Origin of the sequence: Pontibacter populi, from assembly GCF_019336435.1 — a bacterium.
In the GTDB taxonomy this organism is placed as follows: domain Bacteria; phylum Bacteroidota; class Bacteroidia; order Cytophagales; family Hymenobacteraceae; genus Pontibacter; species Pontibacter humidus.
Genome location: NZ_JAHWXQ010000001.1, coordinates 461,372 through 519,042 on the forward strand (window position 1 = coordinate 461,372; position 57,671 = coordinate 519,042).

The window sequence follows — 57,671 nt, forward strand, 5'->3', positions numbered from 1 at the left end:
GATATATGTTAATCGCTAACATACATAATGGTATTGCACGAAAAAGGTCTTCCGGTTTATGCCGGAGGACCTTTTTCAGCTTTGACTATAGTTACTGTCCTACTACAAAAACAGCATTCCCAAACATCAGTTTGCCACTGTGCCAGAACCCACGGAACAACGGATTATCAGCCATATAAATTACCTGTCCGTCGCCCATTGGCTGTGCACCGAGTATCAGCGCATCCTGTAATTTCTCTTTTATAGCGGAGCCTACAAAACCGGTGGTATAGTTGTTCTTTTTAAGCACGCCCACATTCCAGCCTTCTTTCAGGTACTCAAACGTATTCGATGAGCGGATAAGGGCAAAGTAGGTATCGCCATAGCCAAATGCCAGCGGGTGCGACTTATCCAGGTTCACACGGAACACGCTGCCCTGCACTTCTTCAGCTAATGCTTCGCGTTCGCGGTCGCCGTAGGTTTTCAGGTATTGGTATGGGTTTTCCTCCTTCTTATCCTTTGCTTTCTCTTCTTCCGCTTTATCGGCTTCCTTTTTCTTCAGGTCGAAATCCTTTTTACCAACCAGAAATGCGGCCGCACTTTCCATGGCAATCAGCTTACCGCCGCTTTTTACCCAGCTTTTTACCTGCTCCAGTGTCTGCTCATCCAGCACCTTGCTGTAAGCTCCTGATGGCAGTATCAGTACATCGAACTCATGCAGGGGCACATTTTTAAAGTAGGTTGTATTGATGGCTGTAACCGGGTAATTGATCTGCTGCTCGAAATAATGCCAGACTTCCCCGAACGCATAAGGCGACACGCCTTCACCTGTCATTAAAGCTACTTTAGGCATTTTAAGATAACGAACCGAACCCGAGCCAAAATCGGCACCACTGCTTACAAAGCCGGTGGCTGTAGCTGCCAGGTCTATAGTTTGCTTTTTAGCCAGATCACGAACTATACTATCAAATTTGTCGCCCAGCTTTTCGTTTCCGGTGCGGGTTATGATAAGTGTACCAGCCGCGTACTGTTGCTTGTCTGTTTCAAACGCTTTTTCGGCCATGCGTACTTTTACGCCCTGCTTCATCAGTTCCGTCAGGAATTTAAGATCCTGCAGACTGTTCCAGCGCACCAGGTAGGCGTATGGTTTTTCTATAGTTGGGGTAGCTATAGTTGCTGCAGCTTGCTGTTTGTTCTGCGGCTCCAGTTTCTTTTTCATGGCATAGGCCTGCACACCAAAAGCATATGGCATCGCCCAGGAAGTAATATCATACGTCAGCGAATCTTCTAAAGCAGCGTTAGGCTCGAACAATACCTTTACCAGGGTAGACTTTGGCTGGTACATACTGATAACCAGATCCTTCTCTCCTACTTTTACACTCTCTTCTTTGCCAGTACTATAGTTAAATCCTCTGCCTGATGTATTTTTGCCGGCATAACCGTACTGTATCTGCTGACGATCCAGGTAATCGGTGAGTGCCTTTACATTGCCTGCTCCATTGCCGTTGGCTTTTACTACAAAGGCTTTATAGTTGCCACCTGGTTTATTCAAGTTGTTCTCGTAATACTTTCTGAATTCCTGTTTTATCTGGTCGGCTTTTTCGGAAGTAGCCTGCATAGTTGCCATGCTGGCCGCTACGTGGTGAGCAATTCTGTCTGTTAAAGTAAGTGTATCCCCGCTTTGTGTTTTGATGGCTAACCCTGCTCTACCCGATCCACCTTGTTCGTAGGTCATGCCGATGGCGCCATTAAAAGTAGGCCAGGTGTCGCCGTAGCTCGGGTAAAAAAGGTCGAAACTCTCGCGGGTGAAATACAGCCAGTTGTTCTTGTCGAAATAAGAGCGGTTATAGTCGCCGATGGTGTTTTGAAACTGGCGCTGCCACGGGGTAATACTCTCATGAAAAGGCTTTGCTGCCGGCGAAAAGTAATAGGGTGCCTCCACTCCCATCTCATGGAAATCGGCGTGCACCTGTGGCAGCCAGTTATTATAAACTGCCAGGCGCTGTTTCGATTCTATTTGCGTTTGCCAGGCCCAGTCGCGGTTCAGGTCGAAGTAATAGTGATTTGGTCTGCCGCCCGGCCACGGCTCATTATGCTCCCAGGCGTAAGGCATGGCGTTTCCGCCTTGCGCTGCTGCCTGCTTATACCACTGCACATAACGCTCACGTCCATCAGGGTTTACACAAGGATCAAGTATAACTACCGTATTTTTCAGCCAGTTCTGGGTTTGTGTATTGGCAGGGTTAGCCAGTTCGTAAAGCACCTGCATTACCGCCTCCGTACTCACCGATTCGTTCCCATGTATGTTATAGCTCAACCAAACTATAGCCGGTTGGTTGCCCTGTACCTGCCCCTGCTGTACGCCTGCCAGTTTTAAGTTATTTCCCCTTATCTCCTCCAGTCGTGGTAAATTCTCTTCCGATGCCACATACGCCAGCACCAGCGGCCTTCCTTCATAAGTCTTGCCATATTCCTGTAGCTTTATGCGTTTAGGCGCCTGTGAAGCCAGGTAGTTTACATAGTCGAGCACGCGGCTATGGAACGTAAACTGCTCTCCGAGTTTATAACCCAGGAACTGTTCAGGCGTCTGTATTCTTTGCTGCGCCTGTGCAACCTGCATACTCATCCAGATCAGCATAAAAACAGGCAGCCACTTAAGAGATTTTCTCATGTTATTAGGTATAGGATATGAAAAGGGAAGTAAACTACAGGGGTAAATTTACTGAATTTTCACAGCAATTATGTGTTATACTTTTTTAGCCAAAACTGGTTTGTATAGTTATAGTTAGCTTTCGTAAATTGTAGGTATGCTGTTAAGTAAACGTATTGTAAAGTTGCTTTTAAGATTAATTTATAGCTTAGGTATATTGGCACTTATAACTATAGTTACTGCCCTTGTACTTAGCGTTTTACCTGTAAATTCCGGCTTTGCGCAAACCCAGCAAAATGAGCATATCGAGATCAACATCACTTCCAATGGCATCCATACCGACTTAGTATTACCGGTTAAAACCCCTTACATAGACTGGCGCAACAAGATAGCTTTGCAGCATTTTGCCGGAGCAGACAGTAGTTTTACCCATATATCTTTTGGCTGGGGAGATCGCGAGTTTTATATGGAAACACCTGAGTGGAGTGACCTAACCTTAGAAGTTGCCCTTTCGGCAATGTTCTGGCCCAGCCCTTCCGCCATGCACGTCGAATATATCAGGAGACCGCTAACGCCAAACAAGCACCAACGCCCGATTCGGATCACTCCCGAGCAATACCAAAAGCTGGTAACCTACATCTATAGTTCGTTCCAAAGCAGAGATGGTAACTTCTTACTTATCCCCGGCAAAGGCTATAGTTCAACTGATAACTTTTATGAGGCCCGCGAAAAATTCTACTTCCCGAAGAACTGCAATAACTGGGTGAACGGCGGTTTAAAAGCTGCCGGACTTAAAGCTGCCTTCTTTGCTCCTTTCCCTTATGCTGTTATGCGCCACTATCGGTAAAAACCCAATTACGGAAGCTAATATGAGAGCATAATTTATAGACAACTCAACTATAGGTTTTCATCACCTGCCATAAAATGAAAAAGACGGGTAATGTACCCGTCCCTTTCTGCTTTAAACCCTAATAGTTTATTTCTTCATTAATTTAAAATTCGTTGTGATGCCGTTCAGCCGAGTGGTAACAATGTAGATACCTGCCGGTAACCCTTCGCCCAGATCCAACACTGCTGAACTTCTGCCTTTAGCAACGTTTATCGATTTTGTCATCAGTTTTTTGCCCATCAGATCAGTCAGTGTGACTTCCATAGTTGCATCTTTCTCCGAATCCACATCCAGCTTCACATCGCGCTCAAACGGGTTAGGATAAACAAACACACTGTTTACAACATCACCAAAGATCACCATCTGCGGACCATAGTAAGCATACTGGCCATCCGAATCGAGCTGTCTCAATCTATAGTAGCGTGTTCCGAACTTGCCATTTTCCTTATCTACAAATTCGTAGGTTTGTTTGATGGAAGTGTTGCCGTTCTTGGTAGGCACAAACTGTAGTTGTCTATAGTTCACGCCATCCTGCGACACCTGCACCTCAAAGCCTTCGTTGTTTTTCTCCATGGCCGTTGCCCACGTCAGCACCGCATTATTCTCTCGGCGGGTAGCTTTAAAGTACATCAGTTCTACTGGCAGTGGGGTGATAGTACCTTGATAAAGAGCGACAATGGTGTTAGCGAAATAACATTCTTTTGCAGTTGTGCCAAGTATATTGATGACAACTTTTACTTCGTATGGATCATCATTCTGAGCTACTCGTTCATACACATTACTTGTGCTACGTTGCGCCAGTGCCCATGCTGATTCATCTGCGCCTGCAGGTCTTACATACCATAAGTACTCTACATTCTCTCCATTATCTGCAAAATCATTATCTACAGTAAAGACAGCTGTTTCACCAATCTTAACTGGATCAGTTGGTGTGATAGGCCTTGGCGGATCAGTTTTATGAGTTGCAAAAATTTCACCAACAGCAACTGCTCTAGGTTCAAGGGTAAGCGTACCCATATCCACTTTTACACCTGTAGTATTGCAGGTACCTTTTACAATCACATGGTATACCCCATTGTGATTTGCAGCTAACGCATTATTTATCGTCAGGCTGTTACTGTTATTTCCTATTGACTGGTTGTTTTTAAACCACTCGTAACTCAGACCTGTACCAGTTGCAATTACACTCATTTGCACAGTTGAGCCTTCGCATTGTGTGGTTTCCACCAGATTTGGAGATGCAACAACAGGTTCATTAACTATAAGCGTAGCAACACTTGATGTTAACACACCACAGGTTCCTGTAACTCTTACCGTATAGTTACCAGCATCTGTTGCAACAACTGAAGGAATAGTATAGGTAGCAGCACTAGCTCCAGGTATAGCAGTAGCTCCTTTAAACCATTGGTAAGTCAGGTTAGTGCCGGTTGCGGTTACGCTGAAAGATGCCGGGCTTCCCGGACAAACCGTTAAACCTTGCGGCTGTGAAGCAAGTCTTGTCAGCGGATTAACTATAAGCTCTGTGGTATTGGATGTGACCGTTGAACTACAAACTGATGTAGAGCTGTTGCTTACCGTTACATAATACTTACCGGCATCTGATAAAGCCAGGTTGCTGATAGTTATGGCATTTGTAGTAGCATTAGTTATTCTACCAGTATTTGTAAGCGGGGTTGCAGAACCTTCTTTATACCAGGCATACTGCAGGTTAGAGCCTGTAGCTGTTACGCTTAAAGTTACGCTTCCGGCTTCGCACTGGGCTGGTGTAGCAGCAAGGTTTGCAGTTATAGCAACATTCTGATCAATCCTTATAGTTATTGCCTGAGAAGTTTCAGGATCTGAACCACATTTCGGGTTAGTAACAGTGTCAATATCCGATGTGAACTCCACATAAACCTGATCTCCATTCTGGAATGTACTTCTAGGCTTTGTAATACTTATAGTAGTTCCGCTTACGCCGTTTGTAGTTGCCAGTAAAATATCAGCTACTCCACTGCGTTTGAGGTACCATCTAACTGTAACATTAGCAGTTTCCCAGCCTCCAACAAAGTTTCCTAAAGTTGCAGTAAGTGTTACATTGCTCTGATCATTAGGATTAAAGCACCAGGCAGGTACACTGCTCAATGTCATCGAATATCCCTGTGGCTCGCTAAAGTATATTCTGCTGGATAAAGCGCCTATGCCTGAGCCACATATGGTGTTGGCATTTTTAGGAGTAACCCAAACACCAACCCAGTCTGTAGCAGAAAGGCCGGCAAAGCCCTTGGTACGCGCGTCGTTACCTATAGTACCACCTCTTGAATCACTTCGGGTCCATCCATATGTAAAAGAGTTAGCACCTTTATCCATTCCGTCAGCCCCATTTACTAGAGCTCCAGATCCCATAATTACCTTTGCTTCGAAGTATCTATAAGCATATTGTTTTATGATTGCAGGTGTGTTAGCTGGAACATAGTTTGCTATATACTCAGGGTTTGGTGCAGGTTCTTCATTATCTGCTACTACTTGTCCTTGCGCGTTTAGAGGCTGACCAGCAGCATTTGTCATGTATGGGTAGACTACTCTATCAATATCCCGGTATACATAAGCTGTATAGTCTGTGTTCTGACCTCTACAAACCGGGAACGGATCAGCAACAACAACGACAGTGTATTTAGATTCTTTGACAGTTACAGTTTTGCTCACTGTACTAGTACATGATCCTTGTACCCTAGTATAAGTTATTGTATGCGTACCAACTCCTGCTGTACATGGATTGAAAGTAGTACCGCTCACGCCTAGTCCTGAGAAAGTTCCACCAGCAGGCGATGCAGCAAGAGTAATAGCTCCCTGCCCTGTATAAAATTCGCTAGTACTGGCAAGTGTTCCTGTAAAGCTTACTACCGGATTAGGGTTAACAGATACCGTTACATTCTGGGTATTGGTACAGCCATTAGCTGTCATTTGTACCGCATAAACTACATTTACTGCACTAGTTGTAGTGTTGATGAGTGTTTCGTTAATTACGTTACCCGCTACATTCGATACAGCAGGATTACTGATTCCTGATACTGCGGCACGTGACCAGCTGAAAGTAGTATTGGCTGTAGCACTCGTTGCACTATAGTTAAATGCTGATCTGCTACAAACAGCCGCCGGCGTTAAAGTGCTTGAAAGTTTAGGAGTAGGATTAACGGTTATTGTAAATGACTGTTGAGTGGCTGAACAACCGTTTGCAGTTGCATTAACAGTTACAGTTGTAGTCACAGGATTACTACCAGTATTGGTTGCTGTATAGGTAGGAATATTACCCGTTCCGTTTGTCCCAAAACCAACGTTTGCAGATGACGTCCAGCTTATAGTTGAACCAGCAACGCTGCTTGCAAAAGTAATTGCTTCCCCAGTGGCTCCGTTACAATAAGTCTTGCTAGCAATTGGAGTAATAACAGGAGTAGGTTTAACTGTATAAACAACATCATCAGATGTAGAGCATCCATTTGTAGTAACAGTCATGGTAAGTGTTACATTACCAAAACCAGTTATATCGACACGCTCTGCATATAGCCAGTCATAACCTATTCCAACTGTACCTATAGTACTATCTTTACTTTTAAGAGTCCATTTTACATCAAGACTTGTACCATTACCAACACCACTACCACTTCCTTGTCTGTTAATGAAAGTCACTCCTGAAGCTGCTTGACACACACTCTGGTCCGGACCTGCATTTGCAATTGGCATTGGATGTACTGTTAAGGTAACATCTCTGGAAGCAGTAGCACAACTCGCTACCGAGCTACTTGAAGATAACCGCATTGTAACGGTACCAACACCAGCTACTGTTACTTGTGTACCCGTTGTGTTAGGGCTACTAACATTACTTACAGTTGCACCTCCGGTAGTTCCAACCACTGTCCATTGCGGCGTACCATTTGCTACTGAACCAGTTAAATCGAAAACTGTAACGTTTCCGGTGCCGACACATTTAGCAGCCGGACTAGCCGATGCAGCCGAAACTACTGGCTGTGGGTTTACAGTTACTGTAGTGGCAGTTGCTGTAGTAGCTACGCAGGTTGTTGTATTGTTTGTAACACGTACAGTATAGTTTCCTGCTGCAGATGCAGTATAATCTTTCGCTGTCCCATCTGTTGTTATAGCAGTTCCATTTCGGAACCACTGATAAGAATAATCGCCTTGCGGAGCACTAAGTACCACGAATCCTCCCTGGCAGAAGGTAGTTGGGCCACCTGCCGTTATAGTTGTACTCGGTAATGGATCTACAGTAAGTGTAGTTGTACTCTCTGCAGTGTTACAAGCTGAAACAGAATTTGTTGTTCGCAATGTAATAGTTGCTGCGCCTGTACCGGTTGCCACAATAGTTGCAGTCGCTTGCCCTGTTGTAGTGTTGTAAACCGGGTTCTGAATCTGGAAGCTGGTATTTGATGAAATCCATTGTGCTGTACCACCAGAGAAAGTACCACTGACAGTGAAAGACGTTGAGTTCCCAGCTCCTATACATTTAGCCTGATCAGTACCTGTGATAGCTGCGGTTGGCTGAGGATTTACTGTCACATTTGTAGCCGTAGGAGTGGTGACGACACAACCAGTAGCGCTATTTGTTACTTCTACAGTATAACCACCTGATTGAACTGCAGTGTATTGCTGACCGGTACCGGCAGTTGTAATTGCTGCTCCGTCTCTGAACCACTGATACGTATAACCAGCTCCCTGAGGGGCACTCAGTACTACAGAACCATCCTGGCAGAATGTGGTCGGGCCACCTGCGGTTATTGTTGCACTTGGTAAAGGATTAACGGTTAATGTTACAGCGCTATTGGCTGTAGAGCAACTTGCCGCATTGTTTGTAGTGCGTAATGTAATTGTGCTTGTACCAGTACCAGAAGCTGTAATAGTAGCAGTTGCTTTGCCAGTAGATGCATCATAAACAGGATTACTGATCACAAAGACTGGATTAGAGGTTAGCCATTGCGCTGTACCGCCTGAAAAATCACCTGTAACTGTAAAAACTGTTGTGTTTCCAGCACCAAGGCATTTTTGCTCGCTGCTGCTGGTTACAGTTGCAACTGGCTGTGGTAATACTGTTACCTTAACCTTAGCAGAAAGCTTAGAGCAGTCTTCAACTAAGTTAGTTACTTCAACCTGGTAATCACCACTTTCATTTGCAATGTATGTTTCACTTGTTTCATTAGGTATTTCAACGTCGTTTTTAAACCACTTATAAGTATAAGGGTTATCAGTATCTGGGGATTTATTGGCACTTAATTTTAAGCTACCTCCCTGGCAAAAAGTGCTTGCTCCTTCTAAAGTAATATTTGCCTCAGTAGGTAATTCCGCTACTATGACAGTTAATGTCTGAGAAGTTTGCTTACAACCGTTTTGGTTTGTAACTACTAAGTAATAATCACCTGAAGTAGTAGCAACATAATCTTTCGTTGTTTCTACCTCAGAATTATCGGCCGCATTAAACCAGGCATAAGTAAATGTATCGCCGGTTGGCAAAGCTGTGGGTACCAACACAACCGAATTCCCTTCGCAGAATTGCAGCGGGCCTGTTGGGGTAATACTCACTGTCGGCAGTGGATTTACAGTTACTGTAACCGGCTCTGAAGATGCGCTGATACAGCTGTTACCATCCGTTACCTGCACGGTAAAAGTACCGCTGGCGTCTACCGTTATAGATTGGGAAGTAGCACCATTGCTCCATAACCAGGAACTACCAGCGCTCGCTGTTAGCGTTACTGATCCTCCCTGGCAGAAAGTAGTAGGCCCTCCTGCTGTTATAGTTGCAACCGGCAATGGGTTAACTACAACATTTACTGGTGCTGACGCAGCACTTGTACATCCATTGGCATCTGTTACAATCACTGTAAAGCTGCCACCTGCACTAACAGTTATAGATTGTGTAGTAGCGCCGTTGCTCCATAACCAAGAGTCTCCTGCGCTGGCTTTAAGAGTTACAGACCCACCCTGGCAGAAAGTAGTAGGGCCACTTGGTGTTATAGTTGCTACTGGCAGTGGGTTTTCTGTTACAGTAACTGGCGCAGAAGGTTCACTTGTACAGCTATTGCCATCTGTCACCTGTACTGTATAAGTACCACTGGCATCTACAGTAATAGATTTGTTAGTTGAACCGTTGCTCCATAAAAATGTATCTCCACCTTCAGCAGTTAATGTCACCTGACCACCTTCGCAAAAAGTAGTAGGGCCACTCGTTGTAATAGTAGCTACAGGTAACGGGTCAACTGTAATTTCAACTGGGTCTGAGGTACGTGGACATTTGTTTAATCCTGTCACTGTAACAGTGTATACACCTGCTTCAGTAACTGATAACGATGGACTGTTTGTACCTATTGGTGAAGTAGCCCCTCCCACAGTTGTGCCTTTGAACCACTGATAGGTATAGGTATCTCCTGCCGGCGCTGATGCTACACTCAGAATCTGGCTGGTCCCGGCGCAAATTGCTGGAGAATCATAAGCTATCACTGCTATTGGTGTAGGCAGCACTGTTACATCAAAAGACGCAGTACTTGTTGAATTACAGGCATTAGTTGCAGTCACCGATATTGTAACTTTGCCAGAAACCGGTACAGTTGGTTCAAATCTAACTATAGCCGGGTTATTGGTCGGCTCCAAAACTCCTGCTCCCTGCGTAACACTCCAGGTATAGTTTGTAAACCCGGACGGAGCTTCATAAAGCACATCTTTACCTGCGCATACTTCTCTTTCGCCAATTATTGTAGCCGCTCTCATGGCTGGGTTAACAACGAGCGTTTGCGGATTAGATATATTATTTGCTGGAGGTGCAGGGTTAAGAACTGTGATGATGCGGTTGCCGGAAAGCGCCAGATCCGCAGCTAGTATAAGTACCTGGAGTTGTGTAGAACTTATATAGGTAGTCGTTCTGCTAAATCCGTCTACACGAACTATCGAATTCCTTTCAAAGTTTGTACCCGATACTGTCAACGTTAAATCACCCGCTCCTTGTGTAATACAAGTAGCCGGCAAAGTAGCTAAAGTGGGTACTTTACTATTTACATTAAAAGCACTACTTGTAACACTTGTTAAGCCTGAACCGGATGCAGTTAAGGTATAACCTGTACCTGCTCTGTCAATGCTATATCCTGAAAAAGTAACTACTCCATTTGCAGTTGCGGAAGTACCTGTTGCAAGAGTACCTGAACTTGGGTTATTGCCAATCGCAAGCGTAACCGCGTTAGAAGCACCTGCTACGGTATTACCAAATTGATCTTGTATAGCAACTCGCGGCGCAGGAGTTATAGTTGCTCCTGTTTCTACATTGGAAGGTTGGGTTATAAAAGCTAATCTGCGGGCTAATCCGTGTGTCATGTTCAGATTAGCTACTGTTGCATCTGAGCCTAAACCAGCAATATTAGCATTCCCTTGAATATAAACTGTTCCCGAGGATGGAAGAGGAACAGCACCGTCTATTGGCTGAGTTTCTATTCCACTTATTGTTATGGACTCAATATTATTGCCTCCATTATCATATGTAATTGCAAATGTTAATGTTTTGAAGTCAGCGGATAATGTAGGCCTTATCGTTCTTGTATTAATAATGTTCCCCCCAGAGCTTCTTAAAGCTACAACCGTCTCACTATTAGGATTAAAGCGCCAATTACCAGTAGTCTTAATTACTAAACTACTAGTATTAAAGTCGTTTCTAGCATTCTCCCTTATAACTATATCCCCTATAGAAATAAAAGCTGGTGTCGCACCATTAGACGCTTGGTCTACAGTAGTACTCGCAGTTATAGAAGTTATAGGAGATATGTTAGCCATTAAATAGGCAGCCGAAATAATAAAGAGCAGAAGCGTAGCTATGGCAAACGTGAATTGCCGGGCTTTACTGACTTCTGAAATGAATTGAGTAAAATTTTTCTTCATGAGGTTAATGACTTTAGGGATTAAGCTGGGTTTGGGTTAGGTTGTGTTTGGGAGCACCTTTGGTTTATGGCGTGCAGTGGAGTGTAAAAGCTTCTGAAAAGGCAATAAACAGCCTGACCACCCTGTTTTTGAAGGTGGTTTTTCAGTTGCTATGAGTTAAACCTTATAGCATTACTTTAAGAAATTGCAGTTTAATCAGGTGGCTGAAAAGAGGAATTAATGTATTTTCCCTCTGTAGACCTATAAAATTGCACTAAAACAACAAAGTATAGATTCTGCATAATATTTTTTGGTTATAAGTACCAAATATTATTAACATAGTACATATATTTTACATTTAAGTTACGTCAATATTTAACTTTTTTTATTAACAATAGCATTACAGGTTTTAAACGCATATACAATTTGAACTATATCTATAGATATAAATATTTGAATAATATCCATAAATGCTATTTAAATCACTATTTGTATTAAAACCAGACGCAAATCAAGCATCGCCTATAGTTCAAGTTGTACCTCAACCAAAAACTCAAAATCTTATAAGTTTTAGTTAACAATTCTATAGGTAAGATAGCATAGCTTAGACCTAAGGATTGCGATGGAGGTAAGAGGCGTTTCGATGAGGAGGTAAGAGGATAGCTATGGGTACGTGTTGTATGACAGCGTTTAGCATTTGTAAAAGACTATATAAAAAGACAAATTGCAGTAACAAACTACTTTACCTTAAACCTTAACTATTCCTAATGAGAAAACTGTACGCACTGGCTGTTACAGCACTTTTATTGTGTAGCCACTTAGCACAGGCACAGGCTACCCTTTCGTATTACCTGCCCAAAAATGTTACCTATGATAAAAACATACCTACTCCGCAGCAGGTGCTTGGCTACGAGGTTGGCGAATGGCATATAAGCCACGATCAGCTGATAACTTACATGCGCTATATGGATCAGGTATCGGACAGGATAACGATAGCTGAGTATGGCCGCAGCCACGAGAACCGACCGCTGTACCTGCTCACCATCACCTCTCCTGATAATCATAAAAATATAGAGCAACTAAAGGCAGATCATAAGCAACTGACTGACCCTGATAACTCCGGTAAACTGGATATAAAAAACATGCCGGCTGTAGTCTGGATGGGCTATAGCGTGCATGGCAATGAACCAAGCGGCAGCAATGCCGCCTTACTGGCCGTTTACCATCTGGCAGCTGCCCAGGGGCCAGAGATCGAGAAACTGTTAAAAGAAACTATAGTTCTGATTGACCCTGCTATTAACCCTGACGGCCTGAACCGTTTTGCCAGCTGGGTAAATACAAATCGTGGCAAAAACCTGGTAACAGACCCGAACAGCTCTGAGTTTAACGAAATATGGCCACGCAGCAGAACAAATCACTACTGGTTCGACCTTAACCGCGACTGGTTACCATTGCAGCATCCCGAATCGCAGGGCAGACTGGCGAAGTTCCACGAATGGAAGCCGAACCTGCTGACCGACCACCACGAAATGGGCACCAATGCCACCTTCTTTTTTCAGCCGGGTATACCAAGCCGCAACCACCCGCTTTCTCCGGAGAACACATTTAAACTGACACAGAAAATCGGTAATTACCACGCAAAAGCTTTGGATAAGATCGGTTCGCTGTACTATACCGAAGAAAGTTATGATGACTTTTACTATGGCAAAGGATCAACCTACCCGGATGTGAATGGCGCCGTTGGTATTTTATTTGAACAGGCAAGTTCCCGTGGGCACGCGCAGGAAAGCATAAATGGGGTACTTACCTTCCCTTTCACCATTCGTAACCAGTTTGTAACAACACTTTCATCGTTAGAGGCAGCCAACGCCATGCGCGAAGAACTGCTAACGCATCAGCGTGATTTCTACAAGCAGTCGCTGAATGAATCTAAAAAGGTAGCTACCAAAGCGTATATTTTTGGCTCTGAGAAAGATCCTGCCCGCGCATATCACCTGGCTGAGATCATTCGCCAGCACCAGATCGCCATCTATAAGCCAAAAGAAACTATAAAAGTAGGCAGCACAAACTATAGCCCGGAAAGCGCTTACATTGTGCCCCTGGAACAACCACAGTATAAACTGATTGAGGCCATGTTCGAGAAGCGTACTACGTTTAAAGACAGCCTTTTCTACGACATCTCTGCCTGGACCTTCCCGCTTGCTTTTGACCTGGAATACAATGTACTGAATGGCAAGAATTATAAACCAGCACAGCTTGGCGAAAAAGTAACTAACCCACAGATGCCGGCTGGTAAAATAACCGGGGGCCAGAGCACCTATGCCTATGCTTTTGAGTGGACAGCATACTATGCCCCTCGTATACTTAACACCTTGTTTGACCACGGCATACAGGCCAAAGTAGCTACTGATACTTTTAAGGGCGGTGATGGAAAAACGTTTGATTACGGAACTATACTGATTCCTGTAGCAGGCCAGCCTGTATCTGGCGCCGAACTATACAAGTTACTGGAAGAGGCTGCGCTTAAAAATGGCGTAGAAGTATTTGCCATGCAAACTGGCCTTACCTCAGCAGGTATAAAACTAGGTAGCCCGATGATGCTGAACCTGCGCAAACCCAGCATTATGTTACTTACCGGTGATGGCGTGAATAGCAACGATGCCGGCGAGGCCTGGCACCTGCTCGATAACCGTTTCGATATTAAAACCACGCTTATAACTACAGATAATTTTAACCGCGCCAACCTAAGCCGCTACAATGTGTTGGTAATGGCCGACGGTTCTTATAACAGCATCTCTAAAGACAAACTCCGCGCCTGGGTACAGCAGGGAAATACAGTAATAGGCATGGGTGATGCAATTAAATGGCTGGCAGATAACGGCTTGAGCAACATCACCTTTAAAAACGTAAAAGACACACCTGCGGGCATGCGAAAATCGTATGCTGACCTGGGCAATGAATCCGGAGCACAGGTAATTGGCGGCGCCATTTTCGAAACTACGCTTGACCTTACTCACCCGCTGGCTTATGGTTATACCGACAATAAACTACCGATCTTCCGTAGCAACACTTTATTTGTAGAGCCATCTCAGAACCCTTATGCCAACCCAGTCATGTATACTGCTAACCCGTTAATGGCTGGCTACATTTCAAAACAGAACCTGCAACAGATAAAAAACTCAGCTGCTGTTTCGGTTACAGCAGTTGGCGCAGGCAAAGTAGTGGCGATGCCGGATAACCCGAACTTCAGGGCATTCTGGTATGGCACTAACAAACTTTTCTTGAATAGCATCTTTTTCGGCCAAATCATTAACAACCGTTCTGCCCGCACTGAATAACAGCAACTATAAACTATAGCCTGTATTGAAAAAGCCCTGACATAAGTCAGGGCTTTTTGTTTTAAGTATCACTGCGGATTACAATTTTATCTTCTGAGCACTTTCAAAACTAGACTCACAAAGTACAAATACGGGAAATATAAATAGTTATACTATAATATAAGCAAAGTCATAATTACAATTGGCTGTATTCTTTCCTTTCAATTAAAGTATTAATATATTATAGTTAGCTTATTTATTAGTTTTCAGCATTATAACGCAAGAAAAAAATAACTACGAGAGAAACTATATTTTGTTATTATTGCTTTACAGATCAGCTCAAACTTTCTGAATATTATACTAATTAAGTTATTGATACATCAAACATAACGCATGTTGAATACATCAATAATTTATATACTATTTGTGCAATTTTTCTTGATAGAAGACCAATTATAGTACACAGTTATACAAATTGCTTATGAGAATACTTTTACCGCTGGTGTTCACTTTATTGTTTTTAGGGTTTTTACCATCAGCTGCATTTTCGCAATGCCAGCCACCCTCTGTTACCTTACCTGCAGGCAAAGGCTATTGCGGGCCAAAAGCAATCGCATTCAGCACCACTAATTCTGCACATACGCCAGTGTATTCTAACGATGAACTGACGTATTCCTGGAAACTGAACGGCGTTGTAGTAGCAACTACCGCTTACCCAACTATAAACTTCCCTACACCGGGTACGCACACCGTTACTGTTACGGTTACCAAGCGTTGTGGCAGGGATGAAATTGCAAGAGCCGAGGATACACAGCTTATAACTATAGAAGCAGTTCCGGCTGCACCTGATGTGGATAACCTGGCTGTATGTACAGGAAGCAATGCTACGCTATGGGTAAACAATGCAGATCCCAACCTCATCTATAAATGGTATAACAAAAGTACAGGCGCATTACTGGTTTGGGGCACTTCTTATACCATGAACAACGCCAGCTATATGCAGGTAGAAGTAGAGGCTATAACAGCCAGCGGATGTACTTCTCCCCGTACTACAGCAACTATAACTTCTTCTTTAACTAACGGAAACGCAACCGTACTGAACGGAAACCAGGAAATATGTGCCGGCACCAGGCCGGGTACTATAGATGGCAATGCACCGCAGAACATGACCTTTCAGTGGCTGCAAAGCACAACAGGCGCCGGCTCCGGATATAGCCCAATTGCATCAGCTACCGATAAAAGTTACTCTCCTCCTCCGCTTTACCAAACTACATGGTACAAAAGGGTTGCCTACAATGGCGGTTGCGGCGAAGAAACCAACCCGGTAAAAGTAACTGTAACAGCTATACCTCCTACACCAATCGTTTCGGATAAACTGGTATGCTACGGCGAGCGCGCTATGTTTGTGGTGGCCAACAGCGACGGAAAAACGATCTATAACTGGTATGCCACGGCCACCAGCACCACAATGCTGGGTACCGGCCCAAGTTTTATCACCCCACAACCCGTAACAGGTCCGGTAACCTATTATGTAGAGGCATCTACCACAGCACAAACCCAGTGCTACAACCTTACCCGAATAGCGGTGAATGCCAATGCAACACCGGCAATTGCCAACAACAGCATTTCGGCAAACCAGGCCATGTGTACTGGCGGCAAACCACAGCCTTTAACAGGTACAACCCCAACAGGCGGTGGCGGCGGTTACATTTACCAGTGGCAGCAAAGCACAGATGGCAATACGTTTACAGATGTGCAGGGAGCCAATGCAAAAGACTTCGCCCCCGCTTCACTTAAAGTTACTACCTGGTTCCGTAGAACTATAAAAGCAGCCAGCAGCTGCCCGATGAGCATCAGTAACATCGTTGTAGTAACGGTTACCCCAATGCCCGCAACTATAGATATTGATGATCCGATGATCTGTTATGGTTCGCCGGCATCTATAGTTGTAACCAACCCCGAACCTGATTTTACCTACCGTTGGTACGATGTAGCAGAGGGAGGCACCCTGCTTGCCACGGGCACAACCTATACCACCACACCACTTACATCAAACAAAACATTTTATGTAGAAGCTACTTCGGATGCCGGGTGTTATAGTGTGCGCCGCTCGGTGGAAGTAACGGTTACTACTTTACCTGATGCACCAACTGCAGCCAATGTTACTATCTGCGAAGGCACCAATGCTATACTGGCCGTAAAACCAACCGATGCCGCTATCTTTTACAGATGGTATGACAGCAACAACACACTGGTAGCTACGGGTATAAACTATAGCACTCCTCCGCTAACTGAAAACACCACCTATTATGTAGAGGCCGTAACAAAAGCTTCGCCGGGCTGTGCCAGTCCTAAAGTAGCCGTAGAAGTTACTGTAACTCCAAAAATAGACGGAAATATTATCACCTCTGACCAGGTGCTCTGCAGTGGCGCCAAGCCTGCTTCCCTGCAAGGGTCCGTACCAACCGGCGGTGGCGGTGGCTACACTTACCAGTGGGAATACAGCATAGATGGAAGTTTATTCACTACAATAACAGGAGCTACAGGAATACACTTTGCACCCGGCGCCCTGACAGCCACCACCTGGTATCGCCGTAAGGTGAACGCAACAGGCAGCTGCAAGACTTCTGTAAGTAACCTGGTTAAAATCACTGTAAACCAATTACCGGGCGCTCCTACAGCCACAAACACTTCTATCTGTACTGGTTCCGGAACTACACTGGCTGTAAACAGCCCGGATGCGAATCTGACCTACAAATGGTACAGCACGGCTACAGGTGGTTCAGCCATTGCTACAGGCAGCACCTATAATACAGGTATCCTGACATCAGGAAAAGATTATTATATAGAGGCTACTTCTGCAACTGGTTGTGTTAGCCCGGCCCGTGGCAAAGTATCTGTTACGGTCATCCCGCTACCTGCCACCCCGGAAGCCGACAATGCCTCGGTTTGCGCAGGTGCTACGGTAACGTTAAAAGTACTGGCCCCTGATGTCAACCTGGTTTACCGCTGGTATAACGATGATACGGACGGAACACTGCTTGCAACCGGAACCAACTACACCACCGAAGCCCTGACTGAAAGCTCTATTTTTTATGTAGAAGCATCAACCGTTGAGGGTTGCACCAGTTCTGACAGAAAGCCGGTTTACGTGAACGTAACACCATTGCCAGCTATCCCGGATGTATCCAACACAACGATTTGCTCTGGCGATGCGGCGGTGTTATTTGTTAACAACCCGGATCCTACGGCAACTTACCACTGGTACCTGGGCGGCTCATTGCTTGCTTCGGGTGTTACCTTTACTACTGATATTCTTGCCTATAGTACCACCTACCATGTAGAGGCTGTTTCGAATACATCCACTGCCTGCCCGAGCCCTGCACGTCGTGCAGTGGTAGTTACTGTTACGCCGAACATTGCCAACAATAACATTAGCAGTGCGCAAACTATCTGCAGCGGCGGCACACCATCTACGCTAACAGGCACGCAGCCAACCGGCGGAAGCGGAACTTATACCTACCAGTGGGAAAGAAGCGAAGACGGCACAAACTTCTCGAGTATCGCCGGAGCCGTTAATTCTACTTACAGCCCGGGTTCGCTAACTATAACTACCTGGTTCAGAAGAAAAGTAAAAGCAGCTACAGGCTCGTGCCCGGAACATGTAAGCACCCCGGTAAAAGTGACCGTATCTCCTCAGCCAACTACCCCAACTGCTCTTAACACAACGGTTTGTAATGGTGAAAGAGCACAGTTAAGCATTTCAACACCAGATCCATCGTTAACTTATAAGTGGTACAGTACCGCAACAGGCGGAAGCCCGGTAGGTGTTGGCCCAACGTTACAAACAGAAACGCTTACAGCTACTACTACTTATTATGTGGATGCTACCAGCACAACTGGCTGCACCAGCAACAGAAGAGCCGTAACTGCTACTGTAAGACCACTTCCTGAAATGCCGCAGGCGCTGGATAAAACCATCTGCGCAGGAAGCAGCACAACATTATCTGTAACCAACCCGAATGCAACCCTGGCTTATCGCTGGTTCAACGCAAGCGGCGACCAAGTTGCTACCGGTACTACTTTCACAACTGCCGCCCTTCAAACAACCACTACTTATTATGTAGAAGCATCAACAGTAACCAATCCTGTTTGTGCCAGCCCACGCAAAGCGGTAGTTGTATCTGTAACTCCAATCCCGGGGATGCCGACTGCTGAAAGTGTCGCCATCTGTACGGGAGGTTCGGCTGTGCTTACAGTTAGTTCTCCTGATGTGTCGTTTACTTATAACTGGTATACTTCTGCTACAGGTGGTTCTGCCATCGGCACGGGCACTTCGTTCAACACCGGCACGCTTACTTCAGCCAGATCATTCTACCTGGAAGCTGTAACAGCTGCAGGTTGTGTGAGCGCACGTTCTAAGGTTGATGTTACCGTAACACCACTTCCGGCCACACCGACAGCAGACAATGTATCGATCTGTGCCGGAGCGCCTGCAACCCTTACTGTAAAAGACCCTGCTGCCAATGTTTCGTACAGATGGTACACCGCGGCAACCGGTGGTACTTTACTGGCAACCGGAAACAGTTATGCTATCGGTTCTGTAGCAACTACTACTACCTATTATATAGAGGCGGTAACAACAGGCGGTTGCGCGAGCACGTCACGTGGAACAGTTACGGTACAGGTTACGCCCTTGCCGGCTACGCCAAATGCTGATAATGCTACTGTTTGTGCGGGCAACAGCACTACGCTTTGGGTGAAGACACCTGAGCCTGGCCTGATCTACCGCTGGTACCAGGATGGTGTGCAGGTTGCAACAGGCATTTCTTACACTACCGAAGTGCTGAACTATAGCGCCACTTACCAGCTGGAGGCAGTTACAAATAACAGCAATGCCTGTGTCAGCGCCTCGCGCCGCACCGTTAGCGTTACCGTTACGCCGGCCATTACCAACAACATCATCTCTGCAGACCAGAACATTTGCAGCGGTACGGCACCGGCAACCTTTACCGGAACATTACCAGCCGGTGATGGAAGTGATTTCTCTTACCAATGGGAGCGCAGCGAGGACGGGGTTAACTTCTCGATCATCGCAAACGCAACTGGCCAGTCCTATACATCGGGAGCTTTAAATGCGACAAGCTGGTTCAGAAGAAGAGTAAAGTCGAACAATAACTGCCCTGAACATGTCAGCAACGTTGTTAAAGTAACTATAAACCAACTACCTGCTACCCCACTTGCTGATAATGCCACTACCTGCGAAGGAAGCACCGCTACGTTAAGTGTTAAAGATCCGAACGCTGCATACACCTACCGTTGGTACACAGTAGCTACCGGAGGCAGCATTCTTGGAGTTGGCACTACCCTGACTACACCTGCTGTAAATGCTAACACTACCTATTATGTTGAGGCTTCTAACGCGACAGGCTGTTTAAGCCCACGCAGAGCAGTTACTGTATCGGTAACACCATTGCCGGCAGCACCAGTAGTAAGAGACCGCAGCATTTGCGTGAACGAGCAGGCCATTCTGTCGGTAAGTTCACCGAACGCTACCCTGATCTACCGTTGGTATAACAACGCCGGCAACCTGCTCGCAACCGGCCCTACGTATACTACCGATGCCCTATCTGCCAACACTGTTTATTATGTAGATGCCGCAACTATAGCAACGCCATCTTGTGTGAGTAACCGCAGCACGGTTATAGTTAGCGTAACGCCTTTACCGGCAACGCCACAAGCAACTGATGTAACCGTATGCTCTGGCAGCACTGCAGATCTTGCCGTGAAAGATGTTGATCCGAACCTGACCTATAAGTGGTACAGTACGGCGACCGGAGGCACGGCACTGCATACAGGATCTACTTACAGAACTACAACCTTAACCTCAGGCAGAACATATTACATTGAAGCCGTAAACGCGGCAGGCTGCATAAGCCCGTCACGCAAAGCGGTATCTGTAAATGTTATTCCAATTCCGTCTGCTCCGATAGTAAATAACACTACCATTTGTGCAGGAAGCAGCGCTACCCTAACTATAGCAGCACCGGATGCCTCGCTTACCTACCACTGGTATGATAATGCCGGTAACTTACTGGGTTCCGGTACTTCGTTCAGCACAGGCGCACTTGGCAGCACTACCAACTATAGCGTAGAAGCTGTTGCCCTTGCTACCACCGGTTGTAACAGCACACGCCGTACAGTAACGGTAACCGTAACGCCATTGCCAGCTACACCGGAAGTAAATCAGCCTACCATTTGCGCCGGTGGTACAGCAACCCTGGTTGTTCAAAACCCGGTGCCGTCTGTAAACTATAACTGGTATGATGGAAACGAGAACCTGATTACGACCGGAACATCGTTCACGACAGGCGCACTTGCCGAGAGCACACTTTATTACGTGGAAGCGGTAACCAGTAACGGTTGCGCCAGCCCGGCCAAAGAAGTAGTAACAGTAAAAGTACTGCAGCCGGTAAGCAACAACGCTATTGCAGCTGATCAGACGATTTGTTATGCGAGCACTCCAACTACCCTTAACGGATCCGAGCCTCTGGCCGGAGGCGCAAACTATAGTTACCTATGGGAGAAAAGCGAAGATGGCCTGAATTTTACAACTATAACCGGAGCCACCACGCAACACTATAGCCCGGAAGCACTTACGACCGATACCTGGTTCAGAAGAAAAGTAGTAACCGACGGCCCTTGTAAAGTAAACAGCAGCAACGTAGTGAAGATAACAGTAACACCACTTCCTGCTGTACCAACTGCTGCCAACGCTACGATCTGTGCCGGTTCATCTGCCAGCTTAAGCATAAACGGTACAGTAGCAACCTATACATACCGCTGGTTTGATGCCGCAAGTGGTGGAACGGTGCTGATATCCGGCTCTACGTTTACTACCCCGGAATTACAGGCAACTACTACCTACTATGTAGAGGCAATTAACGAAGCCGGATGTGTCAGCCCAAGAAGAGCTGTAACCGTAACCGTAACGCCAATGCCTGGTGCGCCAGTAGTTGCCAACAAAACCATTTGTTCAGGCAGCCCGGCTGTTCTAAGCGTTAGCGCCCCGGATCAGTCACTGGTTTACAAATGGTATAACAGCATCGGTGAGCAGGTAGCTTCTGGCGCTACTTACAATACCGGCAGTTTAACCACAACTACAACTTATTATGTAGAAGCAGCCACTACAAGCGCTCCGTTCTGTGTAAGCAGCCGCACCACCGTTATAGTTACCGTAACCGACCTGCCAACAATACCAGTAGTTGAGAATACCAGCGTTTGCGCGGGTGAGGCAGCTATGCTTTCTGTGCTTGTGGTGGATCCGGCTTATACTTATAAGTGGTATACTTCAGCAACAGGCGGAACAGTAGTTGGCTCAGGTGCTACTTATAATACCGGTGCTTTAACATCAGACAGAGCCTATTATGTAGAGGCTGTTTCAGCGGCCGGTTGTGCCAGCCAGCGAGCGAAAATTGCTGTAACTGTAACACCACTCCCTGCTACACCTTCCGCAGATAATGTTAGCATTTGCGCAGGTCAGCCGGCAACACTGGTTGTAAACACTCCGGATGCAAACCTGTCTTACAGATGGTATAATGCGGCTACCGATGGTACCCTGCTTGCAACCGGCGATACGTACACAACCGGAAGCTTATCAGTTAGTGAGACCTACTATGTGGAAGCGGTAACAGCAACAGGCTGCGCCAGCACAACCCGCAAAGCAGTAACTGTAAATGTAACGCCACTACCAGCCACCCCAGTAACCGAAAATGCTTCCATCTGCGCGGGCAGCAGCACTACGCTGTGGGTGAAAAACCCGGATCCTACGGTATACTATAACTGGTATAGCGGCGGCGCGTTAGTTGGCACAGGCATTTCATATGCTACCGGCGTGCTGAACTATAGCGCTACGTATTATGTGGAGGCAGTTAGCAACACAGGCACCGCCTGCAGCAGCGCTTCACGCAGTACGGTAACAGTAACGGTAACACCTGCTATCTCTAACAACTTTATCTCTGCAGACCAGACCATCTGTAGCGGCAGTTCGCCAACTGCCCTTACTGGCTCGTTGCCAAATGGCGGCGGCGGAAACTATAGTTACCAGTGGGAGCGCAGCGAAGACGGCGTAAACTTTACCGCCATCAGCAATGCCACTACCCAGAACTATAGCCCGAACGCACTTAACATTACGACCTGGTACAGAAGAAAAGTAAAAGCAGTTGGCCCATGCGGCGAGCAGGTTAGTAACACGATCCAGGTAACTGTTCAGCCGATACCAGCTACTCCGGTTGCCGACAATGCAACGATATGTGAAGGTGCTACGGCTACCTTGAGCGTTAAAGATGTAACTCCTGGCTATACCTATCGCTGGTACACGACACCAACCGGCGGAAGTGCGATCGTAACAGGAACATCTTTCACAACTACACCGCTTGAGAGCACTACTACTTACTATGTGGAGGCAGTAAATGCAACAGGTTGTATCAGCACTAGAAGAACTGTTTCGGTAACGGTAATGCCTTTACCGGAAGCCCCGATGGTAGCAGACCAGAACATCTGCGCCGGCGAACAGGCGATTCTAACAGTAGAGAACCAGACAGCCAGCCTGACCTACCGCTGGTACGATAACAATGGTACTTTACTTGCAACCGGAACAAACTATACCACAGCCATCCTTACCAGCAACGCTACTTATTATGTAGAGGCTGTTACATCTGGTGCGTTAAGCTGTGCCAGTGGCCGAACTATAGTTGCTGTAAATGTAGCTGCAAGACCTGCCACTCCGCTTGCTGACAATGCCAGTGTTTGTGCAGGATCATCAGCACAGCTTTCTGTAAAGAGTATCATTCCGGGCATCACATACAAGTGGTACACAGTAGCTACAGGTGGCACACCTGTGTTTATTGGTTCTGCTTATACTACGGCTGCTCTTACTTCAAACAGAACATATTATGTAGAAGCTTCAACAGCGTCGGGTTGCACCAGCGAAAGCCGCAAGGCAGTAACGGTAACAGTTATTCAGCAGCCAGCTATGCCGGTTGTTGCCGACCAGACCATCTGCCAAGGCAGCGAAGTGGTACTGACTGTTTCTAACCCGGATGCCAGCCTGATGTACCGCTGGTATAACCAGGGCGGAACAGCCTTAGCAACCGGCACATCTTACACCGCACGTGCCCTGACAGCAAATACTATTTTCTATGTAGAGGCGGTAACTACTACTTCTCCTGGTTGTACAAGTGCCCGCGAAACGGTGTATGTAACCGTAACGCCATCGCCGGCAACACCACTTGCTGATGATGCCAAGATCTGTGCAGGCTCAACGGCTACCCTTTATGTGAAGAATGCGACTCCGGCGGTAGTATACAAATGGTACGATGATACGGAAACGTTACTCCACACCGGTACCACCTTCACCACTCCTGTACTTGCTGCTGACGCTATTTACTATGTGGAGGCAAGCTCAGGTGCAGGCTGCGTAAATCCGAATCGTATGGTGGTGACGGTTAATGTTGCCCAGCCGATCGTTAACAACACGATCAGCGGAAACCAGACCATTTGCAGCGGCACCAACCCAAGCACACTTATCGGCTATGAGGTGATGAGCACCGATGGAACTGTTACTTACCAGTGGGAAAGCAGCGAGGATGGTATCAACTATAACATCATCCCGACGGCAACTGGCAAGAACTATAAACCAGCTACCACTTTTGTAACCACCTGGTACAGAAGAACGGCAAGTGTGGAGAATGGAACCTGCCCGGCCCAGAAAAGCAACATCGTAAAAATCACTGTTATCTCTGCCCCGGCAACGCCATTGGCCAGCAACATTACAATCTGTGCCGGCTCAAGAGCTACCCTATCGGTAACATCTCCTGAGTTAGGTTATACCTACCGTTGGTTCAGTGTAGCAAGCGGTGGCAATAGCCTTGGCACGGGAATAACATTTACAGCAGATGGTATGCAGGCGGAAACGACCTACTATGTAGAGGCCGTGAATGCTGGTGGCTGCGTGAGTGCCCGTAAAGCAGTAACCGTATATGTTACCCCATTGCCAGCCATACCACAGGCAGCAGATCAGGTGATCTGTTACAATGAGAAAACGACGCTAAGTGTTACCAACCCGGATGTGAAACTGAACTATAGATGGTTCGACGGAAACGGAATACTTGTAGCAGATGGCTCCTCATTTACAACAGCTAACCTGAAACAGAACACCATGTTCTACGTGGAGGCTTACACCACAACCACACAGGCCTGCGCCAGCCAGCGCAAAGCAGTTATGGTAAGTGTAATGCAACTGCCAACAGCCCCGGAAGTAGATAACCGTGCAATTTGCGAAGGCAGCAGCACAACGTTAACTGTGAAGCAGGCAAGTGCAGGCTTAACCTACAAATGGTACAGTGCTGCAACCGGCGGCTTAGCCCTGGCAACAGGAACAACCTACGAAACCGGCTCACTTACTTCAGACAGAACGTACTACGTAGAAGCAACCAACACTTCCGGTTGTGTAAGCGAAAGAACTGCTGTTACTGTAAGCATTTCCGCACTGCCGGCTACCCCGATCGCATCTAACCAGCAGATTTGTGCAGGCGAAACGGTAACGCTACGTGTGTCTCAGCCGGATGCAACGTTGAACTATAGATGGTTCAGCGAATCGGGCAAGTTACTGGCAACCGGAAATACACACTCTATCTCTGGATTAACGGCCAGCACTACGTACTATGTAGAGGCTGTAAATGCAGCAGGCTGTATCAGTCCGAAGCGCAAGTCAGTGGTAGTAAGTGTTACACAATTGCCGGCTACACCTTCCGTATCGAACGCTTCGATCTGCTCCGGCGAAAGAGTAACCTTACATGTGAAGAATCCTGACCCGGCAGTAGAGTATAGATGGTACAACGATGCCGCTGGTACAAACCTGATCGGTTCCGGTATCTCTTACACTTCTGAAGATGCCCTGTTCACAACCAGATCATACTATGTAGAGGCAGTGAATACCTCAGGTTGCAGCAGCCCGACAAGAGCGCAGGCTATAGTTTCGGTAACGACTAAACCTGGTGCACCTGTAGTGGAGGATGCTACGATCTGCAGCGGCGGAACAGCGAAACTGGAGATTATACAGCCGGACCCTGCCCTTGTTTATAAGTGGTACGATGCGAACGGAACGATGCTCGGTAATGGTACAAGTTATACTACATTCCCGCTATCTTCTCAGGCCACGTTCTATGTAAGAGCTAACACAACTTCACCAACTGCCTGTGAAGGGCCGAGTGTGGCGGTAACAGTTCGCATTATGTCGTCGCTGGCTAACAATACAGTTACAGGTAACCAGACCATTTGCAGTGCCGCCACGCCGGCTCCATTGTCGGGTTCGGTGCCTACAGGTGGTGGAAATGCTGCCCTGTATTACCAGTGGGAACGCAGCGAGGACGGTGTAAACTTTGCAAGTATAGTTGGCGCTTACGCCCAGGAATATGCGCCGGGTGCCCTTACGCAGAACACCTGGTTCAGAAGAGTAGTGCGTGCAGCAGGCCCTTGCGGTGAAAGCGTGAGCAATGCGGTTATGGTAACGGTTACTCCACTACCTGCTACGCCACTTGCTGATGATGTGACGATTTGCGCTGGCAGCACTGCTACCCTGCGCATCAAAAATCCATCAACAGGAGCTTCCAACATAACCTACCGTTGGTATTACACTGCTTCCGGCGGAACATCTATTGCATCGGGCATCAACTTCACAACGCAGCCGCTTTATACCAACTCTACTTATTATGTAGAGGCCATAAACGCGACAGGTTGTGCAAGTAGCGCCCGCCGTGCGGTAACTATAATTGTGAACCAACTGGTGACAGACAACACCATCAGCTCGGCGCAGCAACTTTGTACTGGTGGTGTACCGGCAGCCTTAACAGGTTCGGTAGCCTTCCAGCAGTCAGAGAATTACACGTACCAGTGGCAGCAAAGCCCTGACGGCATGAACTACATGAACATTTCAGGCGCTACGGGCCAGCATTACGCACCAACCCAGGCACTGACCAAAAATGTATGGTACCGTCGTGTTGTGCAGATCTCAGGCCCTTGCGAAGACCACATCAGTAATGCCGTGAAGATAGAAGTTGTTCCGCTGCCAACATTGCCAACTATAGCCTCTGCTTCGGTTTGCCCGGGTGGCAGTGTTACCCTGCAGGCGACAGGCGTATTGCCTGGCACAAGACTGGAGTGGTTCGATGCTCCGAAGGGTGGAACTTACCTGGCAGAAGGCACAACCCTAACAGTTACACCATATTCTACTACCACTTACTGGGTGCAGGCTGTGAACAGCAACAATTGCGAAAGCAGTGCCCGCAGAGAAGTAAAAGTGACAGTAGTGGAACCTGTGGCAAATGTAAGTGGCGATGTGACCATTATGCAGGGCAAAGCTACCAAGCTGGTTGCTACTGGCGGTGCTACCTATAGTTGGTCTCCGGCTACTGGCCTGAGCGATGCAACAAGTGCCACGCCAATTGCCAAACCGGAAGTAACAACAACTTACACGGTAACTATAACAACCGCTGAAGGCTGTACAGCTTCTGCTTCGGTGACGGTAAATGTGGTGCCGGCTATCGTTCCGATGAACGCCATGACACCAAATGGCGATGGTATAAATGATGTGTTCCATGTAGAGAACCTGGAGCTTTACCCGGATTGCCGCGTGGAGATCTTCACCCGTTGGGGCGAAAAGATATTCGAAAGCAAAGGCTACTCAGAACCATGGAACGGTATGCGCAACGGCAAGCAAATGCCACTTGGCGCTTACTATTACATCATTTACCTGTCCAGAGACGAAGCACCTATTTCAGGAAGTATAACAATTATTAAGTAATGCCAGCTATGAGACGTATTTTAACTATAGTAGTGGCACTGGTTGCCGCAGCAGGCACTGCACTGGCGCAACAGCGCCCTCAGTACACACAGTACGCTTTAAACAATTACCTTACAAACCCAGCAGTAGGCGGCATAGAAAGCTATGCCGACCTGCGCACCAGTTATCGCGGGCAGTGGGCAGGCGTCGAAGGCGCACCGGAAACCATGTATGTCACTTTCCATGGCTCTATTGGCAACCCGGACAATGCTAAAACATCACCAAAATCCAGGAAGGCGAATAAGTATGGTTTCTCCAGCCGCAACAGCTATAAAAAAGCCGTGCCACACCACGGTGTAGGGGCCGTTGTGCAGGTTGATAAAGCAGGTCTTTTGCGTACCTCAACCTTTAACGCGACTTATGCTTATCACCAGCCTATTACCCGCTACTTAACTTTATCAAGCGGACTGGCAGGTGGCTTAACGCAGTATAATGTGGATGTGAACCGCGCCAAAGTACTCGACCCAAGCGACCCTTATCTGGTTGGCGGTAACATGTCGGCTAGTAAAGTAGATGTAGGTGTTGGGTTATGGTTATACAGTCCTGATTTCTATGTTGGATTATCCGGTATGCAGTTACTGAAAAGCAAGCAGGAAATTGTAACCACTGACGACCCGGCCATGAGCCTGCAACCGCACTTTTACGGAACAGCCGGCATCCGCTTCCAGACATCCAGCAACCTGGCTGTTGTGCCATCTGTCATGGTAAAAGCAACCGGCTCAGCCACTCCTGCGGTAGATCTAAACCTGCGTGCCTTGTATGCACAGTATGTCTGGGGAGGCATGTCGTATCGTCACAATGATGCCTGGGCAGTTATGGCCGGAGTTAACCTGAATCATTTATTCGATGTGGGCTACTCTTACGAAATAGCCACCTCCAGCATGAGCCGTGTATCCGCAGGAAGCCATGAGGTTGTAGTTGGTTTTAAACTGAACAATACCAGTAGAGTGCTCTGCCCGCAGTGGGTTTGGTAATGATTATATTGTTGAGATTTTGAAAGCCCGGCAGCTGTATGGTTGTCGGGCTTTTTGTTTTACCTCACCCCTCTCCTAAAAACAAGAGAGGGGGTTTAGCTATAGTTTAAGTTATAAAATTGTGCTTTTTTGTTGGCGCGGGTTTGCAACCCGTGTCGAACTATGGTGTTGAGTTTGTAACTCAACTGGCCCTGCAGGGACAGGGAAGAGTAGTGGCGGTGGCTATAGTTTTATAGTTGCCATTTTAACCCACCCCTACCCCTCCCAAGAGGGGAATTTCGGCCATTGTTATAGTTTGAGTTGAAGTATTATAGATTCTGTTTTTAACACCCCTGTAGTCCCCTCAAGGGGACAATTCTGCTACTGCTTTTCAAGCTGTCATTTCGACTTGCAGGAGAAACCTAAGTTTGCTATAGTTACCCATCATAATAAGGACAGGTTTACCTGTCTCTACGGAACTATGACCGCGATCAATCTCGGAGCATACCGATTCAAACTATAAACGCTGGTAACTATGCGAAAACTATCAGTCTTTGGGTTGAGCGCCTTTGCTTTGTTGCGGTGCCTTTAGGCAGCCCGAGCAGAGCGAGGGAAGCAAGAGAGCAGCAGCGCGATGCCCAAAGACGAGGCCACCCGGCCATGAGGGCACCAAAGCTAAAGATGAAACGATAGGTACCTAGAGCTCCCAGGATTGGAGTAGCTATAGTAGAAAAGGCTTGGTTCTGGATAGTAATGTATTAAACTATAAGCTGAGATAGATTTCTCACTTTGTTCGAAATGACAAAAGTGAAAGGTCTAAAAACTGTATAATATCCTTCGGCTACGCTCGGATTACAAAAGCCCTGTAACCAAAAACGACTTTCATCGGAAATAAAAGAAGCAACTTGTGAGAAGAGCCATTTCAGGTGAAACCATTACCTTTGCAAACTATAACGCAATAAACACATGAGCGCCAAAAACCTACAGCTACTACTTGAGACAGCCTATGATACTGAGAACCCACAGGTTTTTGAGGAAGGTGCTGCCAATGTCTACAAAAAGTTTGAAGAAGCTTACAAAGTCTTCGTTCAGACTGGCAAACCGACAGACGAACTGAATTTCAGGTTTGAGCGGGTGCGTTTGGCCGTAGGTATTGCGTTACTGAAAGCGTATACCCGCCTGGCTGATAACGAAACAAGTATTGAAGCACTGCAGGTATTACAGGAAGCCATAACAGCAAAAAATTCGAAGGAGATTGACAAGATCGTACAGAAAAAGATCAAAGTGTTTGATAACCTGTACCATGAAATTTTTGTGAACGAAGAACGCGAGCACATACTTGGCCTGTTTGAAGCTACGCTGGATGCCAGCTCTAAAGAAGAACTGGATGAATTGATGATCGAAGGCCTGGAACTGCTGACTGCAATTGATTTTGAACACCACGCCCAGCAGGACGATGACGACGAACCGCTGGATGAGGACTTCCTTAAAAGCATACAGTAGCTCAACTATAGTTTGCCCATGGAAATCACCCTGACCACTCCTGCCCTGTTGTTTCCGGCTATTTCGTTATTGCTGCTGGCGTATACCAATCGTTTTCTGGCGTTGGCTGGCTTGATCAGGAGTTTAAAACAGCGGTACGCCACAACACAAAGCCATATCGTTTACGGGCAGATCGAGAACCTCAGAACACGGCTATTACTGATCCGCAACATGCAGGCATTTGGCATAGCCAGTATATTCGGCTGCGTGTTCTGTATGTTTGTCTTATTTGCCGGCTACGAAACGATAGGAAAGTATGTATTCGGGCTGAGCCTTTTGCTGCTACTCATTTCATTGGCGTTAGCGCTTCGCGAGATACAGATATCAGTACACGCCCTGACCCTGGAACTGAACGACCTGGAAGAAGAAACCGAAAACAGTTAGTAACTAGTGAAGAGTTAAAAGCTAACTAAACATCACTCTACACAACTCTTAACTAATAACTCTAAACTCTTAACTAAATACATGTCCGATCCTAAAAAGCTGGCGATAAAAGATTTTGTGTACGAGCTGCCAGATGAGCGAATCGCCAAATTCCCTTTACCCGAACGCGACCAGTCTAAGTTACTGTACTATAAAAGCGGAACTATAGCTGACCATACGTTTACTGAGTTACCTGAGCTTTTGCCTGCCGATACCTTACTGGTTTTTAATGATACCAAAGTGGTGCAGGCGCGGCTATTGTTTCAGAAAGAGACCGGTGGTATTGTTGAGATCTTTTGCCTGGAGCCCGTAAAGCCGCATGCCGAGGTGCAACTGGCCATGCAGCAAACCGAAAGCTGTACCTGGAAATGCCTGGTAGGCAACAACAAACGCTGGAAGAGCGGCAAACTTTACCTGCATTTTGAAGGCGGAACTATAACAGCTGAACGCGAGGCCCAACAGGACGGACATTTCCTGATCAGCTTTGCCTGGGAGCCAGCTAACCTGACCTTCGCCGAAGTACTGGAACGTTGTGGAAAGCTGCCCCTCCCGCCCTACCTTAACCGCGACCTTACACCCGACGACCGTACCCGTTACCAAACCATTTATGCGAACCAGGAAGGCGCCGTAGCTGCCCCAACCGCCGGCCTGCATTTTACGGACAAGGTAATGGCAACTATAAAAGCTAAAGGTATATCCACGGCTTACCTAACACTGCACGTGGGCGCGGGCACCTTTAAGCCAGTTAAGGCTGATGTAATGGAAGCGCACAAGATGCACGCCGAGCAACTATATTTAACCAAAGATTTTATAGTTCAGCTACTGCATCAGGTTCAACAAAATAAACCTGTTATCCCGGTTGGTACTACTAGTATGCGTTCTCTGGAGAGTTTATATTGGTTGGGCGTAAAAGTTCATCAACAACCTGACCTGCCACAAAATCAACTACACATTACCCAGTGGTTTGCTTATGAAACTATAGATTTGCCCACTCCTGCCGAAGCTTTAAATGCGCTGCTAAACTACATGGCCAACTATAAAACAGATCATTTGCACGCCAGCACCCAGATCATTATTGCACCGGGCTATAGTTTCAGGATTTGTATTGGTTTGGTTACCAACTTCCATCAGCCGGAAAGTACATTGTTATTATTAGTTTCAGCGTTGATCGGGGATAACTGGCGTAAGGTTTACCAACATGCCATGAACAACAACTATAGATTTCTGAGCTACGGCGATAGTTCGCTGCTGCTGCCGTAGTCTGGCCTACTTGTAAATCCGGTATTGATTCAAAAACAGACTACTGCTGGCGCGAGCTTGTAGCTCGTGCTTTTACTATACAAACATAAAACAGTACGAGCTACAAGCTCGCACTAGCGAAGTAAACTATAGCTCAGCGAGTCTGGAGACTCGCACACACTGTGCGGCAACAGTTGGACACTAGCGCCAGGAAATAGTAAAAACTCATCCTGTAAATCCTTTAATCCTGTAAATCCTGATTCAGACAAAAAACGCCTACCCCGGATAACCAGAGCAGGCGTTTTACTTTATAGTTCGGAGATCTAACGTCAAATTACAATCCGTACTGCGAGATCAGGTAAACCAGCGATGCCATGGAAGCGGCACCTAACTGCATTTCGCGGCGGTTCACGGTTTCAAACGTGTCGATGTCGGTGTGGTGATAATCGAAATAACGCTGTGAATCGGGTTTGAAGCCGATAAGGGCTACGGTGCCCTGGCCTTTCAGCGGGCCGATGTCAGCGCCACCATGTCCGGCGCCGATTTCGTGCAGGCCGTAAGGTGTCAGCAATGGTTTCCATGTCAGTGCTTTTTGTATCTGCGCTGGAGTAGCTTCCATTCCGAAACCACGTGGCGTAAATCCACCGGCATCCGACTCAATAGCTGCAATATGGTTCTCGCCTTTTGCTTTGGCTTCTTCGGCATACTTACGGCCACCGCGCAATCCGTTCTCCTCGTTCATATACAACACGGCTCTAATGGTACGCTTCGGCTTTATACCTAAATCTTTGAACAAACGCAGCACTTCCATTGACTGCACAACACCAGTGCCATCGTCGTGAGCGCCTTCGCCCAGATCCCACGAATCCAGGTGACCACCTACAACTATAATTTCGTTCGGTTTCTCAGTGCCTTTCAGTTCACCGATCACGTTGTAAGACAGCACTTCCGGCAGGTTCTCGCAGGTCATGCGCATGTAAAACTTCAGGTTCGGATCGTTCTTGAGTTGTTTGCTCAGCAGTTCAGCGCCTTTAGTACTGATGGCTGCGGCCGGAATCTTGTCCACGCCATCCTGGTAACGGGTGTTACCGGTATGCGGCACATCCTGTATCTCATTGGCCATAGAACGAACTATAACCGCCACAGCACCCAGTTTAGCAGCAGCCACCGGTCCACCGCCACGTTGATCAACCGCGCCACTATAGGCCGCCATTGTTTGCACATGGGTATTATCGAAAGCACGGTTAAAGAACACGATCTTACCTTTTACCTTCTTCTTACCCAGTTTCTCCAGTTCTTCAAAGTTGTGCACTTCCACTACTTCGGCGGTCAGGCCGCTTTCGCCGGTGCCTACAGAGGAGCCCAGCGCTGCAATATTTACATCCGTAGAACCAACCTGCCCGCTCAAAACACGGCCTATCTCTTTATCGCCGCGGACCCAATGGGGCACCATTACCTCTTGCACATACACACGGTCAAGGCCCATTTTATTCATTACCTGTCTGCCCCACTCTACTGCAGCGGCAGCCTGTGGCGACCCACTCAGGCGTGCGCCAATATTCTTGGTAAGGTAACGCAGGTCTTCGTAGCTTTTAGTGCTGGTCAGGGCGTTGTCGTAGATCTGCTTTATAGTTGCCGAATCGGATGGAGCAACGGGGTTGTTGGCCATGGCAGGCGCGGCAGCTAGAGTTGCTGCAGCCAACAGCCAGTGGCGGAGTCTGTTCTTTAATAACATTATGTAGGTGAGTTGTTTTGTTTGTGCCTATAAGATATAAAATAGTTTTCGGAGTTATAACATATAGTTAAAGCTATACTTATACTTTCCTGTTGATTTTATAGTTTGTCCGGGTTTGATATAGTTTTAGACACCCCGTAGTTTCTGACATCTTTGTCTGAAACTCATCTGCTGCGAATGTCCACGTTATTTGTAAAGTGGAGACAAGGATGTCCCCGGTAGTCTTACTTCCGGACTTGGATGTCCGGAAGAGCAGCGGCATCAACAATCAACAATTATCCCTACTTCACATCCAGAATCTTCTTCAGGTCCTGTGGCTTTAGTGTGAGCAACCCAACCTCCGGTAAGCGGGTGGTCAGTTCTTTCCAGTTATCGTCTTTCTTATATACTTCGCGAAGCAGTTTGGCGGCGCCGTTTACATCTCCGTTGTTGGCTAGGGTAATGGCATGCCAGTACTTCATCTCGAGGTTATTCGGGAACATAGTTTCGGCTTTACCATACTCTTCCATGGCTTTCTCCATCTGCCCTTTTTCTACTGCCAGATCACCGTTGTTCATGTGTTCGTAGGCTCGGTATACTTTCAGGAGTCTCGCTAATTCATCCAGTGGTTTTTCATGATCGTCTACGCGCAGGTCTATGGTCACATCATCCCATGGCTGGTCTGTTTTTTTGCCTTTTACCACCATTAAAACTGCCGATTGTTTCCCCCGGATATCGCCACCTTCGCGTTCGGCTGCCTGCATGGCCAGCAACACACGCTCTGCCAGTGGCTTGCCTGTGCTTTGCTCAAAGGCTTTGGCCATAGCCGGCCACACTTTATCGGTCAGCATCATGTTGGCCTGCACCGAAAAGTTTTTGCCCGTAATGTGCCCGGCATACCGGATGCAGTTTTTACCGGTATGGGTCGCCACACGTCCCTGCGCATCCAGGATGGAAACCTGGCGCACTTCACGCCCTTCATCATCTTTTAAAAGGATAGCTAATGCTTCGTCCGGGGTCTTGCCTTGTTTCAATAGTTCCAGCCCACGCAACCCAAACGACTTGTTTGTGAAAGACTGGGTAGCAACCACTCCAACCCCAGCCTCTACCCAGGGCACAGCCGTACCCACTGAAAACCAATGACTCTGTACACCTACCGCCATTTCGCCGGTTTCAGGGTCGCGGGCAACTATAGAATACGTGTGGGCCAGTGGCTCTTCGGCTTTAAACACCTGCGCACGCGCAGCAGGCATTGCCAGGCAGCAAACCGATGCCACCGTATAAAGCGTTTTTTTCATGAAGTTCAGGTTCATAAGAGAAGAATTAATGCATTTACTATACCGTAACTAAGGCAAGGATGTTGAGCAAACGAACTATAACTTCCTGAGCAGTAGCACCCGGAATTTTACAGCCACAACTTCGCTCCAACGTATAAGTATACTATAAAAATCAAACAGCTACAATACAGGCCGCATTCTGCCGCCAACTAATAACCTATACATGAAAAACCCTTATCCTGAAAAAAAGAAACACCGCCTGGCTATACTGATAGATGGCGATAATGCACAGCCCAGCCTTATAGTTAAGTTAATGGCCGAAGCTGGAAAATATGGCCAGATAACCATCCGCCGGATTTACGGCGACTGGACCACCCCACAAATGAACGGCTGGAAAGAATGCCTGAACCACCATGCCATACAACCCATTCAACAGTTCCGCTACACCATCGGGAAAAACGCCACAGACAGCGCTTTGATTATTGATGCGATGGATCTGCTGCACAGCGGACTTGTAGATGGTTTCTGTATCGTTTCGTCAGATTCAGACTATACCCGGCTGGCCACACGGATACGGGAAGCCGGTATTTTTGTGATGGGCATAGGGCAGCGTAAAACACCGAAGCCGTTCGTAAATGCCTGTAACATCTTCATCTTCACCGAAAACCTGGTTGATAATATAGAAGAAAAGCAGATCGCAGAAGCAGAAAAATCGCCTGAAAATGGAAGCCATTCGCGCCCTAACCCTATTCCGTTACTGAAAGAAGCCTTTAGTATGGCAGCCGACGAAGACGGCTGGGCACACCTGGGAGCCATTGGTGTAAACCTGCGTCAACTCGACCCTAGCTTCGACCCACGCACGTTTGGCTACGGACAATTACTCCAGCTTATAAAAGCACAGAAAGAACTGTTCACGATCCGGAAAGAAGACGACAAAGGCCCCTCGGCCGTGTATGTTAAGCGAGCCAGCAGGAAACGTAACAATCGCAAGCAGGTGGCCGAGTGATGATTAATGAGCAATCACTAAACTATAAACCTATGGAAAAGCTAATCTTCGTTTTTATTATTTTGCTGTTGAGCATGCCTGTGGCTTTTGCCCAGCAAAAAATGAGCTGCTGCACCAAACCAGCCTCAGAAGCTACTACCCAGTTTGCCATGCTGGGCAGCGATAAAAGTTTCCAGGCAAAGCATGACAACCCGCTGCCATTTTCCCTGCAAAACCAGAAAGGTAAAATGGTAACCTTTAAAACGCCTGATGGCAAAACCGCCAGCGCCTACGAAATAAAAGCGCCTAAAAAGACCGACAATTACCTGCTGGTTTTTCATGAGTGGTGGGGATTGAATGATTATATAAAACAGGAAGCGGAACGACTGGCAAAAGAGCTGGGTAACGTAAACGTGCTGGCACTCGACCTGTACGATGGCCGTGTAGCTGCCGAACGTGAGAAAGCCGTGGAATATATGCAGTCGGTTACGCCGGAGCGCGGTAAAGCTATTATAAACGGAGCCATTGCCTACGCTGGTAAAGACCCGGATATTGCTACTATAGGCTGGTGCTTTGGCGGTGGTTGGTCGTTACAGGCTGCTATAGAAGCCGGTGATAAAGCTGAGGCAGCTGTTATTTACTACGGCATGCCCGAGCGCGACGTGGAACGGCTGAAAAAACTGGACGCACCTGTGCTGGGTATCTTCGCGAAACAGGATGGCTCTATCACTCCTGAAATTGTGGCTGACTTTGAGCAGAAGATGAAGCAGGCAGATAAAAAAGTAACTATAAAAATGTATGATGCCGTGCACGCTTTCGCCAACCCCAGCAACCCAAAATATGATAAGCAGGCGGCGGAAGACGCACACAAATTAGCGATAGAATTCCTGAAGAAACACCTGGATTAGCTAAACCTGTATAAACTATAGTTACCTAAACAAAAAGCGGCAGCCAGAAATTGGCTGCCGCTTTTTGTTTTAAAATTCTTTTAACTGCCCCCACTACTCAACTAACTATAGCCTTTGATTACTGTCAATTATTGCATTTCAATTTTACAAAAACCATCAACATAAATTTAAAAATAACAATTAATTATATGACTATTTTTGTTTAATCTAGATCTATGATTTGCCTTAGATGCTAAATCAGTCTAAATATTAGCAACTATCCCATCTCCAAATACTTACATTGCTTTAACACACTTAAAAAGCTAATTAACAGTATATTAAACACCATTCTGCATTTTTTTCAATTCATTTCCCAACGATGTTTAAACAAGTATAGTACAAGGCTACTCTAAGCGCTGCCTTAAACAATACAATACCTTTAAACCCTTTGTTTATAATTATTCCAATAATATGTAACACTTTTAACTCACCTTACCTATGACTAAAATTCTAAGTCTTATTATGTTATGCTTCTTTTTGACGGGTAACATAAGCGCACAAAATAAACTCGACAGCGAGCTTAAAAACTTGCTGCAAACCACTACCGGTTCCGTCGGGGTTATAGTTACCTTCCACGGCAATACTGCTCCCACTCCTGCCCACCTGCAACTACTGAACACACTGGGCATTACCAAAGGCGTAACGTTTAAATCGCTGCCTATTGCAGGCGTACTGGCTACAGCGACTCAAATTGCAGCCTTGGAGCAAAACTCTGCGGTACGCTCCATCTACCTCAACAAGAAGCTTTCTTACTTCAACTATAACGGCACCCACTTAACCGGCGTGCGTAAGCTGCGCACTGATAAAGAAATGATTGCCCGTAACAATGGCATGCCCGTTTCTGGCAAAGGCGTAGGTGTAATGATAAATGACAGCGGTGTGGATGGCACTCACGACGACCTTAAATTCGGGACTCACCTGGTGCAGAACGTTTTAGGGGCTACCAACCTTAATTCATTGGATGCCATGCTACCGGTAACGTGGTTGGAAAACGTACCTAACACCGACAATAACTCTGGCCACGGCACACATTGCGCCGGCTCGGTTGGCGGAACAGGTGCAAAATCAGGTGGTTTATATGAGGGAGCAGCTCCCGGTGCACACCTGATCGGTTATGGTTCTGGCGCTGCCTTGTTTGTACTAGATGCAATCGGCGGTTTCGATTATGCCCTTACACACCAGTACCAGTACGGCATTCGCGTTATCTCCAACTCCTGGGGCACCAGCGGCGATTTCGACCCGAACAACCCGGTAAACGTGGCTTCTAAAATGGCTTACGACCGTGGCATTGTTTCTTTGTTTGCGGCCGGTAACGAAGGCCCAAGCTCTGATACACACAACCCGTATGCTATTGCCCCATGGGTAATTTCGGTAGGTGCCGGCGATAAAGACGGTCGCCTTGCTGATTTCTCATCAAGAGGTGTGAAAGGTGAAGGCGGTACATTTACAATGGATGGCGAAACCTGGACCTATGAGAACCGTCCAACTATAGTTGCGCCCGGCGTAGACATCGTTTCTACAAGAGTTATCGGACCGGTGGCGTCGCTGGAAGTGCAGCAGGATGTTGAGAAATTAGATCCGGCGCACGTACCGTTTTATACGCACATGAGCGGTACTTCTATGGCAACGCCTCATGCGGCCGGTATAGTGGCGCTCTTGCTGGAGGCTAATCCTTCATTATCGCCAGCGCAGGTGAAAGAAATACTGCAGAAAACAGCTACTAACATGCCAGGCCATGAGTCATGGGAAGTTGGTGCAGGCTACGTAAACGCCTATGCTGCTGTAGATCATATTTTCAGAAACAGCACATATGGCACTTATGCCAACTATACCAGAAGATTTAACAGCAATGTTACATCGCAATCAGAAACAACTCCATTTACAATAGATTACAACCCGCTGCTTGCTGCCAACAACCAGATGACTTTTACAGTTGTGGAAGGGACTAACAGCATCGAAGCAAAAATAAGTGCAGGCGGTTTGTTAGGCGAAACAGGTAACCCTGTTAACCTTATCCTTTTAGGCCCTGATGGAAGCGAGCACAGAGCCGGTATACCAGTAACGTTTACACTTACCTACGACAGAGGTGTTGCGGTAGCATCTCCGGCTCCAGGCCAATGGATTCTTAAAGTAGATGGACTGAATGGCATAGCCTTACCTGAAACTATAAACGGAACCCTGAATGTGCAGCGCGTGACCGGCACTACTGGTTTATCAGATATTGCCGGCCATCCTGCCGAAGCATCTATCAAAATGGCAGTTGGCGCACGCCTGGTAGATGGTCTGAACGGCAGCTTTAAGCCAGATGAGTATCTGAAACGCATACAATTAGCCGATTACCTGATGATGGGACAGGCTATCCGACAGTTTATGCCAACCAACGGCTCTGTTACGTTCTCTGACCTGAAAGGCAGCGAAGTATTACTCGGCGAATCAGTAGCTGCCAAAGGCGCAGCACTCAGAGACAGACTATATGCCTACAACGGCGTAATGTTGCCAACAAGTACCGGTAAATTCTCGCCAACAGGCAATGTAAACCGAGCAAGCCTGGCTTACTCGTTGGTGCAGGCGCTTGGCCTGCAGGAACATGCCCTGGCCCGGAATGGCAAAACGGTTACAGTTACAGTAGATGGCAAAAAAATTCCGGTTGAAGACGCGAAGTATATTCCAGCCGGTTTGGAGGGTTATGTAAGTGTTGCCCTAGAGTTAGGACTGATAAATGCTTACTATAGTGTTACACAAGGCCCGCTGGATCTTTTCCCTACCATGCATGCTACCTTTAAGCCGACTCAGAATGTAACCCGTGCCGAGTTCGCCGTTATAGTTACCAGAACATACTCTAGCTGGAATGCTGTAACACAGCCGGTTGCTACTTCAACTACAGGCGCTATGCAGGTGGCTCAGTGGGAAGAAAGCTATGCTTACCCTAACCCAAGCACTGGCCTGAGCACTATCAGCTACTCAGTTTCTGCAGCAGGTCCGGTATCGGTGGAAGTATTTGATGTGATGGGCCGCAAAATACAGACGCTACTTACCGAAAAGCAGGCTGCAGGCCGTCATGCGCTTCAGTTTGATGGAAGCAAGCTACCAAGTGGCACTTACCTGTACCGCGTTACTACAAACGGTAAAACATCAACCAACAGAATGGTGATAACAAAGTAAGACTATTGCTATTTAATGGTTTTATGGTTTAGGAAAAGCTCCCTCTATTGGGGAGCTTTTTTTATGGGATAACTTATCTCCTTGATTCTGTGCTTTTTGTTGTGTGGGGCCTGTACCTTTTACTTTCAACTATAGCCTGGAAAAACACCCTGCATAAGAAATCTGTTATCGAGTAAAAAATAATTTAACAGCGCATGCAACCCTTTTGTACAAACATGTACTCTTGCTATTAGATACCCTTGTTGTAGAAGCCTGTCATTACAGTTTACTTCCGGTGTAAACTTTCTGACATTCAGGTATTTTACACAAATGTGTTTTAGGTGTTAAAGTGAACATTAGCTCCCGTTACTTCCCGTAGCGGGGGCTTTTGCTTTATAAGCAGCCGTCATCCCTACCATCCTCAACCATAAATTTCTGTTTAGATTCCTTTTAAATCCGTAGCTAACTATAGGTCATAGGTAAATCTGTCGCAGGTTAGTTGGCAGCTTCGGTTTAAGTCAGACAAAACCGTAACTATAGTTTTACTTCGTGACAGAATGACATAAAAAACAACCCTAAAAACGGTTGGCATATTGGTTGATAGAATGCTACCAACAGTAAAGAAATTTTTTGATAGGAAACTATAATAAAACTATAGAATGGGAAAAATAATAGGTATTGACTTGGGTACTACCAACTCGTGCGTTGCCGTAATGGAAGGTAACGAGCCGGTAGTTATACCAAACAGCGAAGGCCGCAGAACAACTCCGTCTATCGTTGCATTTCTGGACGGTGGTAATGGCGAGCGTAAAGTAGGTGACCCTGCCAAGCGCCAGGCAATCACTAACCCACAAAACACGATCGCTTCGATCAAGCGTTTTATGGGCCATAGCTACAACGAAGTTAGCGAAGAATCTAAGCAGGTATCTTACAAAGTAATTCAGGGCAGCAACAACACTATCCGTGTGGAGATCGGCGACCGCCAGTACACACCACAGGAAATCTCTGCCATGGTACTTCAGAAAATGAAGGCTACTGCTGAAGATTACCTGGGCACAACTGTAACAGAAGCAGTTATTACGGTACCAGCTTACTTTAACGATGCACAGCGCCAGGCTACGAAAGAAGCCGGTCAGATTGCTGGCCTTGAAGTAAAGCGTATCATTAACGAGCCAACAGCAGCAGCGCTTGCTTATGGTCTTGACAAAAAACACAAAGATCAGAAGATCGCGGTATTCGACTTAGGTGGCGGTACATTCGATATTTCGATCCTGGAGCTGGGTGATGGCGTGTTTGAAGTACTTTCTACGAACGGTGATACACACCTTGGTGGTGATGACTTTGACCAGAAGATCATTAACTGGCTGGCAGAAGAATTTAAGAACGACGAAGGCATTGACCTGCGCAAGGACCCAATGGCGCTTCAGCGTTTAAAAGAAGCCGCTGAGAAAGCAAAAGTGGAGCTTTCATCTTCTAACGAAACTGAGATCAACCTGCCATACATTATGCCTGTTGACGGTGTTCCAAAGCACTTGGTTCGTAAGTTAACACGCTCTAAGTTCGAGCAGCTGACTGACGACCTGATCCGCAGATCGATGGAGCCTTGCCGTAAGGCGCTTCAGGATGCAGGCTTATCTACTTCTGATATTGATGAAGTGATCCTGGTGGGTGGTTCTACGCGTATCCCTAAGGTTCAGGAAGAAGTTGAGAAGTTCTTCGGCAAGAAGCCATCTAAAGGTGTAAACCCGGATGAAGTTGTAGCAATTGGTGCTGCTATTCAGGGTGGTGTACTGACTGGTGAAGTAAAAGATGTACTTCTGCTTGACGTAACGCCGCTTTCACTGGGTATCGAAACGATGGGTGGTGTAATGACCAAGCTGATCGAATCGAACACAACTATACCAACCAAGAAATCGGAAACATTCTCAACAGCATCTGATAACCAGCCGTCTGTAGAGATTCACGTACTGCAAGGTGAGCGCCCAATGGCCCGCGACAACCGCACCATCGGCAGATTCCACCTGGATGGTATTCCACCAGCACCTCGTGGTGTTCCGCAAATCGAAGTAATATTTGATATTGATGCCAACGGTATCCTGCATGTAACGGCTAAGGATAAAGCAACTGGTAAAGAGCAGAAGATCCGTATTGAGGCATCGTCTGGTCTGAGCGAGCAGGAAATTGAGCGCATGCGCCAGGAAGCAGAAGCCAACGCCGAATCTGATAAGAAAGCGAAGGAAGAGATCGAGAAGCTGAATGCTGCTGACTCTATGATCTTCCAGACTGAGAAGCAGCTGAAAGAGTTTGGCGATAAGTTATCGGAAGGTAACAAGTCTAACATCGAAGGGGCACTTGGCCAGTTGAAAACAGCACACGGTGCTAAGGACATAGCCGGAATTGATACTGCTCTGGAAGCATTGAACAATGCCTGGAGTGCAGCTTCGCAGGAAATGTACGCAGCCGGTGGTGCCGGACAAGAAGGCGCTGCAGGTGCAACCGGTGGTAATGGCCAGGCTGGCGGTCCGCAAGGGCAGGCAGCTAACGATGGCGGTGTAACCGATGTTGATTACGAAGAAGTAGACGGTAATACCAACAAGTAAAACCCGAATACGCAACTATAGAAAAGCCCCGCTGAAACCAGCGGGGCTTTTTGTTTTTATCTATGATTTATATTATATAGCGCTTCCATAATATAAATCAACCTATGAAACGACTTATACTCTTAGCCGGCAGCCTGCTGGCAATGTTCCAGGTAGCTGCCCAGGAACTTCCGAAGTCCTTTTTTGTATCAGCTGGTATTGGTGGTTCCATCCAGCAAAATGACCAGGGTGGTAGCACAAAATCATTCCAGATCTCTCCCTCTGTAAACTACCTTTTGAATGAGCGTTGGTCCCTGGGCTTGTTTCTGGAACATAACAGGCAGACAACAGAAACAAAGATGACCTCATTACCTGGTTCAGGTGGATATTACGGAGGTTCACGTACATATGAGATCAAAAACCGCTCCTGGACGGCAGGTCCTCAGGTACGCTATTACCAACCTATCGTCTCTAAGCTTTTTATTTTTGGTGAAACGCAGGCTGGTTTCAGAGCTGAATCAGTGGAGATAAAAGAGAGTTCTACTATATATTATTACGGTGGTCTGAACGGACCTGTAATAGGTTCTGAAAAATTGAACGCTGAAAGCGAAGCAACTTCTGTACAGGTGAATGTATCACCCGGGCTGGTTTACTTCATAAAGCCTAGATTCGGAATCGAGTTAAAAGCAAATATGCTGAACTATAACCATGGTTTGAAAAACAGCATGACACCTGACGAAGACACAGAATCAAAAAATTTCAATGCTGAGCTCAGTCTTTCGAAAGCAAAATTCGGAGCAAGCTTTTACTTTTAGATCAATCAACTATAAACAAAAAAGCTCCACTGAAATCAGTGGGGCTTTTTTGTTTTATGCAAGTATTTATAGTATCTAGCACCATTAAAGTCCAACTATATTTTTAATTCCTAATAGTAGAGCCCCATTTCAAGTAAACTCCCCATGTATTTCAATCCAACTTTATAAATCTTTTAGCCTCATTATGAAACAACTTTACATTACCATTTTAGTAGCTTTAATAAGCAGCGCAGCATTTGCTCAGCAGGATTTCAGGCAGGGTTATATTGTGCAAAACGGCGACACTCTTACCGGATTTGTAGATTACCGTGGTGCACAACGTAACACACATCAAATCTCTTTTAAAAGCAACGATGCTGCCCAGGCACAGAGCTTTTTACCCAACCAGGTGCAGGGTTATGGTTTCCAGAAGGAGCATAAATATTATGAATCTAAACTGGTACCTGCTTTTGACACCCTGAGCACAGAACAAACCTTATTTGCACAACTGTTGGTGAAAGGTAAAGCTAACCTGTATTACCTGCGCGACCCGTTGCAGAAAGACCGCTTTTACATTTCTAAAGATTCAGAACCGCTGCGAGAGCTTAAGGTTGAAGAGTTTAAACAGAAAAATACCCAGGAAGGCCGCAAACTAGGCCATACCTACATGATGCGCCGCGAACTATACAAGCCAGTACTTATGCAAACGTTCCTGGATTGTAGTTCTATAACCGAAGACGATATAAATAAAGTAGTTATCGGCCTTAATTCGCTGTCGGCTATAGTTAAGCAATACAACGAGTGTATTGGCCAGGAAGAATACAGCAAAGTGCCGAAGAAAATACGCATTGGCCTTGGCCCTGTTGCCGGTATCAGCAGCTCAACACTTTCTTATAAGATAGAAGACTCCGATCTGAATTTTAACAACACCTCTGTAAAGCCTGTTGCAGGTATCTTTTTTAACTTTTCGATGCCTACCATCAGCGAGAAGCTATCATTACAGCTAGAGATGTTGTATGCCCCTAACTATTTTGAAGCAAGTGTAGGTGATGACCCAAGTGTACCAGGCAACTCAACCAGCGAGATATGGATTGATGTAACGCATCTTAAAGTACCGGTGCTGGCGCGTTATACTTACCCAAGAGGCACTTTCAGACCTTACTTTAATATTGGCCCGGTTATAAACCTGGTAGCATCGCAGAAAAATGAAATTACCACAACCTCTACCTTCGGTGGGGCAACACGCACAAAAAAAGAGCCTTTTCTGGGAGAAGACGACTTCCTGACATTATCCGGAGGCATGACAGCTGGTCTGGGCATCTCATACTCATTCCTCGGCAAGCCACTTAACCTGGAGGCACGCTACGAGATGAACGACGGTGTGTCACGATTCTCAAGTCATGATACGAGCATCAAAAGCTTAATGCTGGTATTATCTTACAAACTATAGTTTGATACTACTGCCACAAAAATCCCCTGCTGAAACACAGCAGGGGATTTTTGCTTTTAAATATTATAGTTTCAGCTACTTGCGGCAAACCTGTCAAATCCGTACTTTTAAAAATGCTTGCTACATTTTACACCTGCAGTTATCAAACGCCTATTGGCTATCTGAACCTGGCCGCTACCGATTCGCACCTGGTATCGTGCCTTTTTTCGGATATAGCCTACCCTACCTCGCCGGAGCAACCTGCCGTGTTGCAGCAAACTATAACCCAGCTCAACGAATATTTTACAGGTACCCGCAGGCAGTTCGATATACCAATGCAGCCGGAAGGCACTGAGTTTCAGCAGAAGGTCTGGGCTAACCTCTCTTCGATCCCTTTCGGAAAAACAGTATCGTACATGGCAGTGGCAAGAGCAGTGTCTGGCGAGAAGGCGATAAGGGCAGTGGGCGCTGCTAATGGTAAAAATCCGATCTGCCTTATAGTTCCGTGCCACCGCGTTATAGGCAGCGACGGCAGCCTGACTGGGTACGCCGGCGGCTTGTGGCGCAAAGAATGGCTTTTAAAACACGAAGGCATCCTTAAACCAACAAAGCAACTCACCCTTTTCTAAACTATAACTCTCTATAACACAACCTGTTTTAGTTTTTATAGTATATCAAAACCGTAAACGCGGCTAAATGATAAACTATGACGAAAATATACTATGCAGGCTATATATCTTAAATCAGGAGAAAAAGTAGTTCCGGCTTCAATAAGAATGCGCGCCATCGCGCTGGTAATTGATGCTGTGCTAATAGTTACCATAGCAGCCATTGCTGATTACTATACTATCAGCAGCAACGAAGCGACATTTATCTGGAAACCTGAAACACTGATCTACATAGTGCTGGGCTGGTTATATTTTGCAGGCGCCGAAACAAGCCATGTACAGGCTACGCTGGGCAAATACCTGCTTGGCTTAAAGGTAGTAGATAAGCACAATGGCCGCCTTACGTTAAAAAATGCTACTATCCGTTACTTTGCCAAGCCCCTTTCTATCATGATCATGCTAATGCGCTTTGTGCGGGGCCTGCCCGTTGCAAAACACCGTTACTTCCATAACCGGGTAACCGATTCGCATGTGGTAAAACAGGCTCGACACTATACGTAACATACTTTTAAACTATAAAAAAGCCCGCTTAGTAAAATAAGCGGGCTTTTCATTTTACTGCAACTATAGTTTAGTTGGTTGCAGCGCCATAGGTATCGGTTTCTACGGTTGCAGTACCATCGGCTTGTATGGTTACTTTAAAGATGTGGTCGTACTTGCTGTCTGCTACTTCGGCAAATGGCTTTTTGGCCCCAAAGGCCTCCACTATAGGCAAAATGGTATTGGAGTGACCAACCACAACTATAGTTTTACCGGCATTATTGGTGAGTACCTGTTTCTTAAGCCCTTCAAAATCGTGCGCCTCGTAAGTATTGACAGGTAGCTTCCGGGTATCTGCCAATGGTTTTATGGTCAGGGTATTGCGCCTGTATTTGGTGCTATACAAGGCATCAACAGGCTTTCCATTTAAATAAGTTACCAGGGCTTTTGCACGGGCCTCCCCTTCCGGAGTAAGCACAGGGTCTTCAGCTTTAGGGTCCGTAGCAACTTTTTCGGCATGACGCACCACGTAAATAGTTGTTACGGCTTTGTCTTTGTCGCCGCTGGCAGCAGCCACTGAGTCTGTAGACTGGTTGCACGACCAGGCAAGGCCAATTAACAAGGCGAGTGCAAACCTGAAGTAGAAATGTAGTTTCATATAGTTTAAGTGGTTTATAGTTTGGTTAGATCTCTGAAATACGTGTGCCAGCCATTACTTTATCAGCCTGTTTATTTCTTCCCCGTTCTCTTAAAAGCTTTGCTAATAATACGCGGGCCTCGAGCTGGTAAGGGTTTTCTGCCAATGCAGCTTTGTACGATTTCTCTGCTTTATGTGCCTGGTCCAACGACTCCCAGAGTATCCCTACTGCTGTTAAACGTTCTCCCATATCAGCCGGCGATTCCGGGCGTGGTTGCTGGCGCAGTAACATGGTTGCTTTCTCTACGTCGCCAAGCTGTGCCATTAACGAGACCAGTTTATAGTTATCGCTGCGTAGTTTAACCCTACCGGAAAGCAATGGTTCTGCTGTAACTATAGCCGAATCTTTCTGGCCCAACATAAGTTGGTATGCTGCCATGCGCACAGTGAATGGCGGACGGGGTGTGCTGCTTGCCGCTAATATACGCTGGGCTTCCTCTAAGGTAGCATATGCTTTTTTATAGTTGCCTTGGGCGGCCAGTACATCGGCATATTGTTGGCGCAGTTCATAGTTCTGCGGCTTTAACGAGACTAGTCTTGCCAGTTCTGCTTCGCTTTCAGGAGCCTTGTCGGTAGTGCCTTTCAGCCAGTGGGCGTAAGCAAGAGCTTCATCGCGGCGGTCGCGCAGGTAGGTTGATACCGTCGGGGCTGATTTCACATAACTTTCTGCTAAGATCATCGCTTCGGGAACCCTGCTGTAAGAAGCATATAGTCTGGCGAAGGCCATCGTATTGGCAGCTCTTGTCATCAGGTCGTCTTCCAGTTCCAGTGCTTTGCGGTATAGATCAGCCTGTTGTTTCAGGGCATCGGTAGTTTCCAGTTTGTTGTTGCGGCGCATAGCTTCCAGCAATTCGGCACGGGCTGCATACACAGGCGCATAATTGGGGTTTATCTTTTCAGCTTTCGAGAGCCATTTTTCGGCATCATTAAACCTGCTCTGTTCCTGTTTTACGCGGGCATAAGCCATTAAAGCTGGCTGGTAATTTTCATCCCAGGTCAGGGCGGTATCTAACAAAGCTGTTGCCTGCTCGTAATTTTTGCCTGCCAAAGCCCGCTCCGACAAATTTAGGTATACTTCAGCCCAGTTGCTGGCCATGGCCTGTTTGTCGCCTGCCAGGTAAGCCTGCTGCCGTTTTACCAGACCATCCAGAAAACTATACAGTTCCGGGTCTTTGGCCTTCAGGTCGGCGGTGGTGTTAATGGATTTGTGGTTAAGCGGATGCACTTTTACAGGCTCGAAATAAGCCGGATAGGTTTGCGCCAGGTACTCGTGTTCGTTGTTGGCCGAATAATAATCGAGTGTGCGATTTTCTTTCATGGCGTTCTGGTACAGGCGGCGCACTTCGCGATTTTCTGCATCGGTAAACACCCTGCCATGAAACTGATGTACATACTCGTGCAATACTACATTGCGCTCCAGGTACGAGCCCCGCACCACATACTCGATGGCAGCTGCGCCACTTCCTACGCCTCTGATGTCCATCCACTGACGGTTATCGAATGTGGTTGCCTGCCTAAAGAAAGGCGAGTTCATGGCGATAGCTAAATCAATGTGCAGCGGCGGAATTACAAACTTTTCATTTTGCCTGCTCAGGAACGGAAAGTAAACAATGCTTTCGTATAGTTGCGACCACACCATTTTCTGCACTTCATCGCCGGGGTAGTACGTCACATCCGGAAACACGCGTGCAAAATTTACGGGGTCTTTTATAATTGTCTGTTGGATAACCTGCTGCAGCGAATCGTAGTTGTGCAGGTAAGGCAGTTGCTTTTGTTTGATGACCGCGGCCAGGGCATTATGCGCCGGGCCGTAATGCTTTTTGCGCTTTAAGATATTCTGAAAGATCGTTTGGGCAGAATCAAGGCGCTGCGTGCGGTCCATATCGAAAGCCATGTAATATACGGAGCCACGCAGCATGGCCGGCAACACCGATTGCGGATATTCCTTCTGTACATTAGCAGCATGAGCCAGCGCTTCCTGTAGTTTGTTCTGCGCTATCAGTTTTTCGGCAGGTTGTAGTGTCTGTCTAACTTTGTCGTCTTCAGGTTGCGCGTAGTCGGCGTAGGTAAGGTTGGTATGGCCGTTGCCCCAGTGCCAGTGCGTTACATAGTGCAGCGGGTTCAGCTCCAATGCCAATTCCCATTGTGCCGCCATGTCATTCAGCTGCGTGGCATCTACACGTCGCCAGATGGCATAACCATAGTTGAAGCGGGCATCGGGGTTAAACGGGTTAAGCGTAAGGCTGGTGATAAGCGGTTTTTCGGCAAGCTCCGGCTTCTGATTCCAGAAATGCACATCCGATTCCAGCAAATACGCATCGGCATTTTTCGGATTTAGTCGTTGTACCTGTTTAGCTTTCTCCAGAGCCTGCTCATACTTTTTCTGCAGCATCAAAATGCGACCTATTTGTAACGCTGCTGCTTCGTGTTTCGGGGTTTTTGCTAGGATCTTGTTGGCCGTGGCTTTTGCTTTTTCCAGTTCCCAGGCTTGTACCTGTAGTTTGCTTTGTAGCAGTAGTGCTTCCGGAGATGTGGGCTGTAGTTTCAGTGCCTGCGTTACCAGCTTTTCGGCCTGCTCAAACTCGTTGTTAACTATAGCCAGCTTTGCTTTGGCAACTGTAGTTTGCACTGTTGGTTTTGCCGTGGCTATAGTTTGTTCTGCTTCCTGCCATAATCCCAGTTCCAGTAACTTCTCAGCTTTTTCGGCTGGTGCTATAGTTGCCGACTTCGCCTTTAGCCGCTCCTGCTGCAGCTTCTCCCGGACAGCCTTTATATCATCGGGGTGCTGGGCCAGCGCTGGTAAGGCAAGGGTAAGAATAGCTATAAAGAGAAATATGGATTTATAGTTTGTCAACATAAATGCTATTTTAAGCTTATAATCTTCGTTTGCCCAACCCTTACAGTATCTTCTATATCAATCATCCCAATCTCAGCACGCACTTTCCATGTAGTTGAGCTTAACTTTTTCCCGAACACCTGGCCTTGCGTAATAGGCAAAGGTTTATTTGCGTCTTCCTCAAAACAAAAACAGCTTTTCTCATAAAGTCCGCTATAGTTCTTAAAGTCAGTACCTACAATGTTGAACTCCGTTTTGGCAGTATCTACTTCAAAAATCACAATATCACTCTCTCCACTATCAGTGGCAATACTATCGCCACTTGAGTAAGTTAGTGTAAATATGGAATTATTACCATGCTCAATTTCATAGTTATAATATCTTAAAGTACTATCATTATTAACTTGAGGAGTTATCTTCAGTTGTGAATCAGGTCTGACTTGTAAACTATAAAACTGATAAGTGTGATCTATAGCTACTTTCTCATTGCAGGATATGAGCAACAGAAGCCAGACAACAATTAGTAAGCTTTTTTGCATTCGTGATTATCTTTTCAAAAACTGTTTCCTTACAACTAAACTACACACTTCTGCTGGCTAATAAAACTTTATATCGGATAAATAACATATACCCCTACACCTGCTTACGCTCCACTTTCCTGAAGTAGATTTTCTCGAGTTTGCGCATGAGGTAGATAGAGATAAGCAGCCAGCGAATTCCGGCTGAGTAGCCTGCCAGTACATCCGTAGCGTAATGCACGTTTAGGTACACGCGACTATAGCCAATTAGCAGAAGTAGCAACGTTAAAATTATAGTTATCAGCCACCGCCAGATGGGATTCGGTACTGTTCGCCATACAATGTAGATTAGCAAACCATAAAACGAACCGCCGATCATGGCGTGGCCGCTTGGGAAACTGAGCCCGGATTGTTCAAGTATCGCCGTTTCGGGGCGGGGACGCTCAAATACACGCTTCAACGCCTGGTTCAGCATAGTGCTGGTAAACGAAATAACCAATACTTTAAGCGCAAACCACTGTAACTGCCGGAACCAGGCAAAAATCAGAACTATAAGCACCGGCACCACCATCAGGTAATCAGCAGAAGCAAAAAAAGAAATGAAACGCATGATGCGTGTTGTTTCGGTGGAAGAGTGGCTGGCAGCAAACCGGAACATGGCTTCGTCAAATGCAGTACTTTTATCAACAAATACTAGTTCAGCCATATACACAAACAGCAGCACACAACCAAAGAAAACAGCCCAGACCAACACCGCCTCTACCGAGAGCAACGCCAGTGCGCTTAAAAACCGTTTTAGCCTGCGCTTCATGCCTATTGCTTACGCACTTACAACACCGGACGGTACAACTATAGTTAGCCCCGAAACTATAAACTATAAAAAAAGCGAAAGCCGGTCCTTTGTAAGAACCGGCTTTCGCTCTGATAGAGATAATGTGCGCACGGGGAGACTCGAACTCCCACACCCGAAGGCACAGGCTTCTGAGACCTGCACGTCTACCAATTTCGCCACGTGCGCATTGGTCACTATCAAATAAACATCCCCAAAACCCTTTAACCCTCGTTCATTGGGATTGCAAAGGTACGACAGAATTTAATTAATGCAATATGCCAATAAAAAAATATTTATTCTTTTGTCACAGGCTCATCAATCAAAACTGGCGTTATCTCTTTACGTGAATAGCGCTCCAATCGTCTAAGAATATAAATGCCGATAAAAACCCACATAAAACCGGCAGCAAACCCTGCCAGTACATCAGTAGCGTAATGCACCCGCAGATAAATACGGCTAAAACCGATCAGAATAACAAAGGCAGATAACAGTGCCACAAGGGTGTATTTCAGGGCTGGCTGCTTTACGTTTTGCCACACCAGGTATATCAGCAACCCGTAAAACGATGCCGCCACCATGGTATGTCCGCTCGGAAAACTAAGTCCGTGCGCTTCCACCATCGGTACAATGGGCCTTGGCCTGTCGAAAAAGTATTTCAGCACCACATTAAGCGTGATACTGCCCAGCGCTACTACCGGCACTTTTAACGAATACCACCTGTGCCGTTTTATAAACACAAAGTACGCAACCAGCAACAGCGCTGCAGGGGTCAAAAACTGCCTTGACGCAAAAAAGGTAATCACTTTTATAAAATTATCGAGGCCCGGCGAAGCTATAGTTGCGGCAAAGTCGAACGCGGCGTCATCCATGCCCAACTCATCCCCCTGCAATACCTGGCTGCTTATGTAAAAGAAAACCACTACACACGCAATAAACAATAGCCAGACAAAAATCAGCTCTACTGTAAACAAGGCTACGCCGGCGGCAACTTTTTTATAGAAACTCTTTATCATGCGTTATACATTCGTTTTTCGGGATGCTATGGTTGCGTAGCATGCGTATACCTTTACGTAAGATCAATAATCAATGCTATAGTTTACTTATGGATGCTACGATCAGGTTATTTATTGCGGCCTCGCTGACTGATGAATTAGGGCCTTACCTTAAAGAGCAGCTCAGGCCTTTACTTGATGATACCTTACGGCCAATACCCCTGCAGAACATGCACCTGACCTTGTTTTTTATAGGCAATATACCTGCCACAGAGATTGATACGATCAGGTATAAAGTAAAAGAGATAGCGCATCAGTGCGAGCCTTTTACTTTGCAGCTTGCCGCCGTAGAGCAGGGCCCGAAACCAACTTCACCACGCCTGATCTGGGCACGGTTTAATGAACACCCGGAGTTTGCAAAACTAAGTAAAAAACTGTCGGGGGCGCTGGCCCCTGAGGAGCCCAACAAACTGAAGCCAACGCCCCATATTACGCTTGCCCGCTACCGTAAAAACATTGCCAGGCCCGAAGCAAAACCTCCCGTACTTCCGGAAAAGGACATAACCCTGCCCGTATATGCAATTGGTGTCTGGAAATCTGAACTGGCATCGCCGCACCCCATCTATAGTATACTGGAGAGTTACCTGCTGGGCCAAAACCAAACTAACCCCAGATAAGTAAGTATAGCACTGAAAATAGATGAAGCTATGACCCAAAACGAACTTACCGAACTGGTAACTTACCTTAAAGATAAAAACCTGACTGTTGCTTTTGCTGAAAGCTGTACCGCCGGCCTGCTCGCCTCTGAATTTGTAAAGGCCAAAGGCAGCAGTGATGTGCTTAGAGGCAGCCTGGTAGTGTATCAGCCAGAAGTTAAAATAAAGCTATTGGATGTTCGCAAAGAGACTCTGGAGATGTACACCGCCGAGAGCCAGCAGGTAACCAATGAAATGGTAATGGGGCTGAAGAAACTGTTGAATGCCGAAATCAACGTAGCTGTTACCGGACTGGCTGGCGGCGGCGGCTCCGAAACAGATGAAAAGCCTGTAGGTACCGTGTTTGTTTCTTTTTTATATGATGGCAAAGCCGAAGAGTTTCGGGAAGTGTTCGATGGCAATACGCAGTCAATCCGCAAAAAAACAGTAGATTACATTTTCGAAAAGCTGAAAGGTGTGCTGGAACAGCATTATGATCGCTAACCTATTTTACACTTTGACAAATTGCCATTAAACCCGGATAGCGGCTTCGACCGCGTAGCATCTTTTTACGACCCATTGGCTAAGCTGGTATTTGGTTCTTCGCTACAGAATGCACAACGCTGTTTACTCCCTTTTATTCCGAGTGGTGCAACTATACTTATCATCGGGGGCGGCAGCGGCTGGCTCTTGCAACAGGTTTTAGAACACACTTCCCCAGAACGTATAGTTTACCTGGAAGCATCTGAAAAAATGCTGCAGCTGGCACAGCAGCAAATTCCCGCTCCCACTATAGTTGAGTTTCGCCACGGCACTGACTCAGACCTGCACCCACACGAGCGGTTTGACATTATCATTACACCTTTCCTGCTTGATCTTTTCCCGGATGAGCGGCTCTCCCGGTTAATGCAAAGGCTTTATAGCGTTTTAAATCCGGGTGGTTTATGGTTATTTGCGGATTTCTGGCCAGTACAGCAAAAACCACTACTCTGGCAAAAACTGCTGGCTAAAAGCATGTATCTTTTCTTTGGATTACTAAGCGATGTGCAAGGCAGGAAACTACCTGATTACAGCAGGCATTTTGATGAGTTAAAACTAAATGAGCAGCAATGCGCAGGGTTCTATAATGGTTTTGTGCAGAGTAGGGTTTATAGGAAGTGTATTTAGTCTTCCCCTTATTTACCTCACCCAGCCCTCTCCTGTTGAAGAGAGCCCCAAGCCTAAAATAGGATAGAATTTTGTCTGAATCAGGATTTGCAGGATTTTAGGATTGACAGGGTTGGGCTTTTATAGTTAGCTATTTTGCTGGCGGGGGTTTGTAACCCGTGTCTACTTATGGTGTTGAGTTTGTAACTCAACTGGCCCGGCAGGGGCAAGCATAATAGTAGCGATGGCTATCGGTTTATAGTTCCAACGTCCAACTAGCCCTAACCTCTCCTTACCTAAGGTGGTGAGCTTTTTGCAGCCGTTGCTGCAGTTAATGCTCTTTGTTTTATAGTTGACGTATTAACCCACCCCTACCCCTCCCGAGAGGGGAATTTCGGCTATAGTTACTGTTAAGTTGTAGTTCTATAGTTGGCGTCTTAACACCCCTATAGTCCCCTCAAGGGGACAATTCTGCCTTTACCACTTTCTAAACTATATTTCTATAGTTACACACCACGAGCAGGACAGGTTTACCTGTCCCCTCGAAACTATAGCCAAGATAAAGCAAAGCAACTATAGCCTTTTAAACAGCATAACTATAGCTATCGAACTGATCTCAGTCTTTGGGTGGAGCGCCTTTGCTTTGTTGCGGTGCCACCAGGCAGCCCGAGGCACGAGGGAAGCAAGAAAGCAGCCGCGCGATACCCGAAGACGGGGCCTCCCGGCCGTAAGGGCACCAAAGCTAACTATAATACTATAGGCATGTAGAGCTCCTAGGATAGGAAGTAGTTTGAAAGGCAGGCTTAGTTCGGATAGTAGAAAATCAAACTATAGCACTCAGATTTCTCTCTGCGTTCGAAATGACAAGAAAGGAAACTATAAGACATATAAGATCCTTTAGTTGGCGGTCGGGATGACCAAAACCCAAAACTACAGCCACCATTTGTGTAGCTACATCCTTCTCCTTATCTTTCAATCAACTAAACACAACACCACATGCTCCCTAAAATCTATAGTTTACTCTTAACCTTACTCCTGACAATACCGCTGATCGCACAGCAAAAAGTTACTTACAACCTGTCGTTCCCGAATGCGGTGCACCATGAGGCGGAGATCAGTGTTACTTTTGCTGGTATCTCATCTGACACGCTGGAAGTATTGATGCCCCGCAGTTCGCCGGGCCGTTATGCGTTGCACGAGTTTGCCAAGAATGTTTACAGTGTAAAAGCTACCGATAGCCAGGGTCAAGCGCTTAAGATCTGGAAAACCACACCGCATCAGTGGAATGTTACCGGCCATAAGGGTGCTGCAACTATAACCTATACGTTGTTCGGAGACCATGCTGATGGAACCTACACAGGCATAGACGAAACGCACGCGCACCTGAACATGCCGGCCACGTTAATGCATGCCATAGCGTTTGATAAAGCACCGGCACAGGTTACCTTCAACATACCCCAAAACAGCAACTGGAAAGTAGCCACCCAACTGAAACACGAACAGGGCAACACTTATTCTGCACCGAACTTTCAGTATCTGATGGATAGCCCGACCGAGCTAAGCAACTATGATCTTGCCGAATGGACCATACAGGAAAATGGAAAAACGAAGACGATACAGGTTACCCTGCACCACACCGGCACCAAAGAACAGTTTAACGAATACGTTCAGAAAACGCAGAAAATTGTAGCCGAGCAACGTGCCGTGTTTGGCGAGTTACCTGATTTTGATTTCGGGCGCTATACGTTTATTGGCTGCTATATGCCGCAAACAAACGGCGATGGCATGGAGCACCGCAACTCAACTATAGTTACCAGTTCGCAGCCGCTTGCCAAAGCCATGACAGGCCAACTGAACACCGTTTCGCATGAGTTTTTCCATGCCTGGAATGTAGAACGCATCCGCCCGAAAAGTCTGGAGCCATTTAATTTCCAGGAAGCGAATATGAGCGAGGCCCTTTGGCTGGCCGAAGGTTTTACCAGTTACTACGGTGACCTGACCATGCCACGAAGCGGTATAATCAGTATAAAAGACTTTGCAGACGGACTTACCGGAGACCTGAACTATGTGCTGCTGTCGCCGGGCCGCCAGTACCATAGTTTGGTTGAGATGAGCAAACAGGCTCCTTTTGTAGATGCCGCCCGCTCCGTTGATGCTGTAAACCGCCACAATACTTTTATTTCTTACTATACCTACGGCAGCATGCTCGGGCTAAGCCTGGACATGACACTGCGCCAGAGCTATAGCAAAACGCTGGACGATTACATGCAGGCGCTGTGGCGAAAGTATGGACGTCCGGAGAAACCGTATATCTTAACAGATCTGCAGGAAACGCTGGCTGAAGTAAGCGGCGACAAAGCATGGGCAGCAAAAGTATTCAGTAACTATGTAAACGGGAGCGAGCTTCCTGACTTTGCCCCCCTGCTGGCTCAGGCGGGGCTGGAGTTTCGCAAAGCAAAACCGGGCGTGGCTACTTTGGGCATCAACGGAATGGAATTCACTAAAAATGGAGCTGTTATCAGCTATGGTACCGCGGTTACGTCTCCGGCATACAAAGCAGGTTTAGACAGAGCCGATATAATTGTAAGCCTCGACAACAGGAAGATCAGCAGCGAAAAAGATCTGAAGAAAGTAATGGACAAGCATAAACCCGGAGACACCATACCAGTTACTTACACCAGCCGTGGCACCACGCATAACGCAACTATAACGCTGGGCGAAGCTCCTGCTCTTGAAGTGGCGTTATACGAGAACATCGGCAAAGAACTTACACCAGCTATGCAGCAATTCAGAAACAAGTGGCTGGGCTCACAGGTTAAACAGTAAGGCCGAACTATAGTTACCGGAATTTAAAAGGTAAACTATAACATCCGCCTGTTGTTACCGTTAGCATAAGTACTTGTTTTTAACAGGTGTAAGCTCTACCTTAGTACCTATAATCTGAAGATATACTACGTGAAAATAGCAGTTAAAATAGTAATGGTTTGCCTGATGTGCTTTGCCGGAAATGCAATGGCACAGGCACCTGTAAAAGCAACTACAGATGCCGCCCCTGCAGTGCCGCGACTGAGCTACAACATGAGTTTAGGCGCCAGCTACAACAGCCATTTCGGGGCCAGTACTTTTGTGCAGCCAACCGCCCGCTACCAGGTGACAGACCGTTTCAGAGGATTTGCCAGCTTCACCTATGTAAGCTCGATGCCACGCAACTATGCTTTTACCACTGAGGAAGGAACTGTAGTTCGTCGTTCGCAGGGCAACAGCCAGTACATAGTAAGTGTAGGTGGCGATTACCTGGTAAACGACAGACTGATTCTGAGCGGAAATGTTTGGAAGGATCTGTCGAATATGCCGAAGGAACTGGGTGCGTATAACAACTATAACTATATGGGCCGTCAGGGTGCCGATTTCAGTGCTACTTACAAGATAAGCGATAAGTTTTCGGTTTCGGGTGCAATTCGCTATACTGATGGTGCCTCGCCATACTATAATCCATACTATAACTCTGGTTTCGGTAACAGCCCGTTCGGATATTAACAGAAGATTTTATACTTTTAAAAACGCTTTCCCGGCAACAGGAGAGCGTTTTTTTATTTTCATTCCCTTAACCCAAACAGTGCAATTATAGTTATAGTATACCATCATCAAACGCTTACAGACTTGCAGAACAAGGAACCTAAAGTAAGGCACATCAATAACCCGAAGCTGGAAACTATAAAACCCGGCTACAAAGGCAACAAGATCATACACAACCAGTTTGCAAACGGAGAGGAACTATACAATCCCGATTTCAGCAACGTGATCCGCTGGAAACTCTCCGGAAACCCACAGAAAACAGAAAAGAAAACCGATACCTATACGCCACCTGTAGTTGCAGGCTGCGATTTTATACATGCTGCCGAAGATATGATCGTGTGGCTCGGGCATGCTACCTTTTTTATACGGGTACAGGGCACTACTTTTCTCATCGACCCGATTTTGTATGACCTGCCGATGATCAAACGCCGGGTTGGCCTGCCTTGCGCACCTGAAGAGCTGAAGAATATTGATTACGTGCTGCTCTCCCATGCCCACCGCGACCACCTGGATATAAAATCGCTGCGGACTGTTTGCCGCAACAACCCTAACTTAAAAGTGCTGGCCCCGCTACATGCCGGTAGCCTT

At 46.7% G+C, this 57,671-nt stretch carries 31 protein-coding genes and 1 tRNA gene (1 of these 32 cut by a window edge); 22 read left to right on the forward strand and 10 right to left on the reverse strand.

Annotated features, from left to right (window positions below; translation table 11 throughout):
* Nucleotides 1–91 precede the first annotated feature (91 nt).
* Nucleotides 92–2,650 carry a M14 metallopeptidase family protein gene (locus KYK27_RS01955; RefSeq protein WP_199108380.1) on the reverse strand — a complete coding sequence of 853 codons (2,559 nt, stop codon included), beginning with the start codon at nt 2,648–2,650 and terminating at the stop codon, nt 92–94.
* 163 nt (nt 2,651–2,813) lie between these two features.
* Here KYK27_RS01955 and KYK27_RS01960 point away from each other — a divergent pair, with 163 nt between their 5' ends.
* Entirely contained in the window at nt 2,814–3,476 is a 663-nt protein-coding gene (locus KYK27_RS01960; protein ID WP_219337343.1) for a TIGR02117 family protein, read from the forward strand.
* Between the two features lie 129 nt (nt 3,477–3,605).
* On the opposite strand, the gene KYK27_RS01965 is transcribed toward KYK27_RS01960, so the two are convergent.
* Entirely contained in the window at nt 3,606–10,865 is a 7,260-nt protein-coding gene (locus KYK27_RS01965; protein WP_199108382.1) for a T9SS type A sorting domain-containing protein, read from the reverse strand.
* Between the two features lie 130 nt (nt 10,866–10,995).
* Here KYK27_RS01965 and KYK27_RS01970 point away from each other — a divergent pair, with 130 nt between their 5' ends.
* The 7 genes from KYK27_RS01970 (at nt 10,996) to KYK27_RS02000 (ending at nt 31,798) form a co-directional block, all read left to right on the forward strand.
* A complete protein-coding gene (locus KYK27_RS01970) occupies nt 10,996–11,325 on the forward strand; it encodes a hypothetical protein (protein WP_199108383.1) in 330 nt (109 codons plus the stop codon).
* Between the two features lie 844 nt (nt 11,326–12,169).
* Complete coding sequence (locus KYK27_RS01975) at nt 12,170–14,740, forward strand: M14 metallopeptidase family protein (RefSeq protein ID WP_199108384.1); 2,571 nt, start codon at nt 12,170–12,172, stop codon at nt 14,738–14,740.
* 460 nt (nt 14,741–15,200) lie between these two features.
* Nucleotides 15,201–27,581, forward strand: coding sequence for a gliding motility-associated C-terminal domain-containing protein (locus KYK27_RS01980; RefSeq protein ID WP_199108385.1), 12,381 nt, complete (start codon nt 15,201–15,203; stop codon nt 27,579–27,581).
* An 8-nt stretch (nt 27,582–27,589) separates the two neighbouring features.
* Nucleotides 27,590–28,594, forward strand: coding sequence for a type IX secretion system membrane protein PorP/SprF (locus KYK27_RS01985; RefSeq protein WP_199108386.1), 1,005 nt, complete (start codon nt 27,590–27,592; stop codon nt 28,592–28,594).
* 945 nt (nt 28,595–29,539) lie between these two features.
* Nucleotides 29,540–30,076: a hypothetical protein gene (locus KYK27_RS01990; protein WP_199108387.1), complete on the forward strand. Its 537-nt coding sequence runs from the start codon at nt 29,540–29,542 to the stop codon at nt 30,074–30,076.
* Between the two features lie 18 nt (nt 30,077–30,094).
* Complete coding sequence (locus tag KYK27_RS01995) at nt 30,095–30,499, forward strand: DUF2721 domain-containing protein (RefSeq protein ID WP_199108388.1); 405 nt, start codon at nt 30,095–30,097, stop codon at nt 30,497–30,499.
* An 81-nt stretch (nt 30,500–30,580) separates the two neighbouring features.
* Nucleotides 30,581–31,798: an S-adenosylmethionine:tRNA ribosyltransferase-isomerase gene (locus tag KYK27_RS02000; RefSeq protein WP_199108389.1), complete on the forward strand. Its 1,218-nt coding sequence runs from the start codon at nt 30,581–30,583 to the stop codon at nt 31,796–31,798.
* 313 nt (nt 31,799–32,111) lie between these two features.
* On the opposite strand, the gene KYK27_RS02005 is transcribed toward KYK27_RS02000, so the two are convergent.
* Both KYK27_RS02005 and KYK27_RS02010 read right to left on the reverse strand, forming a co-directional pair.
* Nucleotides 32,112–33,512 carry a M20/M25/M40 family metallo-hydrolase gene (locus KYK27_RS02005; protein ID WP_199108390.1) on the reverse strand — a complete coding sequence of 467 codons (1,401 nt, stop codon included), beginning with the start codon at nt 33,510–33,512 and terminating at the stop codon, nt 32,112–32,114.
* Between the two features lie 281 nt (nt 33,513–33,793).
* Entirely contained in the window at nt 33,794–34,789 is a 996-nt protein-coding gene (locus tag KYK27_RS02010; protein ID WP_233150208.1) for a DUF1028 domain-containing protein, read from the reverse strand.
* 202 nt (nt 34,790–34,991) lie between these two features.
* Here KYK27_RS02010 and KYK27_RS02015 point away from each other — a divergent pair, with 202 nt between their 5' ends.
* The 8 genes from KYK27_RS02015 to KYK27_RS02050 all read left to right on the forward strand — a co-directional run bounded on the left by KYK27_RS02015 (nt 34,992) and on the right by KYK27_RS02050 (nt 45,812).
* Nucleotides 34,992–35,774: an NYN domain-containing protein gene (locus KYK27_RS02015; protein WP_199108392.1), complete on the forward strand. Its 783-nt coding sequence runs from the start codon at nt 34,992–34,994 to the stop codon at nt 35,772–35,774.
* Nucleotides 35,775–35,806: 32 nt separating this feature from the next.
* A complete protein-coding gene (locus KYK27_RS02020) occupies nt 35,807–36,661 on the forward strand; it encodes a dienelactone hydrolase family protein (RefSeq protein WP_199108393.1) in 855 nt (284 codons plus the stop codon).
* Nucleotides 36,662–37,138: 477 nt separating this feature from the next.
* Entirely contained in the window at nt 37,139–39,862 is a 2,724-nt protein-coding gene (locus KYK27_RS02025; RefSeq protein WP_199108394.1) for a S8/S53 family peptidase, read from the forward strand.
* 638 nt (nt 39,863–40,500) lie between these two features.
* Nucleotides 40,501–42,441 carry a molecular chaperone DnaK gene (gene dnaK / locus KYK27_RS02030; protein WP_199108395.1) on the forward strand — a complete coding sequence of 647 codons (1,941 nt, stop codon included), beginning with the start codon at nt 40,501–40,503 and terminating at the stop codon, nt 42,439–42,441.
* Between the two features lie 104 nt (nt 42,442–42,545).
* On the forward strand, nt 42,546–43,235 hold the full coding sequence (locus tag KYK27_RS02035; protein WP_199108396.1) for an outer membrane beta-barrel protein: 690 nt from the start codon (nt 42,546–42,548) through the stop codon (nt 43,233–43,235).
* A gap of 184 nt (nt 43,236–43,419) precedes the next feature.
* Nucleotides 43,420–44,664, forward strand: coding sequence for a porin family protein (locus KYK27_RS02040; RefSeq protein ID WP_199108397.1), 1,245 nt, complete (start codon nt 43,420–43,422; stop codon nt 44,662–44,664).
* Between the two features lie 113 nt (nt 44,665–44,777).
* Entirely contained in the window at nt 44,778–45,272 is a 495-nt protein-coding gene (locus tag KYK27_RS02045) for a methylated-DNA--[protein]-cysteine S-methyltransferase (protein WP_199108398.1), read from the forward strand.
* 93 nt (nt 45,273–45,365) lie between these two features.
* Entirely contained in the window at nt 45,366–45,812 is a 447-nt protein-coding gene (locus KYK27_RS02050; protein ID WP_199108399.1) for an RDD family protein, read from the forward strand.
* A 70-nt stretch (nt 45,813–45,882) separates the two neighbouring features.
* On the opposite strand, the gene KYK27_RS02055 is transcribed toward KYK27_RS02050, so the two are convergent.
* The 6 genes from KYK27_RS02055 to KYK27_RS02080 all read right to left on the reverse strand — a co-directional run bounded on the left by KYK27_RS02055 (nt 45,883) and on the right by KYK27_RS02080 (nt 51,687).
* On the reverse strand, nt 45,883–46,449 hold the full coding sequence (locus KYK27_RS02055; protein ID WP_199108400.1) for a SixA phosphatase family protein: 567 nt from the start codon (nt 46,447–46,449) through the stop codon (nt 45,883–45,885).
* Nucleotides 46,450–46,474: 25 nt separating this feature from the next.
* Nucleotides 46,475–49,345, reverse strand: coding sequence for a tetratricopeptide repeat protein (locus KYK27_RS02060; RefSeq protein ID WP_199108401.1), 2,871 nt, complete (start codon nt 49,343–49,345; stop codon nt 46,475–46,477).
* Nucleotides 49,346–49,350: 5 nt separating this feature from the next.
* The gene (locus KYK27_RS02065; protein ID WP_199108402.1) at nt 49,351–49,863 is read right to left on the reverse strand and encodes a hypothetical protein; all 513 of its coding nucleotides are present in this window, start codon (nt 49,861–49,863) and stop codon (nt 49,351–49,353) included.
* Nucleotides 49,864–49,957: 94 nt separating this feature from the next.
* Nucleotides 49,958–50,653 (reverse strand): phosphatase PAP2 family protein, encoded by a 696-nt coding sequence (locus KYK27_RS02070; protein ID WP_199108403.1) that lies wholly within the window; start codon nt 50,651–50,653, stop codon nt 49,958–49,960.
* 125 nt (nt 50,654–50,778) lie between these two features.
* A tRNA-Leu gene (locus tag KYK27_RS02075) sits at nt 50,779–50,860 on the reverse strand.
* Nucleotides 50,861–50,967: 107 nt separating this feature from the next.
* Nucleotides 50,968–51,687 (reverse strand): phosphatase PAP2 family protein, encoded by a 720-nt coding sequence (locus tag KYK27_RS02080; protein ID WP_199108404.1) that lies wholly within the window; start codon nt 51,685–51,687, stop codon nt 50,968–50,970.
* A 41-nt stretch (nt 51,688–51,728) separates the two neighbouring features.
* Here KYK27_RS02080 and thpR point away from each other — a divergent pair, with 41 nt between their 5' ends.
* From thpR to KYK27_RS02110, 6 genes are all read left to right on the forward strand, one after another.
* Nucleotides 51,729–52,343, forward strand: coding sequence for an RNA 2',3'-cyclic phosphodiesterase (gene thpR / locus KYK27_RS02085; RefSeq protein ID WP_233150209.1), 615 nt, complete (start codon nt 51,729–51,731; stop codon nt 52,341–52,343).
* Nucleotides 52,344–52,373: 30 nt separating this feature from the next.
* On the forward strand, nt 52,374–52,865 hold the full coding sequence (locus KYK27_RS02090) for a CinA family protein (RefSeq protein ID WP_199108405.1): 492 nt from the start codon (nt 52,374–52,376) through the stop codon (nt 52,863–52,865).
* 21 nt (nt 52,866–52,886) lie between these two features.
* Entirely contained in the window at nt 52,887–53,528 is a 642-nt protein-coding gene (locus tag KYK27_RS02095) for a class I SAM-dependent methyltransferase (RefSeq protein ID WP_199108406.1), read from the forward strand.
* Between the two features lie 975 nt (nt 53,529–54,503).
* Nucleotides 54,504–56,333: a M61 family metallopeptidase gene (locus KYK27_RS02100; protein WP_199108407.1), complete on the forward strand. Its 1,830-nt coding sequence runs from the start codon at nt 54,504–54,506 to the stop codon at nt 56,331–56,333.
* Between the two features lie 129 nt (nt 56,334–56,462).
* Nucleotides 56,463–57,044, forward strand: a complete 582-nt coding sequence (locus KYK27_RS02105; RefSeq protein ID WP_199108408.1) for a hypothetical protein — start codon at nt 56,463–56,465, stop codon at nt 57,042–57,044.
* 123 nt (nt 57,045–57,167) lie between these two features.
* On the forward strand, nt 57,168–57,671 hold the start of the coding sequence (locus KYK27_RS02110) for an MBL fold metallo-hydrolase (protein WP_199108409.1). It continues 513 nt past the right edge of the window; only the first 504 of its 1,017 coding nucleotides appear in the window; its start codon is at nt 57,168–57,170; the stop codon falls past the right edge of the window.

What these genes read in the sequence shown, in the direction of transcription:
- KYK27_RS01955 (WP_199108380.1), bottom strand. Translation starts at nt 2,650, where the DNA reads ATGAGAAAATCTCTTAAGTGGCTGCCTGTTTTTATGCTGATCTGGATG.
- KYK27_RS01965 (WP_199108382.1), bottom strand. Translation starts at nt 10,865, where the DNA reads ATGACACACGGATTAGCCCGCAGATTAGCTTTTATAACCCAACCTTCC.
- KYK27_RS01970 (WP_199108383.1), top strand. Translation starts at nt 10,996, where the DNA reads ATGGACTCAATATTATTGCCTCCATTATCATATGTAATTGCAAATGTT.
- KYK27_RS01975 (WP_199108384.1), top strand. Translation starts at nt 12,170, where the DNA reads ATGAGAAAACTGTACGCACTGGCTGTTACAGCACTTTTATTGTGTAGC.
- KYK27_RS01980 (WP_199108385.1), top strand. Translation starts at nt 15,201, where the DNA reads ATGAGAATACTTTTACCGCTGGTGTTCACTTTATTGTTTTTAGGGTTT.
- KYK27_RS01985 (WP_199108386.1), top strand. Translation starts at nt 27,590, where the DNA reads ATGAGACGTATTTTAACTATAGTAGTGGCACTGGTTGCCGCAGCAGGC.
- KYK27_RS01990 (WP_199108387.1), top strand. Translation starts at nt 29,540, where the DNA reads ATGAGCGCCAAAAACCTACAGCTACTACTTGAGACAGCCTATGATACT.
- KYK27_RS01995 (WP_199108388.1), top strand. Translation starts at nt 30,095, where the DNA reads ATGGAAATCACCCTGACCACTCCTGCCCTGTTGTTTCCGGCTATTTCG.
- KYK27_RS02000 (WP_199108389.1), top strand. Translation starts at nt 30,581, where the DNA reads ATGTCCGATCCTAAAAAGCTGGCGATAAAAGATTTTGTGTACGAGCTG.
- KYK27_RS02005 (WP_199108390.1), bottom strand. Translation starts at nt 33,512, where the DNA reads ATGTTATTAAAGAACAGACTCCGCCACTGGCTGTTGGCTGCAGCAACT.
- KYK27_RS02010 (WP_233150208.1), bottom strand. Translation starts at nt 34,789, where the DNA reads ATGAAAAAAACGCTTTATACGGTGGCATCGGTTTGCTGCCTGGCAATG.
- KYK27_RS02015 (WP_199108392.1), top strand. Translation starts at nt 34,992, where the DNA reads ATGAAAAACCCTTATCCTGAAAAAAAGAAACACCGCCTGGCTATACTG.
- KYK27_RS02020 (WP_199108393.1), top strand. Translation starts at nt 35,807, where the DNA reads ATGGAAAAGCTAATCTTCGTTTTTATTATTTTGCTGTTGAGCATGCCT.
- KYK27_RS02025 (WP_199108394.1), top strand. Translation starts at nt 37,139, where the DNA reads ATGACTAAAATTCTAAGTCTTATTATGTTATGCTTCTTTTTGACGGGT.
- dnaK (WP_199108395.1), top strand. Translation starts at nt 40,501, where the DNA reads ATGGGAAAAATAATAGGTATTGACTTGGGTACTACCAACTCGTGCGTT.
- KYK27_RS02035 (WP_199108396.1), top strand. Translation starts at nt 42,546, where the DNA reads ATGAAACGACTTATACTCTTAGCCGGCAGCCTGCTGGCAATGTTCCAG.
- KYK27_RS02040 (WP_199108397.1), top strand. Translation starts at nt 43,420, where the DNA reads ATGAAACAACTTTACATTACCATTTTAGTAGCTTTAATAAGCAGCGCA.
- KYK27_RS02045 (WP_199108398.1), top strand. Translation starts at nt 44,778, where the DNA reads ATGCTTGCTACATTTTACACCTGCAGTTATCAAACGCCTATTGGCTAT.
- KYK27_RS02050 (WP_199108399.1), top strand. Translation starts at nt 45,366, where the DNA reads ATGCAGGCTATATATCTTAAATCAGGAGAAAAAGTAGTTCCGGCTTCA.
- KYK27_RS02055 (WP_199108400.1), bottom strand. Translation starts at nt 46,449, where the DNA reads ATGAAACTACATTTCTACTTCAGGTTTGCACTCGCCTTGTTAATTGGC.
- KYK27_RS02060 (WP_199108401.1), bottom strand. Translation starts at nt 49,345, where the DNA reads ATGTTGACAAACTATAAATCCATATTTCTCTTTATAGCTATTCTTACC.
- KYK27_RS02065 (WP_199108402.1), bottom strand. Translation starts at nt 49,863, where the DNA reads ATGCAAAAAAGCTTACTAATTGTTGTCTGGCTTCTGTTGCTCATATCC.
- KYK27_RS02070 (WP_199108403.1), bottom strand. Translation starts at nt 50,653, where the DNA reads ATGAAGCGCAGGCTAAAACGGTTTTTAAGCGCACTGGCGTTGCTCTCG.
- KYK27_RS02080 (WP_199108404.1), bottom strand. Translation starts at nt 51,687, where the DNA reads ATGATAAAGAGTTTCTATAAAAAAGTTGCCGCCGGCGTAGCCTTGTTT.
- thpR (WP_233150209.1), top strand. Translation starts at nt 51,729, where the DNA reads ATGCGTATACCTTTACGTAAGATCAATAATCAATGCTATAGTTTACTT.
- KYK27_RS02090 (WP_199108405.1), top strand. Translation starts at nt 52,374, where the DNA reads ATGACCCAAAACGAACTTACCGAACTGGTAACTTACCTTAAAGATAAA.
- KYK27_RS02100 (WP_199108407.1), top strand. Translation starts at nt 54,504, where the DNA reads ATGCTCCCTAAAATCTATAGTTTACTCTTAACCTTACTCCTGACAATA.